The 57,176-nt window shown below is 59.8% G+C and carries 51 protein-coding genes and 5 pseudogenes (2 of these 56 running past the window's edge); 31 read left to right on the forward strand and 25 right to left on the reverse strand.

Annotated features, from left to right (window positions below; genetic code table 11):
• Both hslO and BZ163_RS29415 read right to left on the reverse strand, forming a co-directional pair.
• A protein-coding gene (hslO, locus tag BZ163_RS29410; protein WP_128873837.1) for an Hsp33 family molecular chaperone HslO crosses the window boundary here: on the reverse strand, positions 1-600 show its 5' portion. 303 nt of this gene lie to the left of the window's left edge; the window shows 600 of its 903 coding nt (coding positions 1-600); the start codon lies at positions 598-600; its stop codon lies off the left edge, out of view.
• A 193-nt stretch (positions 601-793) separates the two neighbouring features.
• Complete coding sequence (locus tag BZ163_RS29415) at positions 794-1,201, reverse strand: RNA-binding S4 domain-containing protein (protein ID WP_128873838.1); 408 nt, start codon at positions 1,199-1,201, stop codon at positions 794-796.
• 116 nt (positions 1,202-1,317) lie between these two features.
• Here BZ163_RS29415 and BZ163_RS29420 point away from each other — a divergent pair, with 116 nt between their 5' ends.
• The 3 genes from BZ163_RS29420 to rimK are packed head-to-tail and all read left to right on the forward strand — an operon-like array spanning position 1,318 to position 3,496.
• The gene (locus tag BZ163_RS29420; RefSeq protein ID WP_128873935.1) at positions 1,318-2,097 is read left to right on the forward strand and encodes an EAL domain-containing protein; all 780 of its coding nucleotides are present in this window, start codon (positions 1,318-1,320) and stop codon (positions 2,095-2,097) included.
• 35 nt (positions 2,098-2,132) lie between these two features.
• Positions 2,133-2,594 carry an ATP-dependent zinc protease gene (locus BZ163_RS29425; RefSeq protein ID WP_178084736.1) on the forward strand — a complete coding sequence of 154 codons (462 nt, stop codon included), beginning with the start codon at positions 2,133-2,135 and terminating at the stop codon, positions 2,592-2,594.
• The gene (gene rimK / locus BZ163_RS29430; protein WP_128873839.1) at positions 2,591-3,496 is read left to right on the forward strand and encodes a 30S ribosomal protein S6--L-glutamate ligase; all 906 of its coding nucleotides are present in this window, start codon (positions 2,591-2,593) and stop codon (positions 3,494-3,496) included. The genes BZ163_RS29425 and rimK overlap by 4 nt, the downstream gene beginning before the upstream one ends.
• 60 nt (positions 3,497-3,556) lie before the next feature.
• Here the strand turns inward: rimK and BZ163_RS29435 are convergent, their stop codons facing one another.
• Both BZ163_RS29435 and ompR read right to left on the reverse strand, forming a co-directional pair.
• Positions 3,557-4,870 (reverse strand): ATP-binding protein, encoded by a 1,314-nt coding sequence (locus BZ163_RS29435; protein ID WP_128873840.1) that lies wholly within the window; start codon positions 4,868-4,870, stop codon positions 3,557-3,559.
• A 101-nt stretch (positions 4,871-4,971) separates the two neighbouring features.
• A complete protein-coding gene (gene ompR / locus BZ163_RS29440) occupies positions 4,972-5,712 on the reverse strand; it encodes a two-component system response regulator OmpR (protein WP_064675389.1) in 741 nt (246 codons plus the stop codon).
• Between the two features lie 361 nt (positions 5,713-6,073).
• On the opposite strand from ompR, the gene BZ163_RS29445 reads away from it, so the two are divergent.
• The 8 genes and pseudogenes from BZ163_RS29445 to tauD all read left to right on the forward strand — a co-directional run bounded on the left by BZ163_RS29445 (position 6,074) and on the right by tauD (position 14,479).
• The gene (locus BZ163_RS29445; protein WP_128873841.1) at positions 6,074-8,398 is read left to right on the forward strand and encodes a Tex family protein; all 2,325 of its coding nucleotides are present in this window, start codon (positions 6,074-6,076) and stop codon (positions 8,396-8,398) included.
• Positions 8,398-8,781 carry a PaaI family thioesterase gene (locus BZ163_RS29450; protein WP_128873842.1) on the forward strand — a complete coding sequence of 128 codons (384 nt, stop codon included), beginning with the start codon at positions 8,398-8,400 and terminating at the stop codon, positions 8,779-8,781. Before BZ163_RS29445 ends, BZ163_RS29450 begins: the two co-directional genes overlap by 1 nt.
• Before the next feature lie 292 nt (positions 8,782-9,073).
• A complete protein-coding gene (gshA, locus tag BZ163_RS29455; protein ID WP_128873843.1) occupies positions 9,074-10,657 on the forward strand; it encodes a glutamate--cysteine ligase in 1,584 nt (527 codons plus the stop codon).
• A gap of 110 nt (positions 10,658-10,767) precedes the next feature.
• Positions 10,768-10,842 (forward strand): annotated as a pseudogene (locus tag BZ163_RS36120) (outer membrane lipoprotein carrier protein LolA); the annotation flags it as partial.
• Positions 10,843-10,979: 137 nt separating this feature from the next.
• Positions 10,980-11,956: pseudogene (gene tauA / locus BZ163_RS29460) on the forward strand (taurine ABC transporter substrate-binding protein).
• Between the two features lie 15 nt (positions 11,957-11,971).
• Positions 11,972-12,766, forward strand: coding sequence for a taurine ABC transporter ATP-binding subunit (gene tauB, locus BZ163_RS29465; RefSeq protein ID WP_128873844.1), 795 nt, complete (start codon positions 11,972-11,974; stop codon positions 12,764-12,766).
• Positions 12,763-13,596 carry a taurine ABC transporter permease TauC gene (tauC, locus tag BZ163_RS29470; RefSeq protein ID WP_128873845.1) on the forward strand — a complete coding sequence of 278 codons (834 nt, stop codon included), beginning with the start codon at positions 12,763-12,765 and terminating at the stop codon, positions 13,594-13,596. The genes tauB and tauC overlap by 4 nt, the downstream gene beginning before the upstream one ends.
• A 40-nt stretch (positions 13,597-13,636) precedes the next feature.
• Complete coding sequence (gene tauD / locus BZ163_RS29475) at positions 13,637-14,479, forward strand: taurine dioxygenase (protein WP_128873846.1); 843 nt, start codon at positions 13,637-13,639, stop codon at positions 14,477-14,479.
• Positions 14,480-14,642: 163 nt separating this feature from the next.
• Here tauD and mgrA read toward each other — a convergent pair whose 3' ends face one another.
• On the reverse strand, positions 14,643-15,680 hold the full coding sequence (mgrA, locus tag BZ163_RS29480) for an L-glyceraldehyde 3-phosphate reductase (RefSeq protein WP_128873847.1): 1,038 nt from the start codon (positions 15,678-15,680) through the stop codon (positions 14,643-14,645).
• A gap of 334 nt (positions 15,681-16,014) precedes the next feature.
• Between mgrA and BZ163_RS29485 the strand changes: the two genes are divergently transcribed.
• Entirely contained in the window at positions 16,015-16,275 is a 261-nt protein-coding gene (locus BZ163_RS29485) for a hypothetical protein (RefSeq protein ID WP_128873848.1), read from the forward strand.
• A 26-nt stretch (positions 16,276-16,301) separates the two neighbouring features.
• Here the strand turns inward: BZ163_RS29485 and betT are convergent, their stop codons facing one another.
• Entirely contained in the window at positions 16,302-18,257 is a 1,956-nt protein-coding gene (betT, locus tag BZ163_RS29490) for a choline transporter BetT (RefSeq protein ID WP_168187421.1), read from the reverse strand.
• A gap of 423 nt (positions 18,258-18,680) precedes the next feature.
• Positions 18,681-19,607, reverse strand: a complete 927-nt coding sequence (epsC, locus tag BZ163_RS29495) for a serine O-acetyltransferase EpsC (RefSeq protein WP_128873850.1) — start codon at positions 19,605-19,607, stop codon at positions 18,681-18,683.
• 296 nt (positions 19,608-19,903) lie between these two features.
• Between epsC and BZ163_RS29505 the strand changes: the two genes are divergently transcribed.
• From BZ163_RS29505 to BZ163_RS29555, 11 genes are all read left to right on the forward strand, one after another.
• Positions 19,904-20,896 carry a D-cysteine desulfhydrase gene (locus tag BZ163_RS29505; RefSeq protein ID WP_128873851.1) on the forward strand — a complete coding sequence of 331 codons (993 nt, stop codon included), beginning with the start codon at positions 19,904-19,906 and terminating at the stop codon, positions 20,894-20,896.
• Between the two features lie 284 nt (positions 20,897-21,180).
• The gene (gene tcyJ, locus BZ163_RS29510) at positions 21,181-21,975 is read left to right on the forward strand and encodes a cystine ABC transporter substrate-binding protein (protein WP_128873852.1); all 795 of its coding nucleotides are present in this window, start codon (positions 21,181-21,183) and stop codon (positions 21,973-21,975) included.
• Positions 21,975-22,640 (forward strand): cystine ABC transporter permease, encoded by a 666-nt coding sequence (gene tcyL, locus BZ163_RS29515; protein WP_128873853.1) that lies wholly within the window; start codon positions 21,975-21,977, stop codon positions 22,638-22,640. The genes tcyJ and tcyL overlap by 1 nt, the downstream gene beginning before the upstream one ends.
• Positions 22,641-22,644: 4 nt before the next feature.
• On the forward strand, positions 22,645-23,400 hold the full coding sequence (gene tcyN, locus BZ163_RS29520) for an L-cystine ABC transporter ATP-binding protein TcyN (protein WP_128873854.1): 756 nt from the start codon (positions 22,645-22,647) through the stop codon (positions 23,398-23,400).
• Positions 23,401-23,879: 479 nt separating this feature from the next.
• Entirely contained in the window at positions 23,880-24,644 is a 765-nt protein-coding gene (locus BZ163_RS29525; protein ID WP_128873855.1) for a hypothetical protein, read from the forward strand.
• Positions 24,645-24,968: 324 nt separating this feature from the next.
• The gene (locus BZ163_RS29530) at positions 24,969-26,210 is read left to right on the forward strand and encodes an SfnB family sulfur acquisition oxidoreductase (protein ID WP_128873856.1); all 1,242 of its coding nucleotides are present in this window, start codon (positions 24,969-24,971) and stop codon (positions 26,208-26,210) included.
• Positions 26,211-26,248: 38 nt separating this feature from the next.
• The gene (locus tag BZ163_RS29535) at positions 26,249-27,442 is read left to right on the forward strand and encodes an SfnB family sulfur acquisition oxidoreductase (protein WP_128873857.1); all 1,194 of its coding nucleotides are present in this window, start codon (positions 26,249-26,251) and stop codon (positions 27,440-27,442) included.
• Complete coding sequence (locus BZ163_RS29540) at positions 27,411-28,811, forward strand: LLM class flavin-dependent oxidoreductase (RefSeq protein ID WP_128873858.1); 1,401 nt, start codon at positions 27,411-27,413, stop codon at positions 28,809-28,811. Before BZ163_RS29535 ends, BZ163_RS29540 begins: the two co-directional genes overlap by 32 nt.
• Positions 28,812-28,939: 128 nt before the next feature.
• Positions 28,940-29,749: a MetQ/NlpA family ABC transporter substrate-binding protein gene (locus tag BZ163_RS29545; RefSeq protein ID WP_128873859.1), complete on the forward strand. Its 810-nt coding sequence runs from the start codon at positions 28,940-28,942 to the stop codon at positions 29,747-29,749.
• Positions 29,750-29,751: 2 nt separating this feature from the next.
• Entirely contained in the window at positions 29,752-30,885 is a 1,134-nt protein-coding gene (locus BZ163_RS29550; protein ID WP_128873860.1) for a methionine ABC transporter ATP-binding protein, read from the forward strand.
• Positions 30,875-31,519 (forward strand): methionine ABC transporter permease, encoded by a 645-nt coding sequence (locus tag BZ163_RS29555; protein WP_128873861.1) that lies wholly within the window; start codon positions 30,875-30,877, stop codon positions 31,517-31,519. The genes BZ163_RS29550 and BZ163_RS29555 overlap by 11 nt, the downstream gene beginning before the upstream one ends.
• A 39-nt stretch (positions 31,520-31,558) precedes the next feature.
• Here the strand turns inward: BZ163_RS29555 and BZ163_RS29560 are convergent.
• Positions 31,559-31,798: pseudogene (locus BZ163_RS29560) on the reverse strand (integrase core domain-containing protein); the annotation flags it as partial.
• Between the two features lie 195 nt (positions 31,799-31,993).
• Between BZ163_RS29560 and BZ163_RS29565 the strand changes: the two are divergent.
• The 4 genes from BZ163_RS29565 to BZ163_RS29580 all read left to right on the forward strand — a co-directional run bounded on the left by BZ163_RS29565 (position 31,994) and on the right by BZ163_RS29580 (position 35,445).
• Positions 31,994-33,052 carry a type III polyketide synthase gene (locus BZ163_RS29565; RefSeq protein ID WP_128873862.1) on the forward strand — a complete coding sequence of 353 codons (1,059 nt, stop codon included), beginning with the start codon at positions 31,994-31,996 and terminating at the stop codon, positions 33,050-33,052.
• Between the two features lie 18 nt (positions 33,053-33,070).
• Positions 33,071-34,006: an aldo/keto reductase gene (locus BZ163_RS29570; RefSeq protein WP_128873863.1), complete on the forward strand. Its 936-nt coding sequence runs from the start codon at positions 33,071-33,073 to the stop codon at positions 34,004-34,006.
• Positions 34,007-34,048: 42 nt separating this feature from the next.
• The gene (locus BZ163_RS29575; protein WP_128873864.1) at positions 34,049-34,432 is read left to right on the forward strand and encodes a nuclear transport factor 2 family protein; all 384 of its coding nucleotides are present in this window, start codon (positions 34,049-34,051) and stop codon (positions 34,430-34,432) included.
• Positions 34,433-34,815: 383 nt separating this feature from the next.
• A complete protein-coding gene (locus BZ163_RS29580; RefSeq protein ID WP_128873865.1) occupies positions 34,816-35,445 on the forward strand; it encodes a bifunctional 2-polyprenyl-6-hydroxyphenol methylase/3-demethylubiquinol 3-O-methyltransferase UbiG in 630 nt (209 codons plus the stop codon).
• Between the two features lie 117 nt (positions 35,446-35,562).
• Here BZ163_RS29580 and BZ163_RS29585 read toward each other — a convergent pair.
• The 3 genes and pseudogenes from BZ163_RS29585 to BZ163_RS29595 form a co-directional block, all read right to left on the reverse strand.
• Positions 35,563-38,615, reverse strand: a pseudogene (locus tag BZ163_RS29585) (efflux RND transporter permease subunit).
• Positions 38,612-39,679, reverse strand: a complete 1,068-nt coding sequence (locus tag BZ163_RS29590) for an efflux RND transporter periplasmic adaptor subunit (protein WP_128873866.1) — start codon at positions 39,677-39,679, stop codon at positions 38,612-38,614. The pseudogene BZ163_RS29585 and the gene BZ163_RS29590 overlap by 4 nt, the downstream one beginning before the upstream one ends.
• Complete coding sequence (locus BZ163_RS29595; protein ID WP_128873867.1) at positions 39,676-40,779, reverse strand: efflux RND transporter periplasmic adaptor subunit; 1,104 nt, start codon at positions 40,777-40,779, stop codon at positions 39,676-39,678. Before BZ163_RS29595 ends, BZ163_RS29590 begins: the two co-directional genes overlap by 4 nt.
• Before the next feature lie 182 nt (positions 40,780-40,961).
• Between BZ163_RS29595 and BZ163_RS29600 the strand changes: the two genes are divergently transcribed.
• A complete protein-coding gene (locus BZ163_RS29600) occupies positions 40,962-42,122 on the forward strand; it encodes an AAA family ATPase (protein WP_128873868.1) in 1,161 nt (386 codons plus the stop codon).
• Between the two features lie 24 nt (positions 42,123-42,146).
• Here the strand turns inward: BZ163_RS29600 and BZ163_RS29605 are convergent, their stop codons facing one another.
• The 9 genes from BZ163_RS29605 to BZ163_RS29645 all read right to left on the reverse strand — a co-directional run bounded on the left by BZ163_RS29605 (position 42,147) and on the right by BZ163_RS29645 (position 50,033).
• Positions 42,147-43,289 (reverse strand): RHS repeat-associated core domain-containing protein, encoded by a 1,143-nt coding sequence (locus BZ163_RS29605; RefSeq protein WP_128873869.1) that lies wholly within the window; start codon positions 43,287-43,289, stop codon positions 42,147-42,149.
• Between the two features lie 286 nt (positions 43,290-43,575).
• A complete protein-coding gene (locus BZ163_RS29610) occupies positions 43,576-44,358 on the reverse strand; it encodes a MetQ/NlpA family ABC transporter substrate-binding protein (RefSeq protein WP_128873870.1) in 783 nt (260 codons plus the stop codon).
• Between the two features lie 366 nt (positions 44,359-44,724).
• Entirely contained in the window at positions 44,725-45,654 is a 930-nt protein-coding gene (locus tag BZ163_RS29615) for a sigma 54-interacting transcriptional regulator (RefSeq protein ID WP_128873871.1), read from the reverse strand.
• Between the two features lie 55 nt (positions 45,655-45,709).
• Positions 45,710-46,291 (reverse strand): alpha/beta hydrolase, encoded by a 582-nt coding sequence (locus BZ163_RS29620; RefSeq protein WP_128873872.1) that lies wholly within the window; start codon positions 46,289-46,291, stop codon positions 45,710-45,712.
• A gap of 173 nt (positions 46,292-46,464) precedes the next feature.
• Entirely contained in the window at positions 46,465-47,130 is a 666-nt protein-coding gene (locus tag BZ163_RS29625; protein ID WP_168187420.1) for an FAD-binding oxidoreductase, read from the reverse strand.
• 10 nt (positions 47,131-47,140) lie between these two features.
• A complete protein-coding gene (locus BZ163_RS29630; RefSeq protein ID WP_128873874.1) occupies positions 47,141-47,761 on the reverse strand; it encodes an FAD-binding oxidoreductase in 621 nt (206 codons plus the stop codon).
• 53 nt (positions 47,762-47,814) lie between these two features.
• Positions 47,815-48,546: an amino acid ABC transporter ATP-binding protein gene (locus BZ163_RS29635; RefSeq protein ID WP_128873875.1), complete on the reverse strand. Its 732-nt coding sequence runs from the start codon at positions 48,544-48,546 to the stop codon at positions 47,815-47,817.
• The gene (locus BZ163_RS29640; protein ID WP_128873876.1) at positions 48,543-49,202 is read right to left on the reverse strand and encodes an amino acid ABC transporter permease; all 660 of its coding nucleotides are present in this window, start codon (positions 49,200-49,202) and stop codon (positions 48,543-48,545) included. Before BZ163_RS29640 ends, BZ163_RS29635 begins: the two co-directional genes overlap by 4 nt.
• Before the next feature lie 72 nt (positions 49,203-49,274).
• The gene (locus BZ163_RS29645) at positions 49,275-50,033 is read right to left on the reverse strand and encodes an ABC transporter substrate-binding protein (protein ID WP_128873877.1); all 759 of its coding nucleotides are present in this window, start codon (positions 50,031-50,033) and stop codon (positions 49,275-49,277) included.
• Positions 50,034-50,402: 369 nt separating this feature from the next.
• On the opposite strand from BZ163_RS29645, the gene BZ163_RS29650 reads away from it, so the two are divergent.
• On the forward strand, positions 50,403-51,251 hold the full coding sequence (locus BZ163_RS29650) for an IclR family transcriptional regulator (protein ID WP_128873878.1): 849 nt from the start codon (positions 50,403-50,405) through the stop codon (positions 51,249-51,251).
• 300 nt (positions 51,252-51,551) lie between these two features.
• On the opposite strand, the gene BZ163_RS29655 is transcribed toward BZ163_RS29650, so the two are convergent.
• A complete protein-coding gene (locus tag BZ163_RS29655) occupies positions 51,552-52,625 on the reverse strand; it encodes a fatty acid desaturase (protein ID WP_128873879.1) in 1,074 nt (357 codons plus the stop codon).
• A 100-nt stretch (positions 52,626-52,725) separates the two neighbouring features.
• On the opposite strand from BZ163_RS29655, the gene BZ163_RS29660 reads away from it, so the two are divergent.
• On the forward strand, positions 52,726-53,730 hold the full coding sequence (locus BZ163_RS29660) for an AraC family transcriptional regulator (RefSeq protein ID WP_128873880.1): 1,005 nt from the start codon (positions 52,726-52,728) through the stop codon (positions 53,728-53,730).
• Here the strand turns inward: BZ163_RS29660 and BZ163_RS29665 are convergent.
• From BZ163_RS29665 to BZ163_RS29675, 3 genes and pseudogenes are all read right to left on the reverse strand, one after another.
• Positions 53,731-54,773 (reverse strand): annotated as a pseudogene (locus tag BZ163_RS29665) (type II toxin-antitoxin system HipA family toxin). It abuts the gene before it with no gap.
• Positions 54,774-54,786: 13 nt separating this feature from the next.
• The gene (locus tag BZ163_RS29670; RefSeq protein WP_128873881.1) at positions 54,787-55,014 is read right to left on the reverse strand and encodes a helix-turn-helix domain-containing protein; all 228 of its coding nucleotides are present in this window, start codon (positions 55,012-55,014) and stop codon (positions 54,787-54,789) included.
• 113 nt (positions 55,015-55,127) lie between these two features.
• The gene (locus BZ163_RS29675) at positions 55,128-55,493 is read right to left on the reverse strand and encodes a response regulator (RefSeq protein WP_128873882.1); all 366 of its coding nucleotides are present in this window, start codon (positions 55,491-55,493) and stop codon (positions 55,128-55,130) included.
• A 139-nt stretch (positions 55,494-55,632) separates the two neighbouring features.
• Here BZ163_RS29675 and BZ163_RS29680 point away from each other — a divergent pair, with 139 nt between their 5' ends.
• On the forward strand, positions 55,633-56,151 hold the full coding sequence (locus BZ163_RS29680; RefSeq protein ID WP_128873883.1) for a DUF962 domain-containing protein: 519 nt from the start codon (positions 55,633-55,635) through the stop codon (positions 56,149-56,151).
• Between the two features lie 114 nt (positions 56,152-56,265).
• Here BZ163_RS29680 and BZ163_RS29685 read toward each other — a convergent pair whose 3' ends face one another.
• A protein-coding gene (locus BZ163_RS29685) for a sulfate/molybdate ABC transporter ATP-binding protein (RefSeq protein ID WP_128873884.1) crosses the window boundary here: on the reverse strand, positions 56,266-57,176 show its 3' portion. It continues 79 nt past the right edge of the window; the window shows 911 of its 990 coding nt (coding positions 80-990); its start codon lies beyond the right edge, outside the window — the gene reads right to left on this strand; the stop codon is at positions 56,266-56,268.

A 57,176-nucleotide genomic window follows, 5' to 3' on the forward strand; every position in this document is an offset into this window, starting at 1 on the left:
CAGGGTGCTGGCCAGCGCGGTGATGTGCTGCCAGCTGGCGGCGCGTTCTTCTTCATCTTTCAGACGGTCGGCGGGTAATTGCTGCAGCAGCAGGCCGCGGGCACGACGGCCATCGGCGTACAGCCAGAAGCGCGTATTCACCTGCTGCGACATGACGAAATAGTTGGTGAAACAATCCGACAGGGTTTCACCGTCGAGATCGACAATGCCTTGGTAGCGCTGACCCTGGGTCGGATCGACGGTCAGTGCCAATACGCCGTTGGGCATCAGGTCGGCGAGGGTCGCATCGGGTGCGATCCTGTCGGCCTCATAACGGGCCAGCCCGCGGATCTCACGTTCGCTGGAACATTCGATCATCAGCAGCGGCACCGGACCATCGGAGCGGGCCTGAAGAATCAGCAATCCATCGAACTTCAAGGTGCCGACCAGCAACGACGCCGCCGCCATCAGTTCGCCGAGCAGTTGTGCGACCGGCTCCGGATAGGGATGTTTGGCCAGGACTTCGGCATAGCTTCGCTCCAACGTAACCAGCTCGCCGCGGGTGTCGCTGTCATCGAAGATGAAGCGTTGGGTGTAGTCGGTATCCGTCAGGTCGGTCATAGGTCTGGGTATCTGAAGTAATGGCAATAGGGATACAAGCGTTTGTACATTGCGTCTGCTGCACCCATGGGGTGCGTAACGTGCAGCCAAGGCAGGCATTTTATGAACAATCCCGGGTTTGTTCCAGGCAAGGTGAAACCTGCGCCGGTCGGGCTTCGTGGGATTTCGCCCGAACGACACAGGATCAACGGGATTACTCGTCGTTGCTACTGCCGCGAAACTTGAACAAATCCCGTCGCTGTTTCTTGCTGGGCTTGCCATCGGTACTCACGCCCAGCGAACCGGCCTTGCGCATGGCCGCCGCCGCTTCGCGTTTGGCGACGCTGGCTTCGGTTTCGGCATAGAGCGCCTGAGCCTGCGGCGCGCCACGGCGCACAATGGATAACGCCTGGACCACCACCGTGCGTTCCTCGAAGCCTTGGCGAATCTGAAACTCGTCGCCGATCCTCGGTTCCTTGCCCGGTTTGCAGCGTTCGCCCCGGCAATGCACCTTGCCACCTTCTATCGCCGCCTTGGCCAAGGCACGTGTTTTATAAAAACGCGCAGCCCACAACCACTTATCGAGACGGACCTTGTCGTCCTCTTCCTGTTTTTGTGTCACTTGAATTCCTCTTTCAGCCCATAGTCGGAACTGTACTACCGTTTCTGTCGGGCGCAAGAACCCGGCCCGCCAGATAGAATGTGATCAAGGCCGGCTCACCGGCATGGAGTGATCGAGTGACTATATTTCCGTCGTCGTTGACCTCGCCCAAGGTCGGTTGTCAGGGCTGCCAACAGAGCGAGCCACTGGGCTTCGACTTTGCCTTCGCCTATCAACCGATCGTCGATTTGCGCGACCAGTCCATTTTCGCCCATGAAGCATTGGTACGAGGCGTCGCAGGAGAGGGCGCGCTGTCGGTGCTCGACCGGGTCACAGACGACAACCGTTACCGCTTCGACCAGCTTTGCCGGAGACGAGCCATTGAGGGCGCGGCAAATTTAAATATGCAGACACACTTGTCGATCAACTTTATGCCTAACGCCGTTTACCGTCCGGAGCTGTGTATTCGCAGCACCCTGGAGGCGGCAAAAAAACACGATTTCCCCATCGACCGGCTGATTTTCGAAACCTTGGAAAGCCAGCACGTAGATAACTATCGCCATTTGACTAATATTCTGCGTGAATACCGCGAATTCGGCTTCAAGACCGCCATCGACGATTTCGGTGCCGGTTACTCGGGGCTCAATCTGCTGGCTGATTTCCAACCGGACCTGATCAAACTCGACATGGCACTGATCCGCGATGTCGATCGCGATCGTGTTCGTCAGGCTATCGTTCGAGGGATTGTCACAATCTGTGCGGAGTTGGACGTTACAGTCATCGCCGAAGGCATCGAAAGTGCCGGAGAACGGGATTTCCTGGCGGACTGTGGAATATTTCTGATGCAGGGTTACTGGTTCGCCAGGCCTGCATTCAAAGCGTTGGCCCAGGTCACACCTGGCGCCTGGACGCGTTAATCGCCGGTTTTTTCCTATTGAAGACATTTGACCATTTGACCGTTGTCGGTCTGCGCGAGTGGGTGGCGCTCCCGGATTTGGGAGTCGCCGGCCTGCGGGCAAAAATCGACACCGGTGCCAGCACCTCCAGCCTGCATGCCACCGACATCGAGCCATTCGAGCGCGAGGGCGAACAGTGGGTGCGTTTTACTGCGCACCTGGGCACGGTGGTGCAGCTGCGTCACCGGCGCTGCGAAGCTCCGCTGGTGACGCGCAAAACCATTAAAAGCTCGAACGGCCACGCGCAGATGCGTTACGTGGTCAGCACGACCCTGGCCCTCGGTGATCGGGTCTGGCGGGTCGAGTTCACCCTCGCCTGCCGAAAGTCCATGCGGTATCGCCTGTTACTCGGTTCCAAAGCCCTGATCGACGGCCAACTGGTGGTCAATCCGGGCATCAAATACGTACAAGACAAGCCGGTGTTCCCGGTATCTACCTCCTCCACAGGTGTTGCATGAAGATCGCTGTGCTGTCGCGAAACCCGCGTCTGTATTCCACTCGTCGTCTGGTTGAAGCCGGGACCGAGCGTGGCCATGAAATGGTGGTGATCGACACCCTGCGCGCCTATATGAACATTGCCAGCCACAAGCCGCAGATCCACTACCGCGGCAAGCCGCTGGAAGGTTTCGACGCGGTGATTCCACGGATCGGTGCGTCGGTGACGTTTTATGGCTGCGCGGTGTTGCGCCAGTTCGAAATGATGGGCGTATTTCCGCTCAACGAATCGGTGGCCATCGCCCGCTCGCGGGACAAACTGCGTTCGCTGCAATTGCTGTCGCGCCGCGGGATCGGCTTGCCGGTCACCGGCTTTGCCCACTCCCCCGACGACATTCCCGATTTGATCGCGATGGTCAACGGCGCGCCGCTGGTGATCAAGGTGCTGGAAGGCACCCAGGGCATCGGCGTGGTGCTGTGTGAAACCGCGACTGCGGCCGAGTCGGTGATCGAGGCGTTCATGGGCCTCAAGCAGAACATCATGGTTCAGGAATACATCAAGGAAGCCGGCGGTGCGGACATTCGCTGCTTCGTGGTCGGCGACAAGGTGATTGCAGCGATGAAACGCCAGGCCAAGCCCGGGGAATTCCGCTCCAACCTGCACCGGGGCGGCAGCGCCAGCCTGATCAAGATCACGCCGGAAGAGCGCATGACGGCCTTGCGTGCGGCCAAGGTGATGGGGTTGGCCGTGGCCGGGGTGGATATCCTGCGTTCCAATCATGGTCCGCTGGTGATGGAAGTGAACTCGTCGCCGGGGCTGGAGGGGATTGAAACCACCACCAGCAAGAATGTCGCGGGGATCATCATCGAGCATCTGGAGAAGAATGGTGGGCCGAATATGACACGCACCAAAGGTAAAGGTTAATCGCCGAAATATATGGCGGCTGTAAGGCCGCCTTCGTCGGAACGACAGAGATGCCAGCGCTTAAACCGCATCCCGGGGCAACATCAACCCCAACGGCAACCGCACCCGCGCTTCCAGCCCGCCACCGGACCGGTTGCGCAGTTCGACATTGCCGCCATGCATCGAAGCAATCCGCTTCACGATGGCTAATCCCAGCCCGGTCCCCTTCCCGCCCCGGGCACGATCACCACGGGTGAACGGGTTGAAGATCGCTTCCAGCTCCGACGGATCAATCCCTGCGCCACGGTCCATGACACTCAGCACCACATAGGGTGCGCTGACATCCCCGGACACATAAGCCGCCACTTCGACCCCGCTGCCAGCGTGATGCAGCGCGTTGCCGATCAGGTTATTCAGCAGCCGCTTCATCGACACCCGCCGCAGGGGAAAGGGTTGAATCGGCTCCAGGCGCAGTTGGACTTTTTCTTCATTCTGGTTGTACGGCGCGGCGACTTCGCGCACCAGGTCAGTCAAGTCCACCTCTTCCACCGACTCGTCACGGCCATCGCGGATGAAAGCCAGGAACTGGTCGAGAATCGCGTCCATGTCTTCGATATCGCGCACCATGTCGTCCGTCAGGTCGCTGTGGTCGCCCATCAACTCCAGGGACAGCCGCAAACGGGTCAGCGGCGTGCGCAGGTCGTGGGACACCCCGGCCAGCATCAGTTCACGCTCGCGGCCAGCCTGTTCGACGTCTTCGGCCATCTGGTTGAAGGCACGGTAAACCTCGGTCATTTCACTGGGCGTGTCGCTGATCGGCAGGCGCACGCTGCGACCCTGGCCGAGTTGCCTAGCGGCAAACACCAGACGCTTCAAGGGTTGATTGAGCTGACTCACGAAGATCCACGCCGAAGCGGTCGACAGCAAGCCGATGGCCAGGAACCAGCCGAGGACGTTCCAGATTTTCTGACCGCGCAGAGGGTGCGGATACAGCGGCACTTTCAACCAGCCGTCACCCAGGCTTGGCGCCCGGACCCATAGCGCCGGTGGCGAATGCATGCGTAATCGGACTTCGGTGTCGGGACCCAATTCGGTCTGCATCTGCCGTTGGTAGATCTCGCTGTAGGGCCAGTGCTGCTCGCCTTCCGGCACGCCGGCACCCACCACACGAATCAGCGGCACGCTGTCGGCAATCTTTTCACGGTTCTCTTCATCGGCCGCCCAGTAGGCGCGAAGCGTCAGGGCGACGCCGTGGCTGTATTGGCGGTCCACCAGCACGTCCTCGTTCATCAACAGATAAACCAGGGTCAGCGCCTTGGAAAACAGGACGACGATCAGCACCAGCCACAGGGTGCGGGCGAAAAAACTTTGGGGGAACCAGACCGGGGTTTTCATGAATAACCGTTAACGCTTGCAGGAGCGAGCGATGCTCGCACATTGCGGTTGGCGAGTCTGCGGACAAATCATCCGCAAGACCCGCTCCTACAAATTGCCGATCACTTGGTGGCGGCGCCATCCGGAACGAACACGTAACCCACGCCCCATACCGTCTGAATGTAGCGTGGCTTGGATGGATCAGGTTCGATCATCCGGCGCAGACGGGAAATCTGCACGTCGATGGAACGCTCCAGCGCATCCCACTCGCGACCACGGGCCAGGTTCATCAGTTTATCGCGGGTCAGTGGCTGACGAGCGTTCATCACCAGTGCCTTGAGCACTGCGAACTCACCGGTGGTGAGCATGTGCACTTCGTCGCCGCGCTTGAGCTCGCGGGTAGCCAGGGACAGCTCGTAGTCACCGAAGGTCACGCTTTCGTCTTCGCTGCCCGGCGCGCCAGGCACCGGTGCTGCCTGGCGGCGCAGGACCGCTTTGACCCGAGCCATCAGCTCGTCCGGGTTGAATGGCTTGGCCAGGTAATCGTCGGCGCCCAGCTCGAGGCCCTTGATGCGACTCAGTTCATCGCCCTTGGCGGTGAGCATGATGATCGGAATCTGATTGTTCGCACCGCGCAGGCGGCGGCAAGCGGTCAAGCCGTCTTCACCGGGCAGCATCAGGTCGAGGACGACCAGGTTGAACACTTCACGCGCCAGCAGGCGGTCCATTTGCTCGGTGTTCGGCACAGCGCGGGCGCGGTAGCCCTTGCTGACGAAAAAGCGTTCCAGCAGGCTGCTGAGCCCGGGATCGTCGTCAACGATAAGAATTTTTTCGCCTTCAGCAATGTTTGCAGTGCTGCTCATTGGATGCTCCTTTGATCTCGGCGCGCATTATGGCGTAGCTGCCGTTATACGCACCGTGTGCATTGTTAGCAGATTTTTCCTTCACCGCCAGGAATCCGCGCATTGTGCCTGCAGCCTCTGATGCCCCCGAATGACCGAACGCTGGTTATAATGCGCGGCCTTTTGTGTCAGGCAACGTCTGATCATTACTGCGGTGGCTGCTTTTTTATTTTTACGGCACCGGCAGTAATTGTTCGATTTCACGGGTCAACGGGAAGCCTGTTGATCCAGGTAGCGGCGCAGGCCAGGCCGCTCAACCAGACTCGCCGAGCCTTTTACCCGGTGCCTGCGAGCCTGCTTTCACAATTTGTCAGGTGGTTTTATGGACAGCATCAACAGCCGCATCGCCGAGGAACTCGGTGTACGCCCACAACAGGTCGAAGCGGCCGTCGCGCTACTCGATGAAGGCTCCACGGTGCCCTTCATCGCCCGCTACCGGAAAGAAGTGACCGGCAGCCTCGATGACATCCAGCTGCGTCATCTGGAAGAGCGTCTGCGCTACCTGCGAGAACTCGACGAACGGCGTATCAGCATCCTCTCCAGCATCCAGGAGCAAGGCAAGCTGACCCCGCAGCTTGAACGCGACATCAAACTCGCCGACACCAAGACCCGCCTCGAAGACTTGTACCTGCCGTACAAGCAAAAACGCCGCACCAAGGGCCAGATCGCCCTGGAAGCCGGCCTCGGCGAGCTGGCAGACGGCTTGTTCAACGACCCGACCCTGAGCCCTGAAACCGAAGCAGCGCGCTTCATCGACGCCGAAAAAGGCGTCGCAGATGTGAAGGCAGCCCTTGAGGGCGCCAAGTACATCCTGATGGAGCGGTTCGCCGAAGACGCCGGCCTCCTGGACAAGCTGCGCAGCTACCTCAAGCAGGAAGCCACCCTCAGTGCCCGCGTGATCGCCGGCAAGGAAGAGGCAGGCGCCAAGTTCCGCGACTACTTCGAACACGACGAACCGCTGAAAAGCATGCCATCGCACCGCGCCCTGGCGATTTTCCGTGGCCGCAACGAAGGCATCCTCAGCTCTGCGCTGAAAGTCGGCGACGAGCTGCCAGGGACCATGCACCCGTGCGAAGGCATGATCGGCCAGCAATTCGGCATCCAGAACCAGAACCGCGCCGCCGACAAATGGCTGGGTGAAGTGGTGCGCTGGACCTGGAAGGTCAAGCTCTATACGCACCTGGAAACCGACCTGCTGGGTGAGCTGCGCGATGGCGCGGAAACCGAAGCGATCAACGTGTTCGCCCACAACCTGCACGATTTGCTGCTGTCGGCCCCGGCCGGCCCTCGCGCCACCCTGGGCCTCGACCCGGGCCTGCGCACCGGTTGCAAGGTCGCCGTGGTCGATGCCACCGGCAAGCTGCTGGATCACGCCACGGTGTACCCGCATGTGCCGCACAACAAGTGGGACCAGACCCTCGCGATTCTTGCCGCCCTGTGCGCCAAGCATGCGGTGGACCTGATCGCCATCGGCAACGGCACCGCCAGCCGCGAAACCGACAAGCTGGCGGCTGAACTGATCAAAAAATACCCAGCGATGAAGATGACCAAGGTCATGGTGTCCGAGGCCGGTGCATCGGTTTACTCGGCGTCGGAACTGGCTTCCAAGGAATTCCCGGACCTCGACGTGTCGATCCGTGGTGCGGTGTCGATCGCCCGTCGTCTCCAGGATCCGCTGGCCGAACTGGTGAAAATCGATCCGAAGTCCATCGGCGTCGGCCAGTACCAGCACGATGTCTCGCAGCTGAAACTGGCGCGCGGCCTGGATGCTGTGGTCGAGGACTGCGTGAACGCCGTGGGCGTCGACGTCAACACTGCTTCCGTGGCGCTGCTGGCCCGTATCTCCGGCCTCAACGCGACGTTGGCGCAGAACATCGTCAGCCATCGCGACGAGCATGGCGCATTCAAGACCCGTGCGGCGTTGAAGAAAGTCGCGCGCCTGGGCGAAAAAACCTTCGAACAGGCCGCCGGCTTCCTGCGTGTAATGAACGGCGACAACCCGCTGGATTCGTCTGCGGTTCACCCGGAAGCCTATCCGCTGGTTCAGCGCATCGCCGCCGAGACCGACCGCGACATCCGTTCGCTGATCGGCGACGCCACGTTCCTCAAGCGTCTTGACCCGAAGAAGTACACTGACGAGACGTTCGGTCTGCCAACAGTCACCGACATTCTGCAAGAGCTGGAAAAACCGGGTCGCGACCCGCGTCCAGGGTTCAAGACCGCCGAGTTCCAGGAAGGCGTCGAAGACCTCAAGGACCTGCAGCCGGGCATGATCCTCGAAGGCGTGGTGACCAACGTGACGAACTTCGGCGCATTCGTCGACATCGGCGTGCATCAGGACGGTTTGGTGCATATCTCTGCGCTTTCGGAGAAGTTCATCAAGGACCCCCGCGAAGCGGTGAAAGCCGGTGACGTGGTGAAGGTGAAGGTGATGGAAGTGGACATCCCGCGCAAACGCGTAGGCCTGTCGATGCGCATGAGCGACACCCCGGGCGAGAAGATCGACGGTGCCCGTGGCGCGCGTCCTGGTTCGGCTCCGCGCCAGTCCCAGAACAACGCACCGCGCAAGGAAACCACGGCAGCGGCGCCGGCCAACAATGCCATGGCTTCGCTGTTCGCCAACGCCAAGCAGCTGAAGAAACGCTGATGGAGCTGCCTGCCGGCCTGACCGAAAGCGCGTTTTTCAAGCTGCTGGGGTGTCGCTTGCACAGCCTGGAAACCGGGGTGGCGCAAGTCGCCCTGGCGCTTGCGCCAGCGCTGCGCAATCGCGGCGGCAAGCTGCACGGCGGGGCCTTGTTCAGCCTGGTGGACATTGCCATGGGGCTGGCCTGTTCCAGCAGCCATGGCTTTGACCAGCAGAGCGTGACCATCGAATGCAAGATCAACTACATTCGCGCCGTTTCTGACGGTGAAGTGATGTGCACGGCACGGGTCATTCACCCGGGCCGCCGCACGTTGGTGGTCGAAGCTGACGTGATGCAAGGCGACAAACTTGTCGCAAAAGCACAGGGCACGTTCGCTGTCCTATAGCTCCTTACCCACGTTTTGAGTTAATTTCGGCGCAATGAAAGCTGCGCCGCGATTTTCTGTGGGAGCGGGCTTGCTCGCGAATAGGGTGTGTCAGTCAATATTCAAGTCGCCTGACACACCGCTTTCGCGAGCAAGCCCGCTCCCACAGGGTTTGCGGTGATCGCTCCTTGACTGACTGGCATGTGCTCCGTGCTGTTCAAAAACCAGGCGAAAACGCCAGTTTCAACTTCACCCTTGTAGACCGTCTTGCCCACCCCCATATTGGGGCGACTGACGCGTGAAGGAATCCAACTTGAGCGAACTTCTCAACCGCCGCCTGGCTCTGCTCGGCGAGCGCGCTAACCTCTCTCTGCTCGAGCAGTGTCTTCACGGCATCGAACGTGAATGCCTGCGCGTGACCGGCGAAGGTCGCCTGGCGCAAACGCCGCACCCGGAAGAATTGGGTTCCGCGCTGACCAACGAACAAATCACCACCGACTATTCCGAGTCGCTGCTGGAGTTCATCACCCCGGCCCTGCCCGATCCGGCGGACACCTTGGCGAGCCTGGACAGCATTCACCGTTTTGCCTACAGCAAGCTCGGCAACGAGTACCTGTGGAGTCCATCGATGCCGTGCCCGTTGCCGGCCGAGGAAGACATTCCGATCGCCTATTACGGCACCTCCAACATCGGTCAGCTCAAGTACGTCTATCGCAAGGGCCTGGCCCTGCGTTACGGCAAGACCATGCAGTGCATCGCCGGGATCCATTACAACTTTTCCCTGCCGGAGAAGCTCTGGCCGCTGCTCAAGGCGTCTGAAGGTTTTGTCGGCACCGACCGCGACTATCAGTCGTCGGCCTATATCGCGCTGATTCGTAACTTCCGTCGCTACAGCTGGTTGCTGATGTACCTGTTCGGCGCTTCGCCAGCACTGGACGCCGGCTTCCTGCGCGGCCGTTCGCACCAGTTGGAACAACTGGACCCGGATACCCTGTACCTGCCGTACGCCACCAGCTTGCGCATGAGCGACCTGGGCTACCAGAGCAATGCCCAGGCCGGCCTGACGCCCTGCTACAACGATCTGGCCAGCTACACCGACAGCCTGCGCAAAGCGGTGGCCACGCCCTATGCACCCTATGTCGAGATCGGCACGCACAAGGATGGTGAGTGGGTCCAGCTCAACACCAATATCCTGCAGATCGAAAACGAGTACTACTCCAACATCCGCCCCAAACGCGTGACCTACACCGGCGAACGGCCGATCCAGGCGCTGGTGGCCCGTGGCATTCAGTACGTCGAGGTGCGCTGCCTGGACATCAACCCGTTCCTGCCGATGGGCATCGACCTGCCGGAGTCGCGGTTCCTCGACGCATTCCTGCTGTACTGCGCGCTGAACGACAGCCCGCTGCTGACCAACACCTCATGCGGTAACGCGACCTCGAACTTCCTCAGCGTGGTCAAGGAGGGTCGCCGTCCGGGCCTGCAACTGCAACGCGATGGTCAGCCGGTGGATATGAAAGAGTGGGCCAGCGAGTTGCTGGAGAAGATTGCGCCACTGGCGGCGCTGCTGGATCAGAGCCACGGCGGCGAGGCCCACAGCAAGGCCTTGGATGCGCAACTGGCCAAGGTCAAGGATCCGTCCCTGACGCCATCGGCCCAGGTGCTGGCGGCAATGGCTGAGCACAAGGAAAGTTTTGCTCAGTTCTCCCTGCGTCAGAGCCAGGTGCATGCGGAGTATTTCCGCAGCGAGCCGTTGAGCACCGAGGAGCAAGCGAAGTTTGAAGAGCGGGCGCGTTCGTCGCTGGCGCAGCAGGTGGAGCTGGAGCAGAACGAAGTCGGCGATTTCGATGTGTTTGTCGGGTCGTATCAGGCAAGCATTTTAGCCATCAGCAACTGACCTCTGAAGCTCCTGCGGACCTCTTCGCCAGCAAGCCGGCTCCTACAGATCCGGGATCCCGCAACGATCGCGGCCCCACACAAACCCCTGTAGGAGCTGGCTTGCCAGCGATGCTCGTCAACGATAACGCTGTGAACCTGACACCTCACGGCGTTCTCAGGTTTTTTGCGACCAAGCTCGCTCCTGCATCGAACGCCGCGGCGCCTCTCCCTTAGAATTTTCCGCTCATAAGCTAATTCGAAAAAGTTATTTATTTTTGAATTCTTAGATCATTTAGTCTCCTTTCACGCCGACACTCGGTCGCCTGACAAGGAGCTTCTCAATGAAACTGAATTTCCCTCTTCGCCTCCTGGCGGCCGCGTCCCTGGCTGCGGTGAGCTTCTTTGCCCAGGCCGCCGACGTCACTGTCGCTTACCAGACCACCGTTGACCCGGCCAAAGTCGCCCAGGCCGACGGCGCCTACGAAAAAGCCACCCACGCCAAAATCGATTGGCGCAAATTCGACAACGGTGCCGACATCATCGCCGCCATCGCTTCCGGCGACGTACAGATCGGCTACCTCGGCTCCAGCCCCCTGACGGCGGCAATCACCCGCAAAGTCCCGGTGCAAACCTTCCTCATCGCCACCCAGATCGGCGCCGCCGAAGCCCTGGTCGCCCGCGACGGTTCCGGGATCAAGACCCCGCAGGACCTGATCGGCAAGAAAATCGCCGTGCCCTTCGTTTCCACCGGCCACTACAGCCTGCTCGCCGCGCTGAAGCACTGGAACATCGACCCGTCGAAAGTCACCGTGCTCAATCTCGCGCCGCCCGCGATCATCGCTGCATGGAAACGCGGTGACATCGACGCCACCTACGTTTGGGACCCGGCGCTCGGTGTGGCCAAGGAAAACGGCAAAGTGCTGATCACCTCTGGCGAACTGGCCAAGTTCGGCGCACCGACCTTCGATGCCTGGATCGTGCGCAAGGACTTCGCCGAGAAGCACCCGGAAATCGTCACCGCGTTCGCCAAAGTGACGCTCGATGCCTACGCCGAATACCGCAAGGATCCGAAAGCCTGGCTCGCCAATCAAAGCAACGTCGACAAGCTGGTGAAACTGTCCGGCGCCAAGGCCGGCGACATCCCATTGCTGCTGCAAGGCAACGTCTACCCGCTGGCGGCAGATCAGGTGATCAGCCTCGGCGCGCGACCACCAAGGCCATCACCGACACCGCCACGTTCCTCAAGGAACAAGGCAAGGTCGAAGCCGTGCTGCCGGACTACGCCCCCTACGTCAGCGCCAAATACATCACCAACTGATCGGAGTTAACCGCAATGGCTTTGCTTCAGCTGGAGCGCATCAGCGCACAGTACCCAGGTAGCCCTGAACCTGTGCTGGCGGATATATCCTTGAGCCTAGGGCCCCAGCAATTGCTGGTCGCCCTCGGCCCGTCCGGCAGTGGCAAGACTTCGCTGTTGAACCTGATTGCCGGTTTCGTGGAACCCAGCGCCGGACGCATCACCCTTGACGGCGTACCGGTCAAAGGCCCGAGCGCCGAACGTGGCGTAGTGTTTCAGGATGACGCCCTGCTGCCCTGGCAGGACGTGCTGGCCAACGTCGGCTTCGGCCTGGAGCTGGCGGGTGTTTCCCGGGAAAAACGCGAAATCCGCGCCCGGGAAATGCTCGCGCTGGTGGACCTTTCCGGCTTCGAAAACCGGCGCATCTGGCAGCTGTCCGGTGGGCAGAAGCAACGCGTCGGCCTGGCCCGCGCGCTCGCTGCCGATCCTCGAGTGCTGCTGATGGACGAACCCTTCGGCGCGCTCGATGCCTTCACCCGGGAACAGATGCAGGAGCTGCTGCTGCAGGTCTGGCAGCGCACCGCCAAACCGGTTTTTCTGATTACCCATGACATCGAAGAAGCGGTGTTCCTCGCCACGGATCTGATTCTGCTGGCGCCCAATCCTGGACAGATCGTCGAGCGCCTGAGCCTGGATTTCGGCCAGCGCTACGCCGCCGGTGAGTCCGCACGATCGATCAAATCCGACCGGCGTTTTATCGAGACCCGCGAACACGTGCTCGCCAAGGTGTTCTCCCAACGCAGCGCCGCCACGCGGCAGGAGCGCGCATGAGCAGTTATGAAATTCCCGCCGCGGCGGTGAAACCGGGTTCGACGGTGATTGCGCTGCGCCGCAGCCTGAGTACGCGCTGGATCAGCGTGCTGACGCTGGTCGTGCTGATTGCCATTTGGTGGGCCGTTACCGCCACGGGAATGATCGAACCGCTGTTCCTGCCGCCACCGTCCGCCGTGCTGGACAAAGGCTGGCTGTTGGTGACCACCGGCTATATGGATTCGACGTTGTGGCAGCACTTGGGCGCGAGCCTCAGCCGAATCGGCCTGGGCCTCGGTTTCGCGGTGCTGACCGCTGTACCGGTTGGCATTGCCATCGGCCACAACCGCATCGCCCGCGGCATTCTCGATCCGCTGATCGAGTTCTACCGCCCTATCCCGCCACTGGCCTACCTGCCGCTGATCGTGATCTGGTGCGGCATCGGTGAGCTGTCGAAAGTGTTGCTGATCTACCTGGCGATCTTCGCCCCGATTGCCATCGCTACCGCGACCGGCGTGCGCACCGTCGACCCGGCCAAGTTGCGCGCCGCGCAGTCGTTGGGCGCGACCCGGGCGCAGTTGATTCGCCATGTGATTCTGCCGAGCGCCTTGCCGGACATCTTGACCGGTGTGCGCATTGGTCTGGGTGTGGGTTGGTCGACCCTGGTCGCCGCCGAGCTGATCGCTGCCACCAGTGGCCTGGGCTTCATGGTGCAGTCGGCCGCGCAGTTCCTGGTCACCGATGTGGTGGTTCTGGGGATTCTGGTCATCGCCCTGATCGCCTTCGCCATGGAAATGGGCCTGCGCGCCCTGCAACGCAAACTGGTGCCTTGGCATGGCCAGGCTCACTAACCAAACCCCACAGCTGGCGCCCCGGATTGAAGAGAAGACCATGAGTAACTTGACGATTGTCCCCCTCAGCTCGGCCCTCGGCGCGCAAATCAGCGGCGTCGACATCAGCCAGCCGCTGAACCTTGAGCAGCGCGACGCGATCGAGCAGGCGCTGCTCAAACATCAGGTGCTGTTTTTCCGTGACCAGCCGATCGAACCGCCGCAGCAGGCGCGTTTCGCTGCCTATTTCGGCGACCTGCACATCCACCCGATCTACCCGAATGTACCGGAGCAGCCCGAAGTGCTGATCCTCGACACCGCCGTCACCGACGTGCGCGACAACGCGATCTGGCACACCGACGTGACCTTCTTGCCGACCCCGGCCATGGGCGCCGTGCTCAGTGCCAAGCTGCTGCCGGAGTTTGGTGGCGACACGCTGTGGGCCAGCGGCATTGCGGCCTATGAAGCACTGTCGGCGCCGCTGAAAAGCTTGCTCGAAGGACTGACCGCCACCCACGACTTCACCCGCTCGTTCCCGCTGGAACGTTATGGCAACACGCCCGAAGCGCTGGCCCAATGGGAAGAAACCCGCAGGAAGAATCCGCCGCTGTCACACCCGGTGATTCGTACGCACCCGGTGAGCGGGCGACGGTCGTTGTTCGTCAATGAAGGTTTCACGTCGAAGATCAACGAACTGTCGGACACCGAAAGCGAGACGATCCTGAAATTGTTGTTCGCCCATTCGACCCGGCCGGAATTCACCATTCGCTGGCGCTGGCAGAAGGATGACGTGGCGTTCTGGGATAACCGCGTGACACAGCACTATGCGGTCGATGATTACCGGCCGGCGCGGCGGGTAATGCAGCGGGCGACGGTGTTGGGGGATGTGCCGTTTTTCAGGTGAAGACCCAGTCTCTTTACTGAATTTGATGGCCCCATCGCGGGCAAGCCCCGCTCCCACAGGTCTATCGGTTGACCATAAATCTTTGGCCAAACCAAAAACCTGTGGGAGCGGGCAAGCCCGCGAAGAGGCCGGAACAGACGCCGGAATATCCAGCGCCGAACACTTACTCAGCCGTCGAAGGCTTCTCCCAAAGATTAACCCCGCCCTCTTGGGCAAACCGGTCAATCTCCGCCAACTCCTGCGCGCTGAAGCTCAGATTCTGCAACGCCCCGACATTCTCGATAATCTGCTCCGGCCGGCTCGCGCCGATCAGTGCCGAGGTCACTCGTGGGTCGCGTAACGTCCAGGCCAACGCCAACTGCGCCAGACTCTGGCCACGACGCTGGGCGATTTCATTCAATGCACGCACGTGAGCGATATTGGCTTCGGACAAGTGCGACGCCTGCAACGAACCACCGCCCGGTCGGTTGACCCGCGCATCGGCGGGTACGCCATTGAGGTATTTGTCGGTCAGCAATCCCTGCGCCAGCGGCGTGAAGGCGATGACGCCCGTCCCGAGTTCATCGGTGGTGTCCAACAGGTCCTTTTCTACCCAACGGTTGAGCAGGTTGTAAGCAGGCTGGTGAATCAGCAACGGTACTTTCCACTCTTTGAGCAGCGCCGCCATTTCACGGGTTTTCGCCCCGGAATACGACGAGATGCCAATGTACAGCGCCTTGCCCTGCTGCACCGCGGTGGCCAGTGCGCTGGCGGTTTCTTCCAGCGGGGTATCCGGGTCGAAGCGGTGGGAATAGAAAATATCCACGTAGTCCAGGCCCAGGCGCTGCAGGCTCTGGTCCAGGCTGGCCAGCACGTACTTGCGCGAACCGCCGCCCTGGCCATAAGGGCCGGCCCACATGTCCCAACCGGCCTTGCTCGAGATGATCAATTCGTCACGGTACTGCTTGAAGTCTTCACGCAGCAAACGACCGAAATTGATCTCGGCGCTGCCGTACGGCGGGCCGTAGTTGTTGGCCAGGTCGAAGTGGTTGATGCCCAGGTCGAAAGCCGTGCGCAACAAGGCGCGCTGGGTGTCGATCGGCGTGCTGTCGCCGAAGTTGTGCCACAGGCCCAGGGACAGTGCAGGCAGCACCAGTCCGCTGCGTCCCACGCGGCGGTAAGGAATGGAGTCGTAGCGGTTTTCGGCAGCGGTGTAGGTCATCGAATCCTCTCTTGTGTGTCTTGAAGTTGGTATCGACTGCATCGCAAGTTGGCCAGCATACGCCCAGACAAACGCCGATAAACCTCGGACTCGAGAAATAGCTGAAACGTTTCACGACCGGTGAGAGCGCAAACGCCGCGCCTTGCGACGCCTATGCTCTAGGACAGACGCTGGTTGGGGAGGCGGTATTGATGACGTGCGCTTGCTGGCACCGCAGTGACCCCAATCGCGAGCAGGCTCGCCCCCACAGGGATCGCGGTGATCGTCGTGGGAGCGAGCCTGCTCGCGAAAGCGGCCTCAAAGGCAGCACCCATCTGAAGGGAGGAAACACACCATGCACACCACCATCATCATCTTCTTCGGCCTGGTCCTGCTGGCGCTGATGCTGTTCATCGGCGAACAAATCGGCTTCAGCCGCCAGACGCTGACCTACAGCTTCATCGTGCTATGGCTGGCGCTGACGATGATCAACGGCGCCATCGGCGTGGTCACCGCCGGCCAATCCGTCACCACGGAACTGGTGGTCGGCAGCATTGTGTTTGGCGTGCCAGTGGCGGCGCTGGTGTTGTTCATGGTGTTGAGCACTGACACCTGAACAATCCAGCCCCGCCGCCCGGGGAATCAACGCACCAAATGCAAGAACTGCATGTGCCGCTCGTACTGGTCGAGGATGTCGTTGATGACCTGCTCCTTGGTGTAACCCACCAGATCGTAGTCCTGACTGCCTTCGCTCAAATGCACTTCGGCCCGGTAGTAACGACGGTTGTTGAGCTCCTTGGAGCCCATGCCGCCACGGGCGAAAGACGGCGTGAAATAGCCACGCATCTGCACCTGATAGATAAACGGATGCTGCTCGCCATGACCGATTTCCAGGCTGACGCTGTCGTTGGCCGGATCGGGCTGGGCGACGACGTGCAACCCCTTCTCGACGAACACCGCAGTCACTTCTTCAATCGCCGGACGCACCGTCGTCTCGAGGAAACGGTAAACCTCATCCCGCGACGGGAAATGCACCGCCTGACTCAAGCGCTGACGCCACCCGCCACGGCGCGAGCCAGAGACCGGTGCCAGGGAATGCAACTGCGCGATCTGCTTCTGCGATTCCAGATAGAACGCCTTGTGCAGCCCCCACATCATCAACAGCAGAATCAACGAGAACGGCAACGAGGTCAGCACCACCGCTGACTTCAGGGCATCGATGCTGCCGGAGAACAGCAGCGCACTGGTCACCAGTGCGGTCATGGCGCCCCAGAACACCCGCAACCATTTCGGCCCGTCTTCATCTGGATTGCCGCCCTTGGCGGACAGCGTCGACAGCACCACGGTGCCGGAGTCGGCCGAGGTGACGAAGAACACGAAGCTGATGAACACCGTGACCGCGATCACGGTTTTGCTCCACGGATAGGTTTCCAGCAGCAGGTAGAGCGTCATCGATGGATTGTCGACGGCCGACATGCCCAACGCGCTCATCCCGTGATTGAGCACCTGATCGATCGCGCTGTTGCCGAAGATCGACATCCAGGCCAGGGTGAAACCCAGCGGAATCAGCAGCACGCCGAAGACGAATTCACGGATGGTCCGGCCCCGGGAAATCCGCGCGATAAACAGGCCCACGAACGGCGACCATGCAATCCACCAGGCCCAGTAGAACACCGTCCAGCCGCCCAGCCAGTCACTGGGTTTGTCGTAGGCATAGAGGTCGAAACTCTTCATCGGCAAGGCGCCGAGGTAGTCGCCGATGTTCTGGATCAGCGTGTTGAGCAAGTGCTGGGTGGGCCCGGCAAACAACACGAACAGCAGCAGCGCACAGGCCAGCAACATGTTGATGTCCGACATCACTCGCACGCCTTTATCGACGCCGGACACGGCCACCAGGATCGCCGCGCCCATCATCAGCGTGATCAGGCCGACCTGAACCCACTGGGTGTGAGCGATGCCGAACAGGTAGTCCAGTCCCGAGTTGAGGTGCAATACGCCAAAGCCCATGTCGGCGCCGAGGCCGAATACCGTGGCGATGATGCCGAAGCCGTCCACCGCGTAACCGATCGGGCCGTTGATGCGCTTGCCGATCAGCGGATAGAGCGCCGAGCGCAGGGCCAGCGGCAGGTTGTGACGATAGGCAAAGTACGCCAGCGCCATGCCGACGAAGGCGAACACGCCCCAGCCGTGCAGGCCCCAGTGCAGAAACAGAATCTGCATCGCCTGACGCGCCGCGTCCGCCGTACCCGCCTCACCCTGAGGCGGTTGCGCCAAATGGGTCAGCGGTTCGGACACACAAAAGAAAAACAGCGTGATGCTGATGCCGGCAGCGAACAACATGCCGGCCCAGGACAGGTAACTGAATTCGGGTTCGTCGTGGTCGGCACCGAGCTTGATCTTGCCGTAGCCGGACAAGGCGGTGACCACCACGAAGACCAGATACAGGGTCATCGCGAGCATGTAGTACCAGCCGACCGTGTTGGCCGCCCAGTTTTGCGCCGCCAGCAACCAGGCACCGGCTTGTTCGGGCATGGCAATCACGACGATGCCGAACAGCAGAATGAAACTCGCCGAAAAGTAGAACACCGGCGGGTTCATGCGGACCTGGCCGCTTGGAGGAAGGGACGATGCACTCATGAAAGATGCACCTCTCGGGGGTGGAGCAAGGCAATCAGTAACGGACTCGGCAAAGGCAAGCCTCCTGTTGTGAGCGGGCAGCAAACCGGCGGTTTAACTTGAATGAGCGTTCAAGTTAAACATAAATAGGTTGCTAAGGACTAATCGCAGGGCTCGGCGGTGGTGTTGATACGCTAGCTCAAGGATGGGTATGACGCGGGGGTGGGGGGATTCGTTCAGCGGGAAATCAGCTAAATGCCTTATCTCGGTTCGGCTTGAGACCATTCGCTGGCAAGCCAGCTCCTACAGGTTTTGTGGCGTACGCAAATTCCGTGAACACAAATACCCCTGTAGGCGCTGGCTTGCCAGCGAAGGCGGCGTCATGACCAATAAAGATGTCGGCCCTTACTTCTGCGTCCCATCATCATGCTGCAAATTCGCCTGAGTCAGGTTGCTCCCCGCCGGCACGCTGCGGGTCAGCCAGACGTTGCCGCCAATGGTCGAGCCCTTGCCAATGGTGATCCGCCCCAGGATGGTCGCCCCGGCATAGATCACCACGTCATCCTCGACAATCGGATGGCGCGGCTGCCCCTTCTGCAACTGACCGTCCTCATCCGCCGGGAAGCGCTTGGCGCCCAGGGTCACGGCCTGATAAATCCGCACACGCTCGCCGATGATGGCGGTCTCGCCGATCACCACGCCCGTCCCATGATCGATGAAGAAGCTGCGACCGATCTGCGCCCCCGGATGGATGTCGATACCGGTGGCGGAGTGGGCGATTTCCGCGCTGATCCGCGCGAGCAGCGGCAGCCCGGCGCGATACAAATGATGGGCAAGGCGATGGTGAATCACCGCCAGGATGCCCGGGTAGCAGAGCAACACTTCATCGACGCTGCGCGCTGCCGGGTCGCCGTGGTAGGCCGCCAGCACGTCGGTGTCCAAAAGACTGCGCAAGCCCGGCAGGGCGAGGGCGAAGTCCTGGATGATCTGAATGGTCCTGGCTTCGACTTCAGTCTCGGCCGTGGCGCCGTGGCGGGCGGCGTAGCGCAGTTCCAGTCGCGCCTGAGCCAACAACGCATTCAATGCCACGTCCAGCGTGTGGCCGACATAGAAGTCTTCGCTCTCTTCGCGCAGGTCCACCGGCCCCAGGCGCATCGGAAACAACGCACCACACAAGGCTTCCAGGATCTCCGCCATGGCCGCTCGGGAAGGCAACTCCCGACCGCCCTGCTCGCCGCTGGCGCGACCGTTTTGGGCACGCCATTCGTCACGCGCCGAACGCAGCTGACTGACGATGGTCTGCAATTGCCAATGGCTGGAACGCTCGCTCACGGTAAAAACTCCTCATGGGCGGCCGGACTGTCTGGCCGCGCTGACGGCGATTACTTTACGCAAGGTCTGGACGACGATTAAGAACCAATTGTGCTGAATCAAACACTTTTGGCTATAAGCGATTGGCGGTTGCCCCGATAAATAGGCGTGCCTATAGTCCTGAGATCTTTTCCCTGTAGGAGCGAGCTTGCTCGCGAAAAACTCGAACCCGCTGCGGGGTGTCAGGCTTATCGCGTTATCGTTAGCGACCATCGCGAGCGAGCTCGCGCCTACCTTCTTGCGCCAGTATGGAAACCATGATCAAACAACAGCTCGCCCGTTTTGACCGCCTCGATCTGCTCGGCCACCCCACGCCACTGGAAAAACTCGAACGCCTGTCGACCTGGCTGGGCCGCGACCTCTACGTCAAACGCGATGACCTGACGCCGCTGGCCATGGGTGGCAACAAGCTGCGCAAGCTCGAATACCTGGCGGCCGATGCCCTGGCACAAGGCGCAGACACGTTGATTACCGCGGGTGCGCTTCAGTCCAACCATGTGCGCCAAACCGCCGCCGTTGCGGCCCGGCTGGGTCTGGGCTGCGTGGCACTGCTGGAAAATCCTCTGGGCACCGACGACGCCAACTATGTCGGCAACGGCAATCGGCTGTTGCTGGATCTGTTCGATGCCAAGGTTGAGCTGGTAGAAAACCTGGATAACGCCGACGAACAGTTGGAGGCGTTGGCCGCACGCCTGCGCAGCAACGGCAAAAAGCCGTATCTGGTGCCGATTGGCGGCTCGAATGCATTGGGCGCCTTGGGTTATGTGCGCGCCGGGTTGGAACTGGCCGAGCAGATCAAGGACACCGGCATCACCTTCGCCGCTGTGGTGCTGGCCTCGGGCAGCGCCGGCACGCACAGTGGCCTGGCGCTGGCATTGAGCGAAGCACTGCCGCAATTGCCGGTGATTGGCGTCACGGTTTCGCGCAGCGATGAAGATCAGCGACCGAAGGTCCAGGGCCTCGCCGAGCGGACGGCGAAGTTGTTGGAAATGAGCTTGCCTGCGAGTTTCAAAGTCGAACTGTGGGACGAATATTTCGGCCCACGCTATGGCGAGCCGAATGCCGGGACACTGGCGGCGGTAAAGCTGGTGGCGAGCCAGGAAGGTTTGCTGCTCGACCCGGTTTATACCGGTAAAGCCATGGCCGGGTTGTTGGATGGGATTGGGCGCCAGCGTTTTGATGAGGGGCCGATTATCTTCCTGCACACCGGTGGGGCGCCGGCGTTGTTTGCCTATAAGGATTTTCTGTAACCGAAGCTTATGATCAGCCTGCGGCAGCTCCTACGGGTGTACTCCGCTCCATGTAGGAGCTGGCGCAGGCTGCGATCTTTCTGAAGCCGCCATATATTCTAAAAAAGAATAATAAAATTTATATTTATTATTTTCCAATCTAAAAACCTCATCATATAGTCGCGCCGCAGGCGAATTTGAAACAAGACGCATAGACTGCTTTAGGGCAGGATATCGCAGTCGTTCAAATCCCGAATTTGCCAACTTTCCTAAAGCGTCTTCATAAGAAAACACAGGGGCTTGTCATGAATTTTTCCGCATTACGTCGAAACCTGCTGGTCGGTTCGCTCGGCCTGGCACTCAGCGCCGGCCTGTTGGGGCAAGCGGTTGCCGGGGAGCAGCTGCAGAAAATCAAGGACGCCGGCGTGATCAACGTGGGTCTGGAAGGCACTTACCCTCCGTTCAGTTTCGTCGACGCCGACGGCAAACTGGCCGGCTTCGAAGTCGAGTTCTCCGAAGCCCTGGCCAAAGAGCTGGGCGTGAAGGTCAAACTGCAACCGACCAAATGGGATGGCATTCTCGCCGCCCTGGAATCCAAGCGTCTGGACGCCGTGGTCAACCAGGTGACCATTTCCGAAGAGCGCAAGAAGAAGTATGACTTCTCCGAGCCGTACACCGTTTCCGGGATTCAGGCGCTGGTTCTGACCAAGAACAAAGACACCATCAAGACCGCCGCCGATCTGGCCGGCAAGAAAGTCGGTGTAGGCCTGGGCACCAACTACGAACAATGGCTCAAGGAGAACCAACCGAAAGCCATCATCAAGACCTATGACGATGATCCGACCAAGTTCCAGGATCTGCGCGTCGGCCGCATCGACGCCATTCTGATCGACCGCCTCGCCGCACTGGAATACGCCAAGAAGGCCAAGGACACTGTCGCCGCCGGCGAAGCGTTCTCCCGTCAGGAAGCCGGTATTGCCCTGCGCAAAGGCGAGCCTGAGTTGCTGGCGGCGGTGAACAAAGCCATCGACAAGCTGCGGGCCGACGGTACGCTGAAAAAGCTTTCGGAAAAGTACTTCAGCGCTGACGTCACTCAATAATGGAAGAAGCTTTCCAACTCGCACTGGACTCCTTGCCCTTCCTGCTCAAAGGGGCCTACTACACGGTCATCTTGAGCCTGGGCGGGATGTTCTTCGGCCTCATGCTGGGCTTCGGCCTGGCACTGATGCGACTGTCGCGCTTCAAGCTGGTGAGCTGGATCGCCCGCATCTACGTGTCGTTCTTTCGCGGCACGCCGTTGCTGGTACAACTGTTCGTGATCTATTACGGCTTGCCGCAGTTGGGCATGGAACTCGATCCGCTGCCGGCGGCCCTGATCGGCTTCTCGCTGAACATGGCCGCTTACGCCTGTGAAATCCTGCGTTCCGCGATCAGCTCCATCGAGCGTGGTCAGTGGGAAGCTGCCGCCAGCATCGGCATGACCCGTGCGCAGACCCTGCGCCGGGCCATCATCCCGCAAGCGATGCGCACCGCATTGCCGCCGCTGGGCAACAGCTTCATTTCGCTGGTCAAGGACACTGCGCTGGCCGCCACCATCCAGGTGCCGGAGCTGTTCCGCCAGGCGCAGCTGATCACGGCACGCACCTTCGAAGTGTTCACCATGTACCTTGCCGCCGCACTGATCTACTGGGTTCTGGCCACGGTGCTCTCGCACCTGCAGAACAAGTTGGAAGAGCGGGTCAATCGGCACGACCAGGAGTCCTGACCCAATGATTGTCGTGGAAAAACTGACAAAGCAGTTCAAGGGTCAAGTGGTGCTCAACGGCATCGATCTGCAAGTGAAGGAAGGTGAGGTGGTGGCGATCATCGGGCCTAGCGGCTCGGGTAAAACCACCTTCCTGCGTTGCCTGAATTTCCTGGAGGAACCCACCAGCGGCCGGATCAAGGTCGGTGACATCGAGATCGATGGCAGCCGTCCGCTGAACCAGCAGCAAGGCCTGGTGCGACGGTTGCGCCAGCACGTGGGTTTCGTGTTCCAGAACTTCAACCTGTTCCCTCATCGCACCGCCCTGGAAAACGTTATCGAAGGCCCGATCATCGTAAAGAAGATCCCGCACGCCGAAGCCGTCGCCCTGGGTAAAAAGCTGATGGCCAGGGTCGGTCTGGCGGGCAAGGAAGACGCTTACCCGCGCCGCCTGTCCGGTGGCCAGCAACAGCGTGTGGCCATTGCCCGCGCACTGGCGATGGAGCCGGAAGTGATTCTGTTCGACGAACCCACCTCGGCCCTCGACCCCGAGTTGGTGGGCGAAGTACTGGCGACCATCCGCAGCCTGGCCGAAGAGAGACGCACCATGGTCATCGTCACCCACGAAATGGGGTTCGCCCGGGACGTGGCCAACCGTGTGGTATTTTTCGATAAAGGGGTGATCGTCGAGCAAGGCGAAGCCAAGGCATTGTTTGCCAATCCGAAAGAAGAACGGACGAAACAGTTTCTCAGCAAGTTTCTGAATAACGCTCACTCCTGAAACACCCGCGCAATACGGGTCGACTTCCATGGATGGAAGTCCCTTCCCCCTTCAATAAAATCCCCCGTTACTTAATAGCATGTGTCCGCACAACCTATGATTTGTTGTCAGCGTGCGCGATACAAATATATGCCCTGTCACAGATTGCCCCCCTCTAATACTCTGAAAAACGAATGGGCTGACAGACGTACAGCCACCACCTCACCTCAATAGACCGGGCGCTTTGACAGGTATGTTCGACGGATTGACGTGGCTTATTAACTTCAACGCGTAGGAACTTTCTGAATTACTCGAGATTGGGTATTTGACTAAACCGCTCTATTGACACGTATTCAAGCGCACTCTTATCTAGTCCCAACAATTGATTTTCACCACGCCCAATCATTATTTCAATTCAAGTAATGAACGGTTTTGCTGTTCGGACTCCGCATTTTTGATTTTCAGAAATGGACTTCGTTGCAAGACTTCAAGGAGAACCCATGAAAAGCCTCTCGAACAAACCCGAACTGGCTGTGCCGTCCCTGGCGCAATCACACAAGAACGGCATCAACATCACCTCGGCGGCTCACCTGCTGGTCGACGTGGCGCCCTATCCCGGCATGGATGAAGGTGACCTGATCGAACTGTTCTGGGACAACTGCTACGTGGCCTCCAGGGTGCTGAGTGCCCATGATGTCGGCCACACCGTCAGCCTGCGAGTGCCGCAAAGCTTTATTGCCAACGGTGTTTCACGCATCCACTACCGGCTCATGCAAGTCGGGCAAGGAGCAGCCCTGTCACCCGCCGTGCGCGTCCAGATCAAACTCGACTGCCCCGGTGGCCAACCCCCCGCAATGTTCGCCGACGAAAACCAGTGCCTGGCGCCAGTGAGCCTCCCCGAGACCATTCGCCGCCAGGGAGTCAATGCGAATCAGATCAAGCGCGGCGTCCCGGTGACCATCGAGCCGTACCTGAACATGGCCGCCGACGACGAAATCACCCTGCGCTGGGGCGATGTGCGCATGGACCTGCCAAGGCTCAGGGCGGGCGACGTCGGCCAGCCGATCCAGGTCTGGGTGCCACCGGCAATCATTCTTGAAGCCGGGGAAGACCTTCGGCTGGAGGTGACGTACTGCATCCTCGATCGGGTCGGTAACAACTCGCGCTGGGCACCGCCGCGCCGGTTGAAGATTGGTTGTGCGAACCCGTACTTGAAGGCCCGGCCGAAGGAACTGCTCATGGCGGCCGAAGCCCGCAAACACTGAGATCCCCAGTAGGAGCGAGCTTGCTCGCGATGGACCCAAGAGCGCCGCGTTTAGCCAGTAAACATGCGTTATCGTTAACGACCATCGCGAGCAAGCTCGCTCCTACAGGGATATGTAATAGCTCTTCTATCTATATTCCTAAAAGTTAGTTTATTTTATTTTTATACACGCTTAGGGTATATGCACCGGACCACCGGACATTCTTGTTTTTACTTCGTCGCAACCATCGCGGCGTTCCATGAGATGTGAGGTAGGTATGATCCGGAACACAATCACCCCAGTGCAGATCGCCAGGGCATTGCGTGCAGCCAAGGAGCGGCACTGATGTCCAGTCTGGCAGAAGCAACCCTCCAGAGTGATCTGGATATCGCCCCCCTGTTGTTGCCCGCGCAGGTTTTGCGCAACGATGCACAAGCCATCAAGGCCGCCCATGAACTGGCGCAGGTCGCCCGCCTGCAGGCAGCCAGGCGTGACCAGCAGCGCAAGCTGCCGTGGTCGGAAATCGAACAGTTCACCCGCAGCGGCCTGGGCAGCATTGCCATCCCTCGCGAGTACGGTGGCCCGCAGGTTTCGTTCGTGACTGTCGCCGATGTGTTCGCGATCATTTCCGCGGCGGATCCGGCACTCGGGCAAATCCCGCAGAACCAGTTCGGCATCCTCAACCTGGTGCTTGGCAGCGCCACCGAATCACAGAAAAAGCAGCTGTTCAAAAGCGTGCTCGAAGGCTGGCGGGTCGGGAATGCCGGACCGGAACGCGGCACCAAAAACACCCTGGAAATCAAAGCGCGGATCACCGCCGACGGCGATGGCTTCGTCATCAACGGCCAGAAGTTTTATTCAACCGGCGCCCTGTTCGCCCACTGGGTCGCGGTCAAGGCGCTGAACGACAATGGCAGGCAAGTGCTGGCCTTCGTCCGCCGCGGCACACCCGGTTTGCGCATCGTCGATGACTGGTCCGGTTTCGGTCAGCGCACCACCGCCAGCGGCACGATTTTGCTCAACAACGTGCGGGTCGACGCCGAACTGGTGGTAGAGACCTGGAAGATCAACGACAAGCCGAACATCCAGGGCGCAGTCTCGCAATTGATCCAAGCGGCCATCGATGCCGGTATCGCCCGGGGCGCTATCGACGACGCCATCGAATTCGTGAAAACCCGCGCCCGGCCCTGGATCGATGCCAATGTCGACAGGGCCAGCGATGACCTCTACGTGATCGCCGACATCGGCAAACTGAAAATCGAACTGCACGCCGCCGAAGCGCTGCTGCGCAAGGCCGGGCAAGTGCTCGATCAGGTCAACGCCGCACCACTCACTGCCGAATCCGCCGCCCGCGCCTCGATAGCCGTGGCCGAAGCCAAGGTGCTGACCACCGAGATCTCGCTGCTGGCCAGCGAAAAACTCTTCGAACTGGCCGGCAGCCGCGCCACCCTCGCCGAATTCAACCTCGACCGCCACTGGCGCAATGCTCGCGTGCACACCCTGCACGACCCGGTGCGCTGGAAATATCACGCCGTCGGCACTTACCACTTGAACGGCACTTTACCCGCGCGCCACTCCTGGATTTGAAGACCGGAACCCTTTTGACCAGATCTCTGGAGAAACACATGACTTTTTCTCACCACGTCGCGGTCATAACCAGCGATGAGCAAGCCCTGATTGTCGCCAGTGACCTGGCCGAAGATTTCAAACGCGACAGCGCCCTGCGCGACCGCGAACGGCGTTTGCCACACCCGGAACTGGAAGTGTTTTCCCGCTCGGGCCTGTGGGGCATCAGCGTGCCCAAGGAATACGGCGGTGCCGGCGTTTCCAATGTCACGCTGGCCAAGGTGATCGCGCTGATTGCGCAGGCCGACGGTTCTCTTGGACAAATTCCGCAGAACCATTTCTATGCCCTCGAAGTGCTGCGCGTGAATGGCAGCGCCGAGCAGAAAAAACGTCTGTACGCAGAAGTATTGGCCGGTCAACGCTTCGGCAATGCCCTGGCCGAACTCGGCACCAAAACCGCCCACGACCGCGTTACCCGCCTCACTCGCGACGGTGAGGGTTACCGCATCAACGGCCGCAAGTTCTACGCCACCGGCGCCATTTACGCCCAACGTATCCCGACCTCGGTGGTGGATGAACACGGCGTGCAGCAACTGGCTTTCGTGCCCCGCAACAGCAAAGGCCTGACGGCCATCGACGACTGGAGCGGTTTCGGCCAGCGCACCACCGGCAGCGGTTCGGTGGTCTTTGAAGACGTCTTTGTCGCCGCCGAAGACGTGATCCCGTTCCAGAGCGCTTTCGAGCGTCCGACCACCGTCGGCCCGCTGGCGCAGATTCTTCACGCCGCCATCGATACCGGCATCGCCCGCGCCGCCTATGAAGATGCGTTGCACTTCGTGCGCACCAGGACCCGGCCGTGGATCGATGCCGGCAACGACAACGCCACCGAAGACCCCCTGACCCTCAAGAGCTTCGGTCACTTGAGCATTCGCCTGCACGCCACCGAAGCGCTGCTGGAACGCGCCGGCGAATTCCTCGACAAGGCCCAGGCCCAGACTGACGCACAGACCGTCGCCGCCGCGTCGATTGCCGTCGCCGAAGCCCGGGCCATCAGCACCGAAATTTCTCTTGCCGCCGGCAGCACGCTGTTCGAATTGGCCGGCAGTCAGGCCACGCTGGCCGAACACGGCCTGGATCGCCACTGGCGCAACGCTCGGGTGCATACCCTGCACGACCCGGTGCGCTGGAAGTATCACGCCGTCGGCAACTACTACCTCAACGATGAAAACCCGCCGTTGCGGGGGACCATCTGAATGGCCACGCCGCAAACGAGCAAAAAAAAAGATCCTGCTCAATGCCTTCAACATGAATTGCATCGGGCACATCAACCATGGCCTGTGGACGCATCCACGGGACAACTCCACCCAGTACAAAACCATCGAATACTGGACCGAACTGGCACAACTGTTGGAGCGCGGGCTGTTCGACGGGCTGTTCATCGCCGACATCGTCGGGGTGTACGACGTCTACCAGCACTCGGTGGACGTGCCGCTGCAAGAGTCGATTCAGTTGCCGGTCAACGATCCGCTGCTCCTGGTCTCGGCCATGGCCGCCGTCACCAAAAACCTCGGCTTCGGCCTGACCGCCAACCTGACCTACGAAGCGCCGTACCTGTTCGCCCGGCGGATGTCGACCCTCGATCACCTGAGCCGCGGTCGGGTCGGCTGGAACATCGTCACCGGCTACCTCGACAGCGCCGCCAAGGCCATGGGCCTGAGCGAACAGGTCGAGCACGACCGTCGTTACGACCAGGCCGACGAGTACCTGCAAGTGCTCTACAAACTCTGGGAAGGCAGCTGGGAAGACGGCGCGGTGCTCAACGATCCAAAGCAACGGATCTACGCCCAACCGGAGAAAGTGCACAAGGTCGAGCACAAGGGCGAGTTCTATCAGGTCGAGGGTTATCACCTCTGCGAGCCCTCGCCGCAACGCACGCCGGTGCTGTTCCAGGCGGGCAGTTCCGATCGCGGTTTGCAGTTCGCCGGGCGCCATGCCGAGTGCGTGTTCATCAGCGGCCAGAACAAACCATCGACCAAGACCCAGGTGGACAAGGTTCGCGCCAGCGCGGTCGAGGCCGGACGCAACCCCGGGGACATCAAGGTGTTCATGGGGCTGAATGTGATTGTCGGCGCCACTGAAGAGCAAGCCTGGGCCAAGCATGCCGAGTACCTGAGCTACGCCAGTGCCGAGGCCGGGGTGGCACATTTCTCGGCGTCCACCGGGATTGATTTTTCCCAGTACGCGATCGATGAGCCGATCCAGTACGTCAAAAGCAACGCCATCCAGTCCGCCACCAAAAACCTGCAAAACAACGACTGGACCCGACGCAAGTTGCTCGAACAACACGCCCTCGGCGGGCGCTACATCACGGTGGTGGGTTCGCCTGGGCAAGTGGCCGATGAGCTGGAATCGTGGATCGCCGAAACCGGGCTCGATGGCTTCAACCTGACGCGGATTGTCACCCCGGAAAGCTACGTGGATTTCATTGAGCTGGTGGTTCCGGAGTTGCAGCGTCGAGGGTCGTACAAGACGGCTTACGACAATGGCTCTTTGCGGGAAAAGCTGTTTCACGAAGGGGCGCATCTGCCTGTGCAACATACCGGTTCAACGCACCGCCGCTAAAAGCTTCGCTGGCAAGCCAGCTCCTACACAGGGTCTGCGAACGCCATAGATCCCCTGTAGGCGCTGGCTTGCCAGCGAAGAGGCCCGCCCAAACACCCAAAATTTATGCACTGACTGGAAACCCCACCATGACCAAGACCTACCTCTCCCACCCAGTCAAAGCACTGGCCCTGGCCCTAGGCCTCTTCAGCTCCACCCTCTTCGCCGCCGACGCGCCGCTGAAAGTCGGCACCACCGCCGCCTTCGCCATCCCCCTCGAAGCCGCCGTCGAAGAAGCCAAGAAACAAGGCCTGCAAGTCGACCTGGTGGAATTCAGCGACTGGATCGCCCCCAACGTCAGCCTCGCCGCCGGCGACATCGACGTGAACTACTTCCAGCACATCCCGTTCCTGGAAAACGCCAAGGCCGCCGCCGGTTTTGACCTGGTGCCCTTCGCCCCGGGGATCATCAACAACGTCGGCCTCTACTCGAAAAAATACAAAAGCTTCGACGGGCTGCCCGAAGGCGCCAGCGTGGCCATCGCCAACGACCCGATCAACAGCGGGCGTGGCCTGCAACTGCTGGCCAAGGCTGGCTTGATCACACTCAAACCGGGGGTCGGCTACAAGGCCACCGAAGAAGACATCGTCGCCAATCCGAAGAAAATCAAAATCCTTCAGGTCGAAGCCGTGCAACTGGTGCGCGCCTACGATGACGCCGACCTGGTCCAGGGCTACCCGGCCTACATCCGCCTGTCGAAGACCTTCGATGCCGGCTCTGCCCTGCTGTTCGACGGCCTCGATCACAAGGAATACGTGATTCAGTTCGTGATCCAGCCGACAAGCAAAACCGACCCGCGCCTGATCAAGTTCGTCGACATCTACCAGCATTCGCCAGTTGTTCGCGCAGCCTTGGACAAAGCCCATGGCAAGCTCTACCAAGCCGGTTGGGAAAGCTGAACATGACGGCCGCGATCCAACGGCGACTGAAGATTCCAGAGCCCCGCCCAATCCCGGAGCATGTCGAACAGACCGAACTGCACCCGGACCTTAATCGCGCCCACGTGCGCTTCATCGGCCTGGGCAAAACCTACAACGGCCAGCAAGGTCCTGTGGCGGCATTGCACGGCATCGACCTGGCGATCCAGCGCGGTGAAGTGTTCGGCATCATCGGTCGCAGCGGCGCCGGCAAGTCGTCGCTGATCCGCACCATCAACCGCCTCGAACAACCGAGCACCGGGCGGGTGCTGATCGATCAAGTCGATATTGGCGAGTTCGATGAAGACCGCCTGGTGGCGTTGCGTCGACGGATCGGCATGATCTTCCAGCACTTCAACCTGATGTCGGCCAAGACCGTCTGGCAGAACGTCGAATTACCGCTGAAAGTGGCAGGGGTACCCAAAGAAAAACGCGAGCAGAAAGTCCGTGAATTACTGGACCTGGTAGGCCTGCAGGAAAAGCACAAAGCTTATCCGGCGCAGCTGTCAGGCGGGCAGAAACAGCGTGTCGGCATCGCCCGGGCGCTGGTACACGATCCGGCGATTTTGCTGTGCGACGAAGCGACTTCAGCGCTGGATCCGGAGACCACGCAATCGATCCTCGGCCTGCTGCGCGAGATCAATCAACGCTTGGGCCTGACCATTGTGCTGATCACCCATGAGATGGCGGTGATTCGCGATATCTGCGACCGGGTCGTGGTGCTGGAGCATGGACGAATCGTCGAGCAAGGGCCGGTATGGGAAGTGTTCGGCAACCCGCAGCATGAGGTCAGCAAGACGTTGCTGGCGCCGTTGCAACACGCACTGCCGGAAGAATTGCAAAGCCGGTTGCGCTCGCAGCCAACGTCCGCCGAGGACGCCGTGGTGCTGCGACTGCAATTCACCGGAGCAGCGCATGAGGAACCAGACGTGGCCGCACTGTTCAGCGCCCTCGGTGGTCGCGTGCGCTTGCTGCAAGGTGGCATCGAACGGATTCAGGGCCATGCCCTCGGGCAATTGCTGCTGGCAGTAACCGGTTCGTCCCTCAGTGCCGAAGAATTACGTCAGCGCGCGGGCCATTGGGCGCAACAGGTGGAGGTGTTGGGTTATGTGGTTTGATCGCTTGCTGCAAGGTTTCATCGACACCTTCCTGATGGTCGGTGTGTCTTCGTTGATTGCGCTGCTGGCGGGCATTCCCTTGGCTGTGATCCTGGTGACGAGTTCCAAAGGTGGCATCTACGAAGCACCGGCGCTGAATCGCGCATTAGGCGCGTTCGTGAACCTGTTTCGCTCGATTCCGTTTTTGATTTTGATGGTGGCGCTGATTCCGTTTACCCGGCTGATTGTCGGCACCACTTACGGTGTCTGGGCCGCTGTCGTGCCGCTGACCATTGCCGCCACACCGTTCTTTGCACGTATTGCCGAAGTCAGCTTGCGCGAAGTCGACCACGGGCTGATCGAAGCAGCGCAGGCGATGGGGTGCCGGCGTTGGCATATCGTCTGGCATGTGCTGTTGCCTGAAGCGTTGCCGGGGATTGTCGGGGGGTTCACGATTACCTTGGTGACCATGATCAACTCCTCGGCCATGGCCGGGGCGATTGGGGCCGGTGGGTTGGGCGACATTGCCTATCGGTATGGCTATCAGCGATTTGACAGCCAGATCATGTTGACGGTGATTGTGTTGCTGGTGGTGTTGGTGGCATTCATTCAATTGGGGGGCGATAGATTGGCGCGAGGTTTGAACAAGCGTTAAGCAAAGATCAAAAGACCCCAGCCTGCGGCAGTTCCTACATCAATCCCGTTCACCGGTGGATTGGCCCCTACAAAACCGGACACCAACTCCCTGTTGAATTAATGCTGCTGCCAAGCGCCTGAACTCCCTCGGTGATCGACAGTTTAAGGCGCTGTGCGGGTGCTGCTCGTTGTAATGCTCGAAGGCCATTATCAGGTTACGCAACACCGTTTCTCGATCCGGCTTGGGCCTGTGCGCCACGTAACCGCAATTGATCGTTTTCACGAAGCTCTCGACCAACTTTTATAATCAATTGGATGCCTGACAAGTCCAAATCATGCTAATCCACTGTCATTGTTGACAGTGGATAACATCGAAAAAATAAACAACATTAACGATGAGAACAGTGATTGCATTGACCATGCAAATGGTCCAGGGCATCAACTAAAAACGCCAACCAGATTTTTAGCATTAATCCACACGAGGGATCGTGTCATGTCAGTACTCTGTTGCCCAGCCATCTCCGTCCCGGAGCACACTATCGACATGGAGCGAACGCTGGAACTTGCCCGGCAACTTCATCCCGACCATGAAAACTTATCGCTAATCTTGCGCCTGATAAAAAATACCGGCGTCAAGAAGCGGCACTTGGTGCAATCGATTGAAAAAACGCTACATCACCCGGGCTTCGAAGAGCGCAATCTCACTTACGTCCACGAAGCCAAAAAGCGACTGCCGGCGGTGATTGAAACAGCGTTAAAAAATGCGCAAGTGAGCGCTGAGCAAATCAATGCGATCATTTTCGTGTCATGCACAGGTTTCACCATGCCCTCGCTTACTGCCTGGATCATTAATAATCTGGGCTTTCGCAATGACACCCGACAGCTGCCTATCGCGCAACTTGGATGCGCTGCAGGAGGGGCAGCAATCAGTCACGCCCATAATTTTTGCCAAGCTTATCCCGAAGCGAATGTACTGATTGTTGCCTGCGAACTTTGCTCATTATGCTACCAACCTTCCGACCTGAATATCGGCAATCTGCTGTCAAACGGTTTGTTCGGCGACGCCTTGGGTGCTGCAGTAGTCCGCGGCCAAGGGGGGCGTGGAATGCTACTTGAACACAACGGATCGCGCCTGGTGCTGGGCACAGAAGACTGGATCAGTTATGCGGTCAAGAATACTGGTTTCCACTTCCAACTGGACCGGCGAGTTCCGGGAACCATGGAGCAGCTAGCCCCCCAATTGCGCGCCATGGCCGCTGTTCACGACTGGAACGTTGAGAAATTGGACTTTTATATTATTCACGCTGGCGGCCCCCGGATACTTTCCGACCTGTCGCACTTTTTGCAGGTCGACCTCGACTTATTCGAACACAGTCAAGCCACCCTCACCGAGTACGGCAACGTAGCTTCCGTTGTTGTTCTTGATGCATTACGTCGTCAATTCGTTGCGGGGCTGCCCGATGGATCACGCGGAATTATCGCCGGATTCGGCCCCGGCATTACCGCCGAAATTGTCCTGGGCACATGGCAGGGCAATGGCCTCGCCCAATAAAACACCGAGGAGAACATCATGAGCTATCAACAAAAACAAACTGCTTATCCGTTGACTATCGGCGGCGACATGATCGTCAACCGCCTTGGATATGGCGCCATGCACCTGACCGGTTACGGCATGTGGGGCGATCCCGACGATCCGGAAAAAGCGGTCAGGCTGCTGCGGAAAGCCGTCGAGCTTGGCGTCAACTTCATTGATACTGCAGACTGCTATGGGCCGGGAAATAATGAACAGATCATTCGTCGCGCCTTGCATCCTTATGCAGACGACTTAGTGATATGCACTAAAGGAGGCCTGCTCCGCTCCGGCCCTAAAGACTGGATACACGGCGAACCGGGCGCCCCCTACATTGTTCCCTGCGGACGACCTGCCTATTTGCGGCAACAGGTAGAACTGAGTCTGCGAAACCTGGGTATGGAGCGTATTCCGCTGTACCAGCTCCATAGCATCGACCCCTGCGTGCCGCTGGCAGACCAATTAGGTGAGCTCGCCTCCCTCCAGCAACAGGGAAAAATCCGTCACATCGGATTGTCCGGGCAACCCGGAGTATCCATTGCTCAACTTCAAGAGGCTCAACAGATAGTCGATATCGTCGCCATAGAGAACCTGTACAACCTCGCGGATCGAACCGACGATGCAACGCTAAAATACGCAGAGAAAAATAACATCGCTTACATCCCCTGGTTTCCGCTGGGACACGGCGGTCTTGTCGGCCCGGATAACGTACTTTCTCCGATTGCAGAGCGCTTTGGCGCATCACCCTCGCAACTTGCCCTGGCATGGTTGCTCCATAAATCCCCGGCGACAGTACTCATTCCTGGAACTACGACAATTAAACACCTGGAAGAGAATATAAAGGCAACTGATATTCAATTGAGCACTGACGACTTGGCTGCTATTGAAAGCGCCGTTGACGCAGCACATCCGCCAACCTGGCGACCTGAACATTAAGCAACGCCCTTTTTAAAAAAAACCGATAGCAGGAGCATCACTATGTCAGGCACGCACCCTAATGCAGAAATACTGCGCACAATCTATGCTGACCTAAGCTGTATCGACCAGTATGTCGATGACGATGTCATCCTGCACACCGCTAGCCGGGAGATACCGGGACATATAAGAAATGTAATCGGGAAAAAAGCGGTTTTGGAAAAGGAACTTGAACTGATCGAGTTGACCAACAATACGCTGGTCATGGACGTGAAAGATATCACCGCGAATGATCACTTCGGGGCAGTCTTTGGCATGTTACGCATTTTTATAAAAGGCCAACATCACGAAATGCCTTTCTGCGGACTATGGCGGTTCCGCAACGGCCGCATTGTGGAGCATTGGGAAAATGCCTATGACGCAGCCAAGCTTAACCATTATTTTTAAGCTCGCTGTCAGACTGGATTTCAGTACCCGGAAGAGAGTTGATACAATGCCGGCAGATAACCCACTCACGCCAAGCGCCCAACCTCTCATGGCACTTGTGACAGGGTTTTGGGCGTCAAAAGTCCTGGTAGCTGCCAAATCTGTTCACTGATCTTTCCGGGTCCGGTGGCATCACTGTTGTTGAATTTTCCCGACACTACAAGATTCAAGCGCGCCCAGCCGAAATGCTGTTGACTGCTTGTGCCGCGCAGGGACGGCCTGATCAGCCATGCGGGCCGATTCATGCGGCAATAACATCGAGGTTTCCAGCGCGCGGCAAAAGGTGCAAGGATCTATTAAAGCCCTATAGTGGTCACTTGATTTTTCTATTGCGAATGGCTGCCATGAAACAGACTCCCTCCGACCTCGAGCAGATTACTTCCACCACCCTGGGCCATTACAATTCGGTGGCCGAAGGGTTTCGCGAGGGCACCCGCGATCACGATGTCAGCCAGAACATCGATGCCCTGTTGCGGCATATTCAGGGTGAGGCGCCGTTCGACATTCTTGACTTTGGCTGTGGGCCCGGGCGTGATTTGCAGACGTTCACGCGCATGGGCCATACCGCTGTCGGGCTCGATGGATCGGAGAAGCTTGCGCAGATGGCGCGCGAGGACAGCGGTTGCGAGGTCTGGCAGCAGGACTTTCTGAAACTCGATTTGCCGGCTGAACGTTTCGACGGGATTTTTGCCAATGCAGTGCTGTTCCACATTCCGCGGCAGGAGTTGCCACGAGTGTTGAAGGAACTGCGTGGGGCGTTGAAACCGGGTGGTGTGTTGTTCAGTTCCAATCCGCGTGGGGACAATCAGGAGGGGTGGAACGGGCCGCGTTATGGGGCGTATCACGATCTTCAGGCGTGGCAGCAATTGCTGACCGAGGCGGGGTTTGTCGAGCTGGAGCATTACTACCGGCCGGCGGGGTTGCCGCGGGAGCAGCAGCCTTGGTTGGCGAGTGTTTGGCGTAGATCTGTGTAGTCAGTTCTGACGCCTTCGCGAGCAAGCCCGCTCCCACAGTTGACCGGGTTGTCCAGACGGATGCGAACCAACTGTGGGAGCGGGCTTGCTCGCGAATAGAGCGCGCAGCGCTCGCCTTTATGCCGCCTCTTTCTTCGGCTCGCGAATCTTGTACCAGGCCACATACAGCGCCGGCAAAAACAGCAACGTCAGCAAGGTGGCGATGATGATCCCGCCAATCATCGCGTAAGCCATCGGCCCCCAGAACACTTCCCGGGCGATCGGGATCATCCCCAGGCTCGCCGCTGCCGCCGTCAGCAGAATCGGTCGACGCCGATGCTCGGTCGCTTGCAGCACCGCATCCCACGGTGCGTAGCCGTCCTTCTCGAACGACTCGATCTGGGTCACCAGGATCACCGAGTTGCGGATGATGATGCCGATCAGCGCCAGGATGCCGAGGATCGCCACGAAGCCCATGGGCGTGCCGGTCGGGATCAGCGCCAGCACCACGCCGATCAAGCCCAGCGGTGCGACGCTGGCCACCAGGAACAGCTTCTGCACGCTGTGCAACTGGATCATCAGGAAGGTCGCCATCAAGAACAGCATCAGCGGCACCACCTTGGCGATCGGCCCCTGCGCCTTGCCGCTTTCCTCGACCGTACCGCCGGTAGCGACCTTGTAGCCCGCCGGCAACGTGGCGGCGAATTTTTCGATGTCCGGTTTCAGCTGTTTCACCAGATCGGTCGGCTGGATCTCGTCACGCACCGCGGCCTTGATGGTGATGGTCGGCTTGCGGTCGCGGCGCCACACCAGCGGTTGTTCAAGCTCATAACGCACGGTGGCGAACGCCAGCAGCGGAATAGAGGTGCCGCCCGGTGAGACGATCTGCAGATTCTGCAGGGTTTCCGGCGTACCGCGTTCCGCATCGATTGCGCGACCCACGACATTGATCAGGTAGATATCGTCATCGACCTGGGTCACGGGCGCGCCGACCACGATGCTGTTCATCAGGTTGGCCACGTCTTCCGACGACAGGCCCAGTTGCCGCGCCTTGTCCTGGGCGATGTCGATGCGCAGTACTTTGCCCGGCTCGTTCCAGTCGAAAATGATTTCGCCGATGTGCGAGTTCTTATCCAGTTCGGTGGCCAGGGCGATCGCGTGCTTGCGCACCTGATCGATGTCCTTGCCACTGACCCGGTACTGAATCGGCCGCCCCACCGGCGGCCCATTTCCAGGGCCTGGACGTAGCTGCCGATGCCGACGAAGTCTTTGCGCAGCCGTTCACGCAAGCGCTGGCTCAAGGCCGTGCGCGACTCCAGGCCTTTGCTGACGATCACCAACTGCGCGTAGTACGGGTTCTGCAACTGCTGGTCCAGCGGCAGGTAGAAACGGATCGCACCTTCACCGATGTAGGTGCTCCAGCGCACGATGTCCGGATCGTCCTTGAGCGTCGCTTCGAGCTTGTCCACCGCCTTGCGGGTTTCGGCGATCGACGCGTTTTGCGGCAGGTTGAGGTCCACCAGGATTTCCGGCCTGTCGGAGGACGGGAAGAACTGGTTCTGCACAAACTGCATGGAAAACACCGATGCCGCGAACAGTGCAAGGGTGATGCCGATGGCCCACCAGCGGTTGCGCATGGCCCAGAGCATGCCGTAATTGAACGCGCGGCCGATGCGACCGGGTTCCGCGTCATGGGGTTTCACGTTGGCGCTGAGGATGTGCACGCCGATCACCGGCGCAAACAACACCGCGACCACCCATGACACCAGCATCGCCACGGCGATCACCGCAAACAGGGTGAAGGTGTACTCGCCCGCCGAACTGGCGTTCAGGCCAATAGGCACAAAGCCGGCCACTGTCACCAAGGTACCGGTGAGCATCGGGAACGCGGTCGAGGTGTAGGCGAACGTGGCCGCCTGCTCCTTGGTTTCGCCCATCTCCAGCCGGGTGACCATCATCTCCACCGTGATCATGGCGTCGTCCACCAGCAGGCCGAGGGCGATGATCAGCGCGCCGAGGGAAATCCGCTGCATGGTGATGCCGCTGTATTCCATGAAGATGAAGACCATCGCCAACACCAGCGGAATCGAGCACGCCACCACCAGCCCGGCACGTACTCCGAGGCTGACGAAACTGACGAGCAACACGATGACCACCGCCTCGAACAAGGCGCTGGTGAAGCCGCCGACCGCTTTTTCCACCACTTCCGCCTGGTCGGAAACGGTATGCACGCCAACGCCCACCGGCAGGTCGGCGGTCAGGTCATTCATGCGCTGGTGCAGGGCCTTGCCGAATTCCTGAATGTTGCCGCCTTTCTTCATGGCGATGGCCAGGCCGATGGCGGGTTGACCATTAAAGCGAAATTGCGGCGTGGCCGGGTCGACATAGCCACGGCTGATGTCAGCGATGTCGGCCAGACGATAGAAACGATCGTTGAGCCTTAAATTGACGTTGGCCAGGTCTTTCTCGGACTCGAACTGACCGGACGTGCGCACGGAGATCCGCTCCGGCCCGGCCTCGATCACACCGGCCGGGGTCACCGCGTTTTGCGATTGCAGGCTTTGCACCACCTGGCGCTGATCGATGCCCAGCGCCGCCAGTTTGCGGGTGGAGAAATTCAGATAGAGCACTTCATCCTGCTCACCGATCATCTCGACCTTGCCCAGCCCCGGCACTTCGCGGATCTGGGCACGGACCTGTTCGACGTAATCGCGCAACTGGCGCATCGACAAGCCGTCGGCAGTAAAGGCGTAGACCGAGCCGAACACATCACCGAATTCGTCGTTGAACCCCGGCCCTTGCAGGCCCTTGGGGAACTGGCCGCGAATGTCGTCGATCTTCTTGCGCACCTGGTACCAGATTTGCGGAATGTCCTTGGCACTGGTGGTGTCGCGCAGGTACACGAAGACCGTTGATTCGCCGGGCCGGGTGTAGCTTTTCACATAATCGAGCGAGTCGAGTTCCTCGAGTTTTTTCTCGATGCGGTCCGTGACCTGCTTGAGGGTTTCTTCCTGGGTCGCACCCGGCCAACGCGTCTGGATCACCATGGTCTTGATGGTGAAGGACGGGTCTTCTTCGCGACCGAGGTTCATGTACGAGAACACGCCCATCAGCAGCGCGACGAACATCAAATACCAGACGAACGACTGATGCTTGAGGGCCCATTCGGATAAATTGAAACTCCCTTTCATTGTGGGCTGTCCTCGTCGATTTTCACTTTCTGCCCCGGTTTGAGGCTGTTCACTCCCGCACTGACGACCCGCTCGCCGGACTTCACGCTGTTGGTCAGGACCACGGTGCTGTCAGTTCGGCTGACGAGGCTGACGTCCCGCGGGGAAACGGTGTGCGTCTGTGGATCGACGACCCAGATCCGCGATTTGCCATCCATCTCTTGCAGCACACTCAGCGGCAGCTCGATGCGCGGCTTGATCGCAGAGCTGAGGGTCACGCTGATGGCCGTACCGAGGCGAAAACCCGGTGGCGTGTCCGTCAGGCTCAGGCGGGCGCGACGGGTACGGGTCGCACTTTGCGCCTGGGGTTCGATTTCGCGAACGACGGCGGTGGTGGTGATGTTCGGGTCCAGTTGCGCGGCGACCTGAAACACCACGTCCGCCGGCAATTGGTCCACCAGGGTGTCGGGCAGATCGATCACGGCTTCCTTGATATCCGGCTGCGCCAGGGTCACCACTTGCTGGCCGGCGGTCACCACTTGCCCGGCTTCGGCGTTCCATGCCGTGACGATGGCTTTGTGGTCGGTGCGCAGTTGCACGTAGCCGAGTTGATCCTTGGCCTGATCGACCGCCGCCCTGGCCTGGTCGAGGGAGGCCTGAGTGGTTTTGAGGTCGGTCTGCGCAATGTCCAGCTGGGCCTGCGCACCGACCCCGCGATCGAACAGTTCCTGCTGGCGGCGGGCGTTGGCCTGGGCATTGATCAACTGCGCCTGGACGCGCGCCAGATCGCCCTGGGCCGAGCGCAGCTGGTTTTGCTGGTCCGTGGGGTCAAGCGTGGCGAGCAAGGCGCCCTTCTCGACTTCGGCGCCGACATCGACGTTGCGGCTGGCGATGCGACCCGGCACGCGGAAACCGATATTACTTTCGTAACGGGCCTGGATGCTGCCGGCGAAGCGGCCGAGATTTTCCTCATCCAGCGCCTGGACCTTGATCGACAGCACCGGGCGTACCGGCTCCGGTGGCGGTTCTTGTTTCGAACAGGCCACCAGCATTCCAGCGCAGAGCACCAGCATCAGACGCTTCATGGCTGGGCTCCCGCGCCTAGGTCCTTATAAGTGTTTTCGGCAATCTCCACCTTCACGCCGGGATGGAGCAGCTGGCCGCCTGCGATGACGACTTTTTCGCCACCCTTGAGACCCGCGCTGATGACGACATGGCCGGTGAGGTAACGGCCGACAGTGACGGTGTGCAGCTGCGCCTTGCCCTCGTCGTCCACCAGCCACACGGCGGGGTCGCTGAGGTTCTTGGTCAGTGCCGACCAAGGCAACTCCACGGCGGATTTGCCCGGCGTCTTGGCCGTGGCGCTCACGACCGAGCCGAGCTGCATACCTTGCGGCAGGCCATTGAGACTGACCTTGACCTGCACCGTACCGGTCTGCGCGGACACTGCCGGGGTGATTTCACGCACGGTGCCGGTGGTGTTGATCGCCGGGTTTTCGAGCAGGCTGACCACCACCGATTTATCCGACGGCGGTTCGGCCAACAGCGACTCGTAGACGTTGAATACCGCGTCGCGCTCACCGTCCCGGGCCAGGCTGAAAATCGGCACCGTAGCCTGCACCACTTGGCCGACTTCGGCCTGGCGAGCGGTAATCACCCCCGGCGCGTCGGCAATCAACGCGGTGTAGCTCAGTTGTTCGCGGGCATTGGCCAATTGTGCCTGGGCGGCCGCCAGGGCGCTTTGACTGCTGCGCAAGGCGGCCTGGGCGGAATCGTATTCGCTTTGGCTGGTGTAGCCCTTGGGCAGGAGTTTTTGCTGGCGCACGAACGCGGCGGCGGTCTGTTTGACCCGCGCCTGTTCGGCAACTACCTGCGCCTGGGCCGAATCGACGCTGGTTTGCAGGTCCTTGGGATCGAGCCTGGCGAGCACTTGCCTGGCCGACACCCGGTCACCGACATCGACCGTGCGCTGGATGATCTTGCCGGCGACGCGGAAGGACAGCTCAGTCTGTACCCGCGCCTGGACATCACCGGTGAGGGTCACCGAGGCCGCGTAGTCAGCCGACTTGACCTCTTGCACGAACACCCGCGGACGCTCCTTTTCGACCTGGGGCTTCTCGCCGCAGGCGGTTAGCAAAGCCAGGAAACTCAGGCCAAGCACTGTTTTCAATCCGGGACCAGCCATGCAGACTCCTTTGCGTTGTACGGGCGTGCCAGTTCGATACGACTATGAGCTTAGAGCAGGGTTCAGCCCTCGCCTACGCTGACATGCATTTCCTCCTACAAGGGTTGCATATAGGTCCTACACGTCAACTTCGCCAACACGGTTATGCTGATGCCGATTCGGGACCACAGAGAACGTCCTCCATGCTCAAAACCCTCGCGGTCGCCAACTACCGCTCGATCAATAAACTGGTGATCCCGCTGGGCCGGCTGAACCTGATCACCGGCCCCAACGGCAGTGGCAAATCCAACCTCTACCGCGCGTTGCGCCTGTTGGCCGAAACCGCCCAGGGTGGCGTGGTCAATGCCTTGGCTCGCGAGGGCGGGCTGGATTCGACCTTCTGGGCCGGCCCGGAACACATCAGCCGCCGCATGCGCAACGGCGAAGTGCCGATCGAGGCGACTGTTCGACAGGGCGTGAAACGCCTGCGCCTGGGGTTTGCCGGGGAAGACTTCAGTTATTCCATTGCACTGGGTCTGCCGGAAAAGACCCTTTCGTGTTTTTCCCTGGACCCGGAAATCAAAAAGGAATGCATCTGGTCCGGGCCTTTCTATCGCCCGGCCAGCCTGCTGGTAGATCGCGACGGCCCGATGATTCGTGCGCGTGAAGGTCTTGGCTGGGAAGTACTGGCGCAGCACACGCCGAATTTCGACAGCCTGTTCGATCAGGTCGGCAGCTTTCGCACCTCACCGGAAGTCATGCAGTTGCGTGAATTCATCCGTCGCTGGCGTTTCTACGATCACTTTCGCAGCGATGCCGACGCACCCGTGCGCCAACCGCAACTGGGCACCCGCACGCCGGTGCTGCACCACGACGGTCGCGATCTGGCGGCGGCGTTGCAGACCATTCGCGAAATCGGCGATCCGGAGGCTTTGCAGACGGCGATCAGTGACGCGTTCCCGGGGGCGCGATTGAGCATCGCGCCGTTGCAGGGCGGACGGTTTGCCATTGAGTTTTATCAGGAAGGGTTGTTGCGACCGTTATCGGCAGCCGAGTTGTCCGATGGGACGTTGCGCTACTTGCTGCTGGTCGCCGCGCTGCTGACGCCCCGGCCCCCGTCGCTGATGGTGCTGAACGAGCCGGAAACCAGTTTGCACCCGGACCTGTTGCCAGCGTTGGCGCGGCTGATTATTCGCGCATCGGAGCAGTGCCAGGTATGGGTAGTTTCCCATGCGCGGCGATTGATCTCGGCGCTGCAAGAGGATGAGGAATGCAATTGCATCGTGCTGGAGAAGACGTTGGGCCAGACCGGGATTGTAGGGCAGCGAATGCTGGATGAGCCGGCCTGGTATTGGCCGGATTGACTGATCCGACGTTACGGCTGTGCTTTATGTGGAGTGACGGCGAATGCGCTGGGCATTCTTGAAAATGCCAGGCTGCCTGTCGAGTTGTTTGTTCAAAAAATTGACTGTCCGACTAGTATTTTCAGGATACCTGAAGCCTTCAAAACCAATCGGCCCAGGTGTCGAAAATGGTGCTGATGCTTGTGGCGAGCCTGGAGTCGGAGGAGGTGCTGAAGGTAGAGGGAACTCTGGCAGTACCCCTGAAACAGGTGAAGGCATAGCCACCGGCTGTTTACGGCCTTCCACAAAACTCTTCAAGGCGGGAATGGTCCTGGGATCACGAGCGGCCCATTTAGAACCCAATCTCGATACCACCGTAAGCCCCGCCAACCCCAACGCAACAAACCCCAGGGTTTTGGCCGATTCAGAGTCGCCGGTAATTGCAGCAACGGCACTGGCAACCCCCGTTAAAGCCGAAACCATCGTCGCGACACCTGCCACGGTCGAACCCGCTGCACCGACGGTGTATTTCAACGGTAACTGCCCCGCCGCCCCCCATTGCAAGGCATCCTTGGCTAGCTTGTAGGGGATGGCCGGGGACATGACAATCCGTGCGTTCACTACACCGAAAAGGCTCGTGACGAGCCTGCCAATCTCGGCAAACCGCCCCGTCGGATCACTGAAATTCACTGGGTCCCCAAAACAATACGCATACGGATTGAGCCCCCCCATATCAAACGGACTCAATCTGTCCGGGCTATTGAAACGCATCAGCACCGGGTTGAATACCCGATGACCAATACCCAGTAAATAATGGCCAGAGACCGGATCGACCGCTTCGCCGTTGAAACCCAGAAGACTGCCACGACCACTTTCAGCCCGGCGATGACCGTAAGGCGTATAGACCTGCTGCACAGATCCCCCAGGGTCAGTGACACGCAAGACGGAACGCTGCTGATCGGTGGCCAGCAATTGACCATTGATGGCATCGCCTTCGCGCGATTGCAACGCCAGCAGCCGGGTGCCTTGCTGAAATACGGACTGGCTGGCCTGCCCTTGCAGGTCTGTTACCAGATGCTGGTGACAGTAAAACCGTTGCAAACTGGTTTGCCCGACTAACTCCAGTCCGGTCAAACGATCCAGTGCGTCATAGCGATACCGACACACAACATGGGGTGAAGTAATCATAAAAAACTCCCGGCCAAGTGCTGAGCATGCACTAAAAGCCAGCTCCCGGGCACCTATCAGAACTGCTAGGTCCCGAGGGGGCAAACCGTGCCGTCAAGCCCCTGGACCCTGCCACTTTCCACCTTCGACAATCACGCGCTCAGGCTTGGCGTCATCGCTTGATTCCTTATGCACGAAAGGCCAGGGTGGCATAGACCGTAAAAATCAAAAGATCTTCTGCATAAAAAAACGCCGACGCTATCGAAAGCCGTCGGCGTTGAAACCTTGAAGGGGTTTACCTCGCGAATCAGAACGCCGGCAGTACCGCGCCGCTGTATTTCTTCTCGATGAAAGCCTTCACTTCAGGACTGGTCAAGGCCTTGGCCAGTTTCTGGATGGCGACGCTGTCCTTGTTGTCCGGACGAGCCACCAGGAAGTTCACGTAAGGCGAATCGGCGCCTTCGATCACCAGCGCGTCTTTAGCCGGGTTCAGACCCGCTTCCAACGCGTAGTTGGTGTTGATCATGTCCAGGTCGACCTGGTCCAGAACACGCGGCAGCATGGCTGACTCCAGCTCCTTGAACTTGAAGTTGTGCGGGTTCTTGGCGATGTCTTTCGGGGTCGCCAGGGCATTTTTAGGGTCTTTCAACTCGATCAGGCCAGCCTTTTGCAGCAGGATCAGGGCACGGCCACTGTTGCTGCCTTCGTTCGGAATGGCGATGGTCGCGCCGTCTTTCAATTCAGCCAGGCTTTTGACTTTCTTCGAGTAGCCACCGAACGGTTCGACGTGCACGCCGATCACGGTTACCAGGTTAGTGCCTTTGCCTTCGTTGAAGCTGTTCAGGTACGGCAGGGTCTGGAAGTAGTTGGCGTCCAGACGCTTCTGATCGACCTGTACGTTGGGCTGAACGTAATCGGTGAAGACTTTGATTTCCAGGTCCACGCCTTCTTTGGCGAGGGTCGGCTTGATCAGCTCAAGAATCTCGGCGTGTGGCACCGGAGTCGCCGCCACCACCAGTTTCTCGCCAGCCTGGGCCAGACTCGCCGTCAGGGCAGCCGCCAGTGCGGTGAACAACAGAACCTTTTTCATGCAGTGTCCTTATCGAAAATCGCAGTCGTCGTCGACGACGGCTATTAATACAGGTGCCAGTGAAGTGCTATCGCTGGCGTGACGCGGACAATACCGGGATTTTTTATTCCCGAACAATATCTTTTATTCACTTTCATATTCCATTTTGTTCATACAGCGTCTGCTCCAGCTTCGCCCGCATTCCACTACATCAACCTGTAGGAGCTGGCTTGCCAGCGAAGGCGTCCTGCCTGACACACCGCGCCGTCTGGTTCGCGAGCAAGCTTGCTCCTACAAGAGCGCCGCATTGACCTGTAGGAGCTGGCTTGCCAGCGAAGGCGTCCTGCCTGACACACCGCGCCGTCTGGTTCGCGAGCAAGCTTGCTCCTACAAGAGCGCGGTGTCTTTCAAGAGTTGTTTCAGCGCGGCTTGCTCGCTTGCAGTGCCTTCGCGGAGGATGTGCTTCAGTTGCCGCTCGATCGACACCAGCGAGGCAGGTACTTCCGGCAAATTCAAATGCTCCGGCAAAATCTCGTCACCGGTGCTCACCAGCAGCGCAAAGTGAATGACGTTTTCCAGCTCTCGGGTATTTCCGGGCCAGCTATGCGCCTCTAATAACTGCTGCGCCGCTTCGCTGATCAGCGGCACTGGCAAGTCCAGGCGCTGGCTATAGATGCCGAGAAAGTACTCGGCCAGCGACAGGATATCGCCCACCCGTTCGCGTAATGCGGGCAGTTCGAGTTGACCTTCGCGGAGGTAGTGATAAAGCCGCTCGTGAAATTTACCGGCGGCCACCGCCTGCGCCAGATCGATGCTGGTGGCGGCCACCAGGCGCACATCCACCGGACTCGGTTGCTGGGCGCCGACGCGGGTGACTTCGTGGTTTTCCAGGGCGGCAAGCAGTTTGACCTGGATCGGCAGCGGCAGGTCGCCGATCTCGTCCAGATAGAGCGTCCCGCCATTGGCCGAACCGAACCATCCGGCGCGACTGCTGGCCGAACCGCTATAGCTGCCGGCGGCGTAGCCAAACAATTCGGCATCGGCGTACGTGGGGCTGATCGAGCCGCAATTCACCGAAACGAATAACCCCCCGCGATCACTGGCGCGATGAATGTGCCGCGCCAGCAATTCTTTGCCGCTGCCGGTTTCGCCACGGATCAATACGGAGATCGAACGCGGTGCCAGTTGTTCCAGCTCCTGGCGCAACTGTCGCGAGCGCGGATCGACGAACACCAACGCTTTGGCGCGGATGCTCAGGGGACTTTTTTCTGCATCGGGGAAGGTCAGCAGCGGCTGACCGAATGTTTCGAAACTCATGGCAGACTCCCGCCCAAAACCGCCGGGAGACGGGGGCGATTCTTAAAAAAAAAGGTCAAGCGCGGCGCAGGGCGTGGTGCTCCATGCGATTTTGCAGACGATAGAGGTAGGCAAACCCCTGCTCCCAGCGCTGATGACCGGACTTCACGTTGATGTGTCCGGCACCCGACAAAATCCCCGCCTCGGCCCCCCAGTTGCGGGCCAGCTCCAAGGCTCGCGGCGCACTCACGGCGCTGTCATTGTCCGAGCTGACAACCTGGCTCGGGAACGGCAGAAGATCGGTCGGAATGGGCGCGAAATTGCGCAAGGCAGGTGCGCAAGCCGGGCGCTCGACGTCCGCAGGCGCCACCAGCAAGGCAGCGCGAACCTGACGTAAAAACTGCACAGGCGCAGTGGCGGCCCAATGGGCAACGGTAATGCAGCCCAGGCTATGGGCGATCAGGATCACTGGCGTGCTATCCGCGGCAATCGCCTCGGCCAGCGCCGCGACCCAGTCTTCACGGCGCGGCGTCAGCCAGTCGGCCTGCTCCACCCGTGCGCTATTCGGCAAGCTGTTCTGCCAGTGGCTTTGCCAATGATCTTCTGGCGATCCTTGCCAGCCCGGCACCATCAGGTAGCGAATTGATTCGTTGCGCATGGGGGAGCTCTCCTGCTGCGTGTCTGTTCCTGGTCGAGTATAGGGAGGAGAGTTATGTTCGTTAAGGAATAAGAAGCTATTTGTTAAGACCTATAAGGAATATAAGAAGCGCAGCCTGTGCCTGCAGCTACAGGCCGCGCGCCCTGGTGGCAACAAATCAGCAGATCGGCATTCTAGGCGGGATACCCGAGCGAATCGCGCAATCGATACCAGCTGATCGCCAGTGCGGCACCGAGCTGGCGGGCGGGATACAGCGGCAGGCGCGAGACCGGGGTGACGGGAAATTCCAGTTGCGCGACCTCGCAACCACGCACCGCCTGCGCAAGCACCCGACCCAAGGAGGTCCCCATCGCCACGCCTCGACCGCAATAGCCATAGGCAGTCCATACGCCATCTGCCAGTTGATGCAGGCGCGGCAGATCATCGATGGTCATGCCGACACGACACGCCCAACCGTGTGCCCAGGCTACCCCCGCGAGATCCGGAAAGCGCTCGATGGCGGCGGCCTGAAGTTGCGCCCGTGTGGCGGGATCGAGCGTGTCGGCAGAGTGCCCACGGCCCCCGATGACAAAGCGGCCGTCGGGATCGATACGACAGTAGTAGGTGATTTTGCGCGTCTCGGAAACCCCCGCCCCGTGCGACATGATGCGCTCACGCAAGGCAGCCGGAAGAGGATCGGTCGCGATCTGCGCGCTCGACACGGTGACGTACGATTGCGCAACGGCAGGCCACAACCGATCGGTATACGCATCCGTGGCCAGGATCACCTGCTTCGCGCGAACGATGTGACCATTCACGGCCAGCTCGACACCGCCTGCAACAGGCGTGATTGCACTCACGTGCGAGTGTTCATGGATGGCTGCGCCGCAAGCCAAGCGCAGCGACCGCGAGCCCCCGGGCATAGGCCAGCGGGTGCACCGCGCCGGCACGGCGCTCGAGCAAGCCCGCCGGCCAGAATGTCGAACCGGTCGCCGCGGCCATCGCGTCGCGGTCGAGGTAGCGGGCGTCACCACCATGATTGTTGATTGCCTGCGCCCGCGCCTGGAGATAACGGGCGGATGCTTCGGAGAACGCGCCCTGGATCCAGCCCTCACGGGTCGGTGAACACTCGATCTTGTAGCGCTCGACGAGCTCGAACAGCTCATCGGCACTGTGATAGCCGAAACGCATCATGCGCGTCGCGGTCTCGGCACCAAAGCGTTTGATCAGTGCCGCCGGGGTCGGTTTGAAGCCGGGGACCACCTGGCCGCCGTTGCGGCCGGAAGCTCGGTGGGCGATTTCGGACGCCTCGAACAAGGCGACGTTGCCACCCGCTTCAGCAAGATGGAGCGCGGCGGACAATCCGGTGAAACCACCGCCGACCACTGCGACATCGACACAAAGTGGCCCGGTGATCGCGGATGTCGCGCGACGTGGAGCAGTGGTCGCCGCCCAAAGCGTGGACGTCGGGAAGTGCATATTCGCTGTCATGGAAAAGCCTATACGGTATGCGGGTACGGAGACGGCAAACGCCGCAGTGCGGCTCAACTTGCGTGCGTGACACGGCGCAGGAAATCGCGCATACGTTCGTTGCTCGGCGCAGTCAGCACCTCCCGGGACGGCCCCTGCTCGGCAATGCGTCCGCCATCGAGAAACAGCACTCGGTCGGAGACGTCGCGGGCGAAGCCCATCTCGTGGGTGACGATGATCATGGTCATCCCCTTCTCGGCCAGCCCGCGCATGACGGCCAACACCTCGCCGACCAGTTCCGGGTCAAGCGCAGAGGTGGGTTCATCGAACAGGATGGCTTCGGGTTGCATGGCCAGGGCGCGGGCGATGGCGACTCGCTGCTGTTGGCCCCCAGACAACTGGTGCGGAAAGTGGCCGACTTTTTCAGCGAGACCCACACTGGCCAGTAGCTCGCGTCCCCGTTCGGCGGCCTCACGGGGGTCCTCGCCTTTCACATGGACCGGACCCTCGATCACGTTCTCGAGCGCGGTGCGATGGGGGAAAAGATTGAATCGCTGGAATACCATGCCGACACGTTGCCGTACTTGGCGAATATCCGATCGAGCCGCGTCAACCCGCAGACCTTCGACCATTACGCTACCGGCCTCGTAACGCTCAAGACCATTGATACAGCGCAGCAGTGTCGACTTGCCCGAACCGGAAGGCCCGATCAGGCACACCACTTCGCCAGCATGGATTTCGGCATTGATGCCGCTTAGCACATGGTGCGCGCCGAATGACTTGCTCAGGTTCTCGATCTTGATCATTTCTTGGTCCCCATGCGTTTTTCAAGACGGCCGATCGCGAACATCATTGGCAGGCTCATCGCGAGGTACATCAACGCGACGAGGGTAAAGACCGTCGAACTCTTGAAGGTGGCGGCAGCGATCAGTTTGCTTTGCATCGACAGCTCGACCACGGTGATGACAGCGGTTTGGGATGAGTCCTTGAGCATCATCACCACGTTGTTGCCATAGGGCGGCAAGGCGATTCGCAACGCCTGCGGCAGCACCACTCGACGCATCAGCTTTGCGCGCGACATGCCAATCGACTGGGCGGCCTCGAACTGTCCGACATCCACGGCGTCGATGCCGGCGCGGAACACTTCTGCCATGTACGAGGAATAGGCGATGCCCAGGCCCAGGGCGCCGGCCTGAAACGCGGTCAGGCTGATGCCGATCTCGGGGATCACGAAGTACATGTAGAACAGCACCACGATGATCGGGATGCCGCGGAAAATGTTGGTGAGTACGCGGCTGGCGTGGGCCAGCGGAGCAATGCCGCTCACCCGCAGAAGGGCCCAGAACAAGCCGAGTACGGTAGCGATCACCAGTGCGGTCACGGTGATGTAGATCGTGGTCAGCGCGCCCTGCAGCAGCATGGGCAGGTAATCCACTGCATCAGTCAGGAATGAATCGAACATCTGCAACCTCCGGAGCGTGTGCACGCGCCTTCCCGGACTAAGGGGCCGCGTGCGGGTTAGGAGAAGAAACGATCAGGAGGCAACGGACCACTTCGCGAGAATCGTGCGCAAAGTGCCGTCCTGGCGAAGCTTGTCGATGGCCGCGTTGAGCTTGGCGACGGTCGCGCTATCGCCCTTCTTCACGGCCAGCGCGATGTCGGTTGCGATCACCGGCTTGTAGGTGTCGACCAGTCGCACCTTGGCGCCGACCTGGCGCACCTGGTACGCGACCACCGGGCCATCGCCGAACGCGGCGTCCAAGCGCCCGAGCGCGATGTCGCGAACCATATCGGCCATCGTGTCGTAGAGCTTCACTTCCTTGAAGCCGCCCACCGCCGTCACCGGCTCGACATATGACGTACCGACTTGCACACCGATAACCTTGCCTTTGAGGTCGGAAAAACTGAGGTAGGCCGTGGAATCCGACGCGGGGACGATCAGCCCTTCGCCGTAGCTCACGACGATGTCCGAGAAGTCGACGACCTCGGCCCGGGCCGGCGTGCGGGCGAATGCCGAGGCGATGATCTGAATCTTGCCGGTCTGCAAGGCGGGAACGAGGGATGTGAACGGAATCGGCACGATCTCGGGCGTGAAGCCGACTTCCTTACCGACGGCAGCGGCAATGTCGATCATCAAGCCCTTGAGCGTATTGCTCTGCGGGTCCAGATAGTTGAACGGCACCGCACTTGGCGTGGCGCCGACCTTCAGTACCGGAAGTTCGGCGTGGGCCGTCGACAGCAAGGCAACGGTGGAGACGACGGCGACCAACGATTTTATTGTTTTGTGCAACATGTGGAATCCCCTTGTGAGATCGCCTCTGGAAGCGCGCGGACTGTGCCGACGAAAATCGGTCAGAACGGAGTTTCAGATTTTTTACCGTATCGCATAGCGATACTCATGTATTGCATGCAGATTCGATCCTGCATCAGCAGCCCATGATCGTCAATAGTCAAAAATTGCTGGCACAAGGAGATATCCATACCCCTCGTTTTTCTCACGGGTCAGTGCCTACTGGGCTTATGGGGTTGTTTGAGCAGATTTATCAGGGAGCCGGACAGCGACTTGACGACTATGATCTATCGATATACGGTCTTCCCATATCGGAATGCAGTTTCTATAAATTGATAATCGGGCGGCTAGATCGCCAGGCCAGGGACTACCATGAACCCCGAAGATTCGACCCTGTATGTGCAATCTCTCGCCACCGGCATCGCCGTGCTGGATGCTTTCGATCCGCAGCATGCGTCGATGAGTTTGCCGGAGATCGCCGCGGCTGCCGGCATCAGCCGTAGCGCCGCGCAGCGATTCGCCTTCACGCTGGAGGCGATTGGCCTATTGATCAAGGACCCGGTCAGCAAGCGCTATTCGTTGTCGTCGCGAACCCTCGATGCGGGCTGTCACTACCTGCAGTCGCATTCGCTGCTGGATCGAGCGAATCCTTATTTGCTCGAACTGAATCGTAACGCCGGCGAGACAGTCAACCTGGCAGAGCCGGTGGGCACGGACATGATTTACATCGGCCGGTTTCCAAGTCCGGTACGCCTCCTGGTGCACATGCCGGTCGGGCGCCGGATTCCGATGTATTGCTCTTCAACCGGGCGCGCCTATCTTTCGTGTTTGCCTGAAGAGCAGGCCATCGAAATTCTGGAAAGCACCCAGCGGATTCGTTTCACGCCCAACACCGTGGTCGATCTGCAAGAACTGCTCGGGCGCCTTCAACTGGCGCGGCAGGAGGGTTATGCCTACTGCAACGAGGAGTATTACCGCGGAGATCTCGCGTTGGCCGTACCAGTGTTCGACCTCAACCATCACGTGGTGGCCAGCCTGCAGATGTCCGTGCCAGTGTCCAAGTGGTCGCTGAAGAAAGCCGTCTCGCGCTTCGTCCCGATGATGCAGGACACGGCGCGATTGATCTCGACCACGCCACCGACACAGCGGCCGCTGACCTCATTCCTCGGGCCTAATATCGAGCAGCCGGTGGCTCCGGTGGCGCCGGCAAAATCGCGCTAGGGCAGTGGGAGCCTGGAGCGGCTGCGCCAGGTGCTGGCGGGAAAAGAATAAAAAAGGGGCCGCACCCTGCCAAGGAGACGGCCCCGGAAACTCAAATTCTGTCAGCGCTGATCAACAGCGCCGGGGTGCATGATTGACTCAAATGCTTATCCAACAAAGGAATATTTAATTACTTTAATAGATCTTAATAGCATATGAAGATCAACCAGCCATGACGCCAGACGCTCACTGCCTGAACCATAACGTATCGTCCCTTTGGGTCAAATTGATGACCGGGTTTTGAGTTTTCCGATCTATCTGTCAAACCTCGGCGGCACGCACCTGATGCGGCTCGACCCCTTCCTGGCGAACGAAGCGGTTCGCCCGGGCAAACGTCCCGAAATCGTTGAACCGCACCCCCATCTCACGCATCACCTTATGCGCCACCGGCACGCTCAACTGGCGGATGTAGAACGGTTCCTTCACCACAAAGTGATGGATGCCGTGGCTGCTGCCGAAGTTGAAGCAGAACGCCTGCATCGGCCACATCCACCACGGGTTCAAAACCTGGGTCTGCTGAATCACGTTGCCGGGCTCCACGTCACCGTAGTAGTGCATGTTCGAGCTGACGAAATGCAGGCAAAAGGTGCGTAATACATTCGGGCCGATGATCACGACCGCCGCGATGTCGATCACTTGCATCACCGCCAGCGTTGTCGCCGACCATTCGATAGCAGTGCCCATGAGCGCCGCGATGCCGTTTGCCGCGTGAAAGCCGAGAAACACGTACCACGCGCTCCAATGCACCAGCGCCAGTGGCGCGTAAACCTTCAGGGTGCGCTTGATGATGTTGAATTTATGAGCCCAGGTCCTGGCCCGCAACATTCGGATGAACGCCGACATCACGTTGTCACCCACCATCAGCAGCCGCGCAAATCCCCAGGGTTCGCCGTTGGTGATCGCCCGCTCTTCCATGTCGGCTTCCGTACCGGAGACCTTATGATGATTGAGGTGCAGATGCCGACGAATCCACGGGTTGATCGTGCTCGGCCTCGCCAGCCACACCAGCGCCAACATCAGGTTGTGCGGTACACGTTGTTTACGAAAGTACATGCTATGTATCAAATCGTGTTCCAGCTCGTGGGTCAGCGAGGCAAAGAGCGCGTTGAGCAACAGGCACACCCACCAGGTCATGTGCCCGTTGATGTAGAGCGTCGCCGAACCGATCATCCCGGCCAGGGCGAAGGCCAGAATGCCCACGCCCAAGGCATCCTGATGGTTGAGAATCGGGTAGCGCCGCCGCAGTTCGACGCCCTTGGCCAGCACCACCTCACGAATATGTGCCGCGCGCTGTGCTGCATTCAGTCGCTGGGGGCTTGCAGAAGTACCGTCCATGCTTCCATCCTCTGGTTATTGATGCTCGCATCCTGCCTTGCGACCCCTCGCAAGGTGGTAGCCGTGAACGCCAACCTGTTGACCGGAAGCGCCAATCAGCATGACTGAACCGACCTCCCTCGCCAGCTGGACCCGTGCCCTGCGCAAGCAACTCGATGCGCTGGGCCTCGACAGCACCGCCCTGTGCCAGCAGGCGGGGCTCGACCCGCGACTGATGGACGACCCGAACGCCCGTTACCCGCTGTCCGGTACGACACGCCTGTGGGAAATCGCGGTGCAGGTCAGCGGCGACCCGGCGATCGGCTTGCGGGTGTCGCGCTTTGTCAGCCCGACCACGTTTCATGCGCTCGGTTATGCGCTGGTGGCCAGCGGCAGCCTGCGGGAAGTATTCGAGCGGATCGTGCGTTATCACCAGGTGGTCAGCGATGCCCTGGAACTGGAACTGAGCCGCACCGACGACCGCTACCGCTTCCGCCTGAAAATCCCGCCCGGCAATCCGGCCCCGGCTTTCGAAGCCATCGATGCTTTCGCGGCGATTTACGTACGCACCTGCCGCAATCGTCTCGGACGCGACTACGCGCCACTGGCGGTGTATCTGCGGCGTCCGGAACCCAGCGATTCACATCAATGGCACAAAGTCTTTCGCTCGCCGGTGTACTTCGCCGCCGATGAAGACCGCCTGGAGTTCGCGCTGGTGGATTTCGACAGCCACCTCGACGATGCCAACCCGGAACTGGCCGAGCATAACGAAGCGGTGCTCAAGCGCACGCTCGCGCAACTCAAGCCCCTGACTTGGGAGCGCAAGGTCCGCGACGCCATTGAAGAGCAACTGCCCGAGGGCGAGCCCAGCGCCGAACGCATCGCCCAGGCCCTGCACCTGAGCTTGCGCAGCCTGCAACGGCATCTGGCGGACGAGGGCTGTCGGTTCGATACGCTGCTCAATGAAAGTCGCGAAAACCTGGCGCTGCTGCACCTGCGTGACCCGCAGTGTTCGTTGAGTGAGATCAGCTATTTGTTGGGGTTTGCCGATACCAGCAGCTTCAGTCGCGCGTTCAAGCGCTGGACGGGGATGACGCCGGGGCAGTTTCGGGAGGGGTTGCGGTGATCAGCTTTTGACCAGGCTGCGCGCTACACCCGATTTCCACTGTTCCATCATTGCTTCACCAACCTCGGCAAAAACGCTACTTACCTTGATGTAATCGGCCATTTCCGCCATTGCCACATCTATTCCGTGGTCGACTTGCTGCAGCAGTTCATTGCACCGCCCCTCAGTCAGGTTGCAGGCCGACCGACCAAAACGCATCAGCATTTTGTATTTTGGCCATGCCTTTGACCCACCTAACAGCAACGCCATGCTGTCTGCCTTTATGTACACCGAAGTCGTGACGATGTCGTAGGCCGGAGCCAGTCTGATTTGCGCATCAGCACCACAATGTTCGTACAGCACACCGAAATTTTTGAGGTGAGCATCGCCGTTTTTCAGAGCGGACGACAAAGCGACGATTCTGAAAAACGACTCAAGGGCGTGCTTGAGTAACGGCGGGGAGACAAACTCTTTGATCTGTTTCGCGGCACCCTCGTACGAACCATCGTATTTGGCCTTCGACGGCCAGGCGTTGAGTACACAGAAATCCTCGAACCCCAGATAACCCTTGTCGTTCAGGTCGAAGCGCTGGACGATCAAAAATTTGCCGTGTTCGCTGAGTTCAAACTTCGGCACTTCGAGACCCGAATGCAGCGCGGCGCGCATGCAGAAATATTCGTTCGCAGCAAGCTCAGGGTATTCTTCTGGACGAAAGGATTTGACCAGATATGTCGCTCCTCGATGGGTCAGCCGGTCAACGGTCGTCGCACTATCCCGGATCAGCACTTTTGGTTGCACACCAGAAACGCCTTGCTGAAGCGACGGGTCAGTTCATCGCGCAGAGTGCCCTCCGGCAGATTCATTTCAAAAACTGGCGGAACACCTTGCTCCCACGTATAGCTCTCGAGGCGAGCGGGCATGGTCAACGAGACGGCGTTTTCTTCCAGCGCATCTTCGGCGTAGGCAAATACGGAATCGATGCGTGACTGACCCCGACCAAGGGTGCCTACAGGGGTGCCGGAGACAGTGATCCGCAGTCGATCCTTTTCCTGCAGCTCAACCATGGAAATTGACCTTTTACAAAGAATCCAGAGTTGGACGTTGCGACTGACGGGGGACTGCGGTGAGTTCGTAGCCAAAACCGTTCAGGATCGCCTCAACCTTGCGCAAACCGATTTCAGGGATGGTGTTGTTCTCGATACCTGAGATCGTGGAACGGCTCATTCCATACTGATTCGCCAAATCCTGTTGGGTTAATTTTCGCTCTTTTCGTAGCGACCGGATTGTCTGGCCAAGGTTTTCCATACAATCAACCTGCATTGTATACCGTGCAAAATTACACAATTCGTGAATATGCATTGTATTTAGTGCAGATCAAAGCAGATATCCAGTTCATTTTTTGACCAGGCCCGACCCAGTCAGCGCCCCCGATCCCGCCGCAACACCTTGCGCACCCGCTTCACCAACTCGCTCACCGCAAACGGCTTGAGCAGGTAATCATCTTCATGCAGTTCCAACCCGCGCAGGCGATCCTCGATTCCATCTTTGGTCGTCAGGAGCAGCACCGGCGTATCGCCGAGCTTGCGGATCTGTTGCAGCAACTGCCAGCCGTTGAGCCCCGGCAGCATCACGTCGAGGATGATCAGCTCGTACTCGCCGGACTCGATAAAACGACGGCCAGCCATCCCGGTGACGGCCACATCCACGGCATAACTCGCCTCGCTCAGGCCTTTGGCCAAAAGACTGGCGAGCTCAGGCTCGTCTTCCACTAACAGCACACGCATGGCACACCTCGATTGTCGTCATCACAGGCTAGGCGTGTTCGCGGACAAAGCCCATCAATAAAAAACGTCCTTGTCGTCTGACTGACAGCGCAAAATATGAATCTGGGGCATGATCCAGCACTCAACAGGAGGAATAACAATGAAAAGCCTCGTCGACCATCTCGGTCAATACGCTACCTACCATCGCGACCCGCGCAATATTGCCACCCACTTCGTCGGCATTCCGTTGATTGTAGTGGCGGTGGCAGTGCTGCTGTCGCGTCCGCAATGGGCCGGGGGCTGGCTGTCACCGGCGGTGTTGGTCGCGCTGGCGTCGGCGTGGTTTTACCTGCGCCTGGAACTGCGCCTCGGGGTGTTGATGAGTGTATTGCTCGGGCTGTGCATCTGGGCAGGTCAGGTGCTGGCGCAGCAAAGCACGCTGGTCTGGTTGGCGAGCGGCGTCGGGATGTTTGTGATCGGTTGGGTGATTCAGTTTGTCGGTCATCACTATGAAGGACGCAAGCCGGCGTTTGTCGATGATGTGACGGGGTTGATTGTCGGGCCGCTGTTTGTGGTGGTGGAGCTGGCGTTTTTGCTGGGGCTGCGGCGGGAGCTGAAAGAGCAGATCGAGGCGCGGGCGGGGGGTGTGCGTTTGCGCCAGGATAACGCTGCGGCGTAAATCGCTTTCGCGAGCAAGCCCGCTCCCACATTGCGGGCTCCAGTGAACACATTATTCGTGAACGCCATAGATGAATGTGGGAGCGGGCTTGCTCGCGAAGCTTTTGCTTTTGATTTAGAGATTGGCGACTTTCTGCCAGACCTTCGGCTTGAAGAACAGCGTCTCGCCCTTCGCCAACCCGACCAGGCTGTCGTGATCCTTCACCACTTCCGCTTCGATCAGATCGCTCTGGCCTTCAACCTTCAGCGTTACCCGGGTCGTCGCGCCCAATGGACGGATATCCCGCACCTCGGCGGCGTGATGGTCTTCCAGTTCATGGCGCGACAGCGACACTTCGTGAGGACGGAACAGCACGTGGTTGTCTTCGCCCAAATGCAGACGGTTCGAGTCGCCGAGGAAGTGGTAGACGAAATCGCTGGCGGGGTTTTCATAGACCTCACCCGGTGAGCCGATCTGCTCGATCACACCCTTGTTCATCACCACGATGCGGTCGGCGACTTCCATGGCTTCTTCCTGGTCGTGGGTCACAAAGACCGAGGTCAGGTTGATGTCTTCGTGCAGCCGTGCGAGCCAGCGGCGCAGCTCCTTACGGACCTTGGCGTCGAGGGCGCCAAACGGTTCGTCGAGCAGCAGCACCTTCGGCTCCACCGCCAGGGCGCGGGCCAGGGCAATCCGTTGACGCTGCCCCCCGGACAGTTGTTCCGGATAGCGATCCGCCAACCAGTCCAGTTGCACCATGTTCAGCAACTCGTGGACTTTCACCGCGATCTGGCTTTCGCTCGGGCGCTGGTTTTTCGGTTTCATGCGCAGGCCGAACGCGACGTTGTCGAACACGGTCATGTGGCGGAACAGGGCGTAGTGCTGGAACACGAAGCCGACGTTGCGATCACGCACATCATGACCGGAGACATCTTCACCGTGGAACACGATGCTGCCTTTATCCGGGGTTTCGAGACCGGCGATGATCCGCAGCAGCGTGGTCTTGCCGCAACCGGACGGACCGAGCAGCGCCACGAGCTCGCCAC

Origin of the sequence: Pseudomonas sp. VI4.1, from assembly GCF_002029345.1 — a bacterium.
GTDB lineage: Bacteria > Pseudomonadota > Gammaproteobacteria > Pseudomonadales > Pseudomonadaceae > Aquipseudomonas.

What these genes read in the sequence shown, in the direction of transcription:
- rimK (WP_128873839.1), top strand. Translation starts at nt 2,591, where the DNA reads ATGAAGATCGCTGTGCTGTCGCGAAACCCGCGTCTGTATTCCACTCGT.
- BZ163_RS29435 (WP_128873840.1), bottom strand. Translation starts at nt 4,870, where the DNA reads ATGAAAACCCCGGTCTGGTTCCCCCAAAGTTTTTTCGCCCGCACCCTG.
- ompR (WP_064675389.1), bottom strand. Translation starts at nt 5,712, where the DNA reads ATGAGCAGCACTGCAAACATTGCTGAAGGCGAAAAAATTCTTATCGTT.
- BZ163_RS29445 (WP_128873841.1), top strand. Translation starts at nt 6,074, where the DNA reads ATGGACAGCATCAACAGCCGCATCGCCGAGGAACTCGGTGTACGCCCA.
- BZ163_RS29450 (WP_128873842.1), top strand. Translation starts at nt 8,398, where the DNA reads ATGGAGCTGCCTGCCGGCCTGACCGAAAGCGCGTTTTTCAAGCTGCTG.
- tauB (WP_128873844.1), top strand. Translation starts at nt 11,972, where the DNA reads ATGGCTTTGCTTCAGCTGGAGCGCATCAGCGCACAGTACCCAGGTAGC.
- tauC (WP_128873845.1), top strand. Translation starts at nt 12,763, where the DNA reads ATGAGCAGTTATGAAATTCCCGCCGCGGCGGTGAAACCGGGTTCGACG.
- tauD (WP_128873846.1), top strand. Translation starts at nt 13,637, where the DNA reads ATGAGTAACTTGACGATTGTCCCCCTCAGCTCGGCCCTCGGCGCGCAA.
- mgrA (WP_128873847.1), bottom strand. Translation starts at nt 15,680, where the DNA reads ATGACCTACACCGCTGCCGAAAACCGCTACGACTCCATTCCTTACCGC.
- BZ163_RS29485 (WP_128873848.1), top strand. Translation starts at nt 16,015, where the DNA reads ATGCACACCACCATCATCATCTTCTTCGGCCTGGTCCTGCTGGCGCTG.
- betT (WP_168187421.1), bottom strand. Translation starts at nt 18,257, where the DNA reads ATGAACCCGCCGGTGTTCTACTTTTCGGCGAGTTTCATTCTGCTGTTC.
- BZ163_RS29505 (WP_128873851.1), top strand. Translation starts at nt 19,904, where the DNA reads ATGATCAAACAACAGCTCGCCCGTTTTGACCGCCTCGATCTGCTCGGC.
- tcyJ (WP_128873852.1), top strand. Translation starts at nt 21,181, where the DNA reads ATGAATTTTTCCGCATTACGTCGAAACCTGCTGGTCGGTTCGCTCGGC.
- tcyL (WP_128873853.1), top strand. Translation starts at nt 21,975, where the DNA reads ATGGAAGAAGCTTTCCAACTCGCACTGGACTCCTTGCCCTTCCTGCTC.
- tcyN (WP_128873854.1), top strand. Translation starts at nt 22,645, where the DNA reads ATGATTGTCGTGGAAAAACTGACAAAGCAGTTCAAGGGTCAAGTGGTG.
- BZ163_RS29525 (WP_128873855.1), top strand. Translation starts at nt 23,880, where the DNA reads ATGAAAAGCCTCTCGAACAAACCCGAACTGGCTGTGCCGTCCCTGGCG.
- BZ163_RS29530 (WP_128873856.1), top strand. Translation starts at nt 24,969, where the DNA reads ATGTCCAGTCTGGCAGAAGCAACCCTCCAGAGTGATCTGGATATCGCC.
- BZ163_RS29535 (WP_128873857.1), top strand. Translation starts at nt 26,249, where the DNA reads ATGACTTTTTCTCACCACGTCGCGGTCATAACCAGCGATGAGCAAGCC.
- BZ163_RS29540 (WP_128873858.1), top strand. Translation starts at nt 27,411, where the DNA reads ATGAAAACCCGCCGTTGCGGGGGACCATCTGAATGGCCACGCCGCAAA.
- BZ163_RS29545 (WP_128873859.1), top strand. Translation starts at nt 28,940, where the DNA reads ATGACCAAGACCTACCTCTCCCACCCAGTCAAAGCACTGGCCCTGGCC.
- BZ163_RS29550 (WP_128873860.1), top strand. Translation starts at nt 29,752, where the DNA reads ATGACGGCCGCGATCCAACGGCGACTGAAGATTCCAGAGCCCCGCCCA.
- BZ163_RS29555 (WP_128873861.1), top strand. Translation starts at nt 30,875, where the DNA reads ATGTGGTTTGATCGCTTGCTGCAAGGTTTCATCGACACCTTCCTGATG.
- BZ163_RS29565 (WP_128873862.1), top strand. Translation starts at nt 31,994, where the DNA reads ATGTCAGTACTCTGTTGCCCAGCCATCTCCGTCCCGGAGCACACTATC.
- BZ163_RS29570 (WP_128873863.1), top strand. Translation starts at nt 33,071, where the DNA reads ATGAGCTATCAACAAAAACAAACTGCTTATCCGTTGACTATCGGCGGC.
- BZ163_RS29575 (WP_128873864.1), top strand. Translation starts at nt 34,049, where the DNA reads ATGTCAGGCACGCACCCTAATGCAGAAATACTGCGCACAATCTATGCT.
- BZ163_RS29580 (WP_128873865.1), top strand. Translation starts at nt 34,816, where the DNA reads ATGAAACAGACTCCCTCCGACCTCGAGCAGATTACTTCCACCACCCTG.
- BZ163_RS29590 (WP_128873866.1), bottom strand. Translation starts at nt 39,679, where the DNA reads ATGAAGCGTCTGATGCTGGTGCTCTGCGCTGGAATGCTGGTGGCCTGT.
- BZ163_RS29595 (WP_128873867.1), bottom strand. Translation starts at nt 40,779, where the DNA reads ATGGCTGGTCCCGGATTGAAAACAGTGCTTGGCCTGAGTTTCCTGGCT.
- BZ163_RS29600 (WP_128873868.1), top strand. Translation starts at nt 40,962, where the DNA reads ATGCTCAAAACCCTCGCGGTCGCCAACTACCGCTCGATCAATAAACTG.
- BZ163_RS29605 (WP_128873869.1), bottom strand. Translation starts at nt 43,289, where the DNA reads ATGATTACTTCACCCCATGTTGTGTGTCGGTATCGCTATGACGCACTG.
- BZ163_RS29610 (WP_128873870.1), bottom strand. Translation starts at nt 44,358, where the DNA reads ATGAAAAAGGTTCTGTTGTTCACCGCACTGGCGGCTGCCCTGACGGCG.
- BZ163_RS29615 (WP_128873871.1), bottom strand. Translation starts at nt 45,654, where the DNA reads ATGAGTTTCGAAACATTCGGTCAGCCGCTGCTGACCTTCCCCGATGCA.
- BZ163_RS29620 (WP_128873872.1), bottom strand. Translation starts at nt 46,291, where the DNA reads ATGCGCAACGAATCAATTCGCTACCTGATGGTGCCGGGCTGGCAAGGA.
- BZ163_RS29630 (WP_128873874.1), bottom strand. Translation starts at nt 47,761, where the DNA reads ATGACAGCGAATATGCACTTCCCGACGTCCACGCTTTGGGCGGCGACC.
- BZ163_RS29635 (WP_128873875.1), bottom strand. Translation starts at nt 48,546, where the DNA reads ATGATCAAGATCGAGAACCTGAGCAAGTCATTCGGCGCGCACCATGTG.
- BZ163_RS29640 (WP_128873876.1), bottom strand. Translation starts at nt 49,202, where the DNA reads ATGTTCGATTCATTCCTGACTGATGCAGTGGATTACCTGCCCATGCTG.
- BZ163_RS29645 (WP_128873877.1), bottom strand. Translation starts at nt 50,033, where the DNA reads ATGTTGCACAAAACAATAAAATCGTTGGTCGCCGTCGTCTCCACCGTT.
- BZ163_RS29650 (WP_128873878.1), top strand. Translation starts at nt 50,403, where the DNA reads ATGAACCCCGAAGATTCGACCCTGTATGTGCAATCTCTCGCCACCGGC.
- BZ163_RS29655 (WP_128873879.1), bottom strand. Translation starts at nt 52,625, where the DNA reads ATGGACGGTACTTCTGCAAGCCCCCAGCGACTGAATGCAGCACAGCGC.
- BZ163_RS29660 (WP_128873880.1), top strand. Translation starts at nt 52,726, where the DNA reads ATGACTGAACCGACCTCCCTCGCCAGCTGGACCCGTGCCCTGCGCAAG.
- BZ163_RS29670 (WP_128873881.1), bottom strand. Translation starts at nt 55,014, where the DNA reads ATGGAAAACCTTGGCCAGACAATCCGGTCGCTACGAAAAGAGCGAAAA.
- BZ163_RS29675 (WP_128873882.1), bottom strand. Translation starts at nt 55,493, where the DNA reads ATGCGTGTGCTGTTAGTGGAAGACGAGCCTGAGCTCGCCAGTCTTTTG.
- BZ163_RS29680 (WP_128873883.1), top strand. Translation starts at nt 55,633, where the DNA reads ATGAAAAGCCTCGTCGACCATCTCGGTCAATACGCTACCTACCATCGC.